At 65.1% G+C, this 57,671-nt stretch carries 45 protein-coding genes and 2 tRNA genes (1 of these 47 running past the window's edge); 16 read left to right on the top strand and 31 right to left on the bottom strand.

Features of this window, described 5'->3' with window-relative positions; translation table 11 throughout:
* Window positions 1-724, top strand: the 3' portion of a protein-coding gene (locus ACSBQT_RS10635) for an MFS transporter (protein ID WP_435001705.1). The gene continues 602 nt to the left of window position 1, outside the view; only the last 724 of its 1,326 coding nucleotides appear in the window; its start codon lies beyond the left edge, outside the window; it ends in the stop codon at window positions 722-724.
* The gene (locus ACSBQT_RS10630) at window positions 721-2,661 is read left to right on the top strand and encodes a bifunctional sugar phosphate isomerase/epimerase/4-hydroxyphenylpyruvate dioxygenase family protein (protein WP_435001704.1); all 1,941 of its coding nucleotides are present in this window, start codon (window positions 721-723) and stop codon (window positions 2,659-2,661) included. The genes ACSBQT_RS10635 and ACSBQT_RS10630 overlap by 4 nt, the downstream gene beginning before the upstream one ends.
* 5 nt (window positions 2,662-2,666) lie before the next feature.
* On the opposite strand, the gene ACSBQT_RS10625 is transcribed toward ACSBQT_RS10630, so the two are convergent.
* Entirely contained in the window at window positions 2,667-3,527 is an 861-nt protein-coding gene (locus ACSBQT_RS10625) for a hypothetical protein (RefSeq protein WP_435001703.1), read from the bottom strand.
* Between the two features lie 259 nt (window positions 3,528-3,786).
* On the opposite strand from ACSBQT_RS10625, the gene ACSBQT_RS10620 reads away from it, so the two are divergent.
* The gene (locus ACSBQT_RS10620) at window positions 3,787-4,104 is read left to right on the top strand and encodes an XRE family transcriptional regulator (protein WP_410708845.1); all 318 of its coding nucleotides are present in this window, start codon (window positions 3,787-3,789) and stop codon (window positions 4,102-4,104) included.
* A gap of 207 nt (window positions 4,105-4,311) precedes the next feature.
* On the opposite strand, the gene gap is transcribed toward ACSBQT_RS10620, so the two are convergent.
* The 12 genes from gap to ACSBQT_RS10560 form a co-directional block, all read right to left on the bottom strand.
* Window positions 4,312-5,307, bottom strand: a complete 996-nt coding sequence (gene gap / locus ACSBQT_RS10615; RefSeq protein WP_435001702.1) for a type I glyceraldehyde-3-phosphate dehydrogenase — start codon at window positions 5,305-5,307, stop codon at window positions 4,312-4,314.
* A 245-nt stretch (window positions 5,308-5,552) separates the two neighbouring features.
* Window positions 5,553-6,614 (bottom strand): GlxA family transcriptional regulator, encoded by a 1,062-nt coding sequence (locus tag ACSBQT_RS10610; protein WP_410708847.1) that lies wholly within the window; start codon window positions 6,612-6,614, stop codon window positions 5,553-5,555.
* A gap of 45 nt (window positions 6,615-6,659) precedes the next feature.
* Window positions 6,660-7,001, bottom strand: coding sequence for a carboxymuconolactone decarboxylase family protein (locus ACSBQT_RS10605; RefSeq protein WP_025777624.1), 342 nt, complete (start codon window positions 6,999-7,001; stop codon window positions 6,660-6,662).
* 98 nt (window positions 7,002-7,099) lie between these two features.
* Window positions 7,100-8,941 (bottom strand): serine hydrolase domain-containing protein, encoded by a 1,842-nt coding sequence (locus ACSBQT_RS10600; protein WP_410708848.1) that lies wholly within the window; start codon window positions 8,939-8,941, stop codon window positions 7,100-7,102.
* A gap of 282 nt (window positions 8,942-9,223) precedes the next feature.
* Entirely contained in the window at window positions 9,224-10,696 is a 1,473-nt protein-coding gene (locus ACSBQT_RS10595; RefSeq protein ID WP_410708849.1) for a PQQ-binding-like beta-propeller repeat protein, read from the bottom strand.
* 194 nt (window positions 10,697-10,890) lie between these two features.
* Window positions 10,891-11,511, bottom strand: a complete 621-nt coding sequence (locus ACSBQT_RS10590) for a response regulator (RefSeq protein WP_410708851.1) — start codon at window positions 11,509-11,511, stop codon at window positions 10,891-10,893.
* Window positions 11,508-12,938, bottom strand: a complete 1,431-nt coding sequence (locus tag ACSBQT_RS10585) for a histidine kinase (protein WP_435001701.1) — start codon at window positions 12,936-12,938, stop codon at window positions 11,508-11,510. The genes ACSBQT_RS10590 and ACSBQT_RS10585 overlap by 4 nt, the downstream gene beginning before the upstream one ends.
* Before the next feature lie 129 nt (window positions 12,939-13,067).
* Window positions 13,068-15,356: an MMPL family transporter gene (locus tag ACSBQT_RS10580; protein ID WP_410708853.1), complete on the bottom strand. Its 2,289-nt coding sequence runs from the start codon at window positions 15,354-15,356 to the stop codon at window positions 13,068-13,070.
* Window positions 15,357-15,483: 127 nt separating this feature from the next.
* Entirely contained in the window at window positions 15,484-16,050 is a 567-nt protein-coding gene (locus ACSBQT_RS10575; protein WP_410708854.1) for an isochorismatase family protein, read from the bottom strand.
* A gap of 48 nt (window positions 16,051-16,098) precedes the next feature.
* Window positions 16,099-16,785, bottom strand: a complete 687-nt coding sequence (locus ACSBQT_RS10570) for a GrpB family protein (protein ID WP_410708855.1) — start codon at window positions 16,783-16,785, stop codon at window positions 16,099-16,101.
* Window positions 16,786-16,788: 3 nt separating this feature from the next.
* Window positions 16,789-17,265 carry a DoxX family protein gene (locus tag ACSBQT_RS10565; RefSeq protein ID WP_410708856.1) on the bottom strand — a complete coding sequence of 159 codons (477 nt, stop codon included), beginning with the start codon at window positions 17,263-17,265 and terminating at the stop codon, window positions 16,789-16,791.
* 96 nt (window positions 17,266-17,361) lie between these two features.
* Complete coding sequence (locus tag ACSBQT_RS10560; protein WP_435001700.1) at window positions 17,362-18,528, bottom strand: CPBP family intramembrane glutamic endopeptidase; 1,167 nt, start codon at window positions 18,526-18,528, stop codon at window positions 17,362-17,364.
* A gap of 256 nt (window positions 18,529-18,784) precedes the next feature.
* Here ACSBQT_RS10560 and ACSBQT_RS10555 point away from each other — a divergent pair, with 256 nt between their 5' ends.
* Window positions 18,785-20,332, top strand: a complete 1,548-nt coding sequence (locus ACSBQT_RS10555) for an APC family permease (RefSeq protein ID WP_435001699.1) — start codon at window positions 18,785-18,787, stop codon at window positions 20,330-20,332.
* Window positions 20,333-20,359: 27 nt separating this feature from the next.
* Here ACSBQT_RS10555 and ACSBQT_RS10550 read toward each other — a convergent pair whose 3' ends face one another.
* The gene (locus ACSBQT_RS10550) at window positions 20,360-20,872 is read right to left on the bottom strand and encodes a GNAT family N-acetyltransferase (protein WP_410708859.1); all 513 of its coding nucleotides are present in this window, start codon (window positions 20,870-20,872) and stop codon (window positions 20,360-20,362) included.
* 130 nt (window positions 20,873-21,002) lie between these two features.
* Here ACSBQT_RS10550 and argG point away from each other — a divergent pair, with 130 nt between their 5' ends.
* Complete coding sequence (argG, locus tag ACSBQT_RS10545; protein ID WP_410708860.1) at window positions 21,003-22,424, top strand: argininosuccinate synthase; 1,422 nt, start codon at window positions 21,003-21,005, stop codon at window positions 22,422-22,424.
* 241 nt (window positions 22,425-22,665) lie between these two features.
* Window positions 22,666-23,496 carry a DNA alkylation repair protein gene (locus ACSBQT_RS10540; RefSeq protein WP_435001698.1) on the top strand — a complete coding sequence of 277 codons (831 nt, stop codon included), beginning with the start codon at window positions 22,666-22,668 and terminating at the stop codon, window positions 23,494-23,496.
* A 34-nt stretch (window positions 23,497-23,530) separates the two neighbouring features.
* Here the strand turns inward: ACSBQT_RS10540 and ACSBQT_RS10535 are convergent, their stop codons facing one another.
* On the bottom strand, window positions 23,531-24,244 hold the full coding sequence (locus ACSBQT_RS10535) for a hypothetical protein (protein ID WP_435001697.1): 714 nt from the start codon (window positions 24,242-24,244) through the stop codon (window positions 23,531-23,533).
* 113 nt (window positions 24,245-24,357) lie between these two features.
* A tRNA-Arg gene (locus ACSBQT_RS10530) sits at window positions 24,358-24,430 on the bottom strand.
* 75 nt (window positions 24,431-24,505) lie between these two features.
* Here ACSBQT_RS10530 and ACSBQT_RS10525 point away from each other — a divergent pair.
* Window positions 24,506-24,688: a hypothetical protein gene (locus tag ACSBQT_RS10525; RefSeq protein ID WP_410708863.1), complete on the top strand. Its 183-nt coding sequence runs from the start codon at window positions 24,506-24,508 to the stop codon at window positions 24,686-24,688.
* Window positions 24,689-24,804: 116 nt separating this feature from the next.
* Window positions 24,805-26,637 carry a phosphoenolpyruvate carboxykinase (GTP) gene (locus tag ACSBQT_RS10520; RefSeq protein ID WP_025777640.1) on the top strand — a complete coding sequence of 611 codons (1,833 nt, stop codon included), beginning with the start codon at window positions 24,805-24,807 and terminating at the stop codon, window positions 26,635-26,637.
* Between the two features lie 199 nt (window positions 26,638-26,836).
* Here ACSBQT_RS10520 and ACSBQT_RS10515 read toward each other — a convergent pair whose 3' ends face one another.
* From ACSBQT_RS10515 to ACSBQT_RS10495, 5 genes are all read right to left on the bottom strand, one after another.
* Complete coding sequence (locus ACSBQT_RS10515) at window positions 26,837-27,499, bottom strand: hypothetical protein (protein ID WP_410708865.1); 663 nt, start codon at window positions 27,497-27,499, stop codon at window positions 26,837-26,839.
* Window positions 27,500-27,826: 327 nt separating this feature from the next.
* Window positions 27,827-28,060: a hypothetical protein gene (locus tag ACSBQT_RS10510; protein ID WP_172171696.1), complete on the bottom strand. Its 234-nt coding sequence runs from the start codon at window positions 28,058-28,060 to the stop codon at window positions 27,827-27,829.
* On the bottom strand, window positions 28,057-29,436 hold the full coding sequence (locus ACSBQT_RS10505) for an inorganic phosphate transporter (RefSeq protein WP_410708866.1): 1,380 nt from the start codon (window positions 29,434-29,436) through the stop codon (window positions 28,057-28,059). The genes ACSBQT_RS10510 and ACSBQT_RS10505 overlap by 4 nt, the downstream gene beginning before the upstream one ends.
* 265 nt (window positions 29,437-29,701) lie before the next feature.
* Complete coding sequence (locus ACSBQT_RS10500) at window positions 29,702-31,117, bottom strand: aspartate aminotransferase family protein (protein WP_410708868.1); 1,416 nt, start codon at window positions 31,115-31,117, stop codon at window positions 29,702-29,704.
* Between the two features lie 81 nt (window positions 31,118-31,198).
* Window positions 31,199-32,683: a CoA-acylating methylmalonate-semialdehyde dehydrogenase gene (locus tag ACSBQT_RS10495; RefSeq protein ID WP_410708869.1), complete on the bottom strand. Its 1,485-nt coding sequence runs from the start codon at window positions 32,681-32,683 to the stop codon at window positions 31,199-31,201.
* Window positions 32,684-32,796: 113 nt separating this feature from the next.
* Here ACSBQT_RS10495 and ACSBQT_RS10490 point away from each other — a divergent pair, with 113 nt between their 5' ends.
* Window positions 32,797-34,494 carry a PucR family transcriptional regulator ligand-binding domain-containing protein gene (locus ACSBQT_RS10490; RefSeq protein ID WP_410708870.1) on the top strand — a complete coding sequence of 566 codons (1,698 nt, stop codon included), beginning with the start codon at window positions 32,797-32,799 and terminating at the stop codon, window positions 34,492-34,494.
* Window positions 34,495-34,581: 87 nt separating this feature from the next.
* Here ACSBQT_RS10490 and ACSBQT_RS10485 read toward each other — a convergent pair whose 3' ends face one another.
* The 6 genes from ACSBQT_RS10485 to ACSBQT_RS10460 form a co-directional block, all read right to left on the bottom strand.
* A complete protein-coding gene (locus ACSBQT_RS10485) occupies window positions 34,582-35,586 on the bottom strand; it encodes an Ldh family oxidoreductase (RefSeq protein ID WP_410708872.1) in 1,005 nt (334 codons plus the stop codon).
* A 75-nt stretch (window positions 35,587-35,661) separates the two neighbouring features.
* Complete coding sequence (locus ACSBQT_RS10480) at window positions 35,662-36,804, bottom strand: proline racemase family protein (protein ID WP_410708873.1); 1,143 nt, start codon at window positions 36,802-36,804, stop codon at window positions 35,662-35,664.
* Window positions 36,805-36,917: 113 nt separating this feature from the next.
* On the bottom strand, window positions 36,918-38,165 hold the full coding sequence (locus ACSBQT_RS10475) for an FAD-dependent oxidoreductase (protein ID WP_410708874.1): 1,248 nt from the start codon (window positions 38,163-38,165) through the stop codon (window positions 36,918-36,920).
* Window positions 38,166-38,320: 155 nt separating this feature from the next.
* Entirely contained in the window at window positions 38,321-38,923 is a 603-nt protein-coding gene (locus tag ACSBQT_RS10470; protein ID WP_410708875.1) for an OmpA family protein, read from the bottom strand.
* Window positions 38,920-39,537: a hypothetical protein gene (locus tag ACSBQT_RS10465; RefSeq protein WP_435001696.1), complete on the bottom strand. Its 618-nt coding sequence runs from the start codon at window positions 39,535-39,537 to the stop codon at window positions 38,920-38,922. Before ACSBQT_RS10465 ends, ACSBQT_RS10470 begins: the two co-directional genes overlap by 4 nt.
* Before the next feature lie 187 nt (window positions 39,538-39,724).
* Window positions 39,725-39,813, bottom strand: a tRNA-Ser gene (locus tag ACSBQT_RS10460).
* Between the two features lie 835 nt (window positions 39,814-40,648).
* Here ACSBQT_RS10460 and ACSBQT_RS10455 point away from each other — a divergent pair.
* Window positions 40,649-42,697, top strand: a complete 2,049-nt coding sequence (locus ACSBQT_RS10455; RefSeq protein ID WP_435001695.1) for an LCP family protein — start codon at window positions 40,649-40,651, stop codon at window positions 42,695-42,697.
* Window positions 42,694-44,973 (top strand): FAD/NAD(P)-binding protein, encoded by a 2,280-nt coding sequence (locus ACSBQT_RS10450; RefSeq protein ID WP_410708878.1) that lies wholly within the window; start codon window positions 42,694-42,696, stop codon window positions 44,971-44,973. Before ACSBQT_RS10455 ends, ACSBQT_RS10450 begins: the two co-directional genes overlap by 4 nt.
* A gap of 375 nt (window positions 44,974-45,348) precedes the next feature.
* On the opposite strand, the gene ACSBQT_RS10445 is transcribed toward ACSBQT_RS10450, so the two are convergent.
* Window positions 45,349-47,739 carry a YhgE/Pip family protein gene (locus ACSBQT_RS10445; protein WP_410708879.1) on the bottom strand — a complete coding sequence of 797 codons (2,391 nt, stop codon included), beginning with the start codon at window positions 47,737-47,739 and terminating at the stop codon, window positions 45,349-45,351.
* Window positions 47,736-50,696, bottom strand: a complete 2,961-nt coding sequence (locus tag ACSBQT_RS10440; protein ID WP_435001694.1) for an MMPL family transporter — start codon at window positions 50,694-50,696, stop codon at window positions 47,736-47,738. Before ACSBQT_RS10440 ends, ACSBQT_RS10445 begins: the two co-directional genes overlap by 4 nt.
* An 81-nt stretch (window positions 50,697-50,777) precedes the next feature.
* Between ACSBQT_RS10440 and ACSBQT_RS10435 the strand changes: the two genes are divergently transcribed.
* The 3 genes from ACSBQT_RS10435 to ACSBQT_RS10425 are packed head-to-tail and all read left to right on the top strand — an operon-like array spanning window position 50,778 to window position 52,587.
* Window positions 50,778-50,903 (top strand): hypothetical protein, encoded by a 126-nt coding sequence (locus ACSBQT_RS10435; RefSeq protein ID WP_269320691.1) that lies wholly within the window; start codon window positions 50,778-50,780, stop codon window positions 50,901-50,903.
* A gap of 2 nt (window positions 50,904-50,905) precedes the next feature.
* On the top strand, window positions 50,906-51,562 hold the full coding sequence (locus ACSBQT_RS10430; protein ID WP_025780169.1) for a TetR/AcrR family transcriptional regulator: 657 nt from the start codon (window positions 50,906-50,908) through the stop codon (window positions 51,560-51,562).
* 41 nt (window positions 51,563-51,603) lie between these two features.
* Window positions 51,604-52,587: a hypothetical protein gene (locus ACSBQT_RS10425; RefSeq protein WP_435001693.1), complete on the top strand. Its 984-nt coding sequence runs from the start codon at window positions 51,604-51,606 to the stop codon at window positions 52,585-52,587.
* Window positions 52,588-52,602: 15 nt separating this feature from the next.
* On the opposite strand, the gene ACSBQT_RS10420 is transcribed toward ACSBQT_RS10425, so the two are convergent.
* Both ACSBQT_RS10420 and ACSBQT_RS10415 read right to left on the bottom strand, forming a co-directional pair.
* Window positions 52,603-53,751, bottom strand: a complete 1,149-nt coding sequence (locus ACSBQT_RS10420; RefSeq protein WP_410708883.1) for a C45 family autoproteolytic acyltransferase/hydolase — start codon at window positions 53,749-53,751, stop codon at window positions 52,603-52,605.
* Between the two features lie 54 nt (window positions 53,752-53,805).
* Entirely contained in the window at window positions 53,806-54,888 is a 1,083-nt protein-coding gene (locus tag ACSBQT_RS10415; RefSeq protein ID WP_410708884.1) for an MBL fold metallo-hydrolase, read from the bottom strand.
* Between the two features lie 311 nt (window positions 54,889-55,199).
* On the opposite strand from ACSBQT_RS10415, the gene ACSBQT_RS10410 reads away from it, so the two are divergent.
* Both ACSBQT_RS10410 and ACSBQT_RS10405 read left to right on the top strand, forming a co-directional pair.
* Entirely contained in the window at window positions 55,200-56,636 is a 1,437-nt protein-coding gene (locus ACSBQT_RS10410) for an APC family permease (protein ID WP_410708885.1), read from the top strand.
* A 276-nt stretch (window positions 56,637-56,912) separates the two neighbouring features.
* A complete protein-coding gene (locus tag ACSBQT_RS10405) occupies window positions 56,913-57,452 on the top strand; it encodes an MOSC domain-containing protein (RefSeq protein WP_410708886.1) in 540 nt (179 codons plus the stop codon).
* The last annotated feature ends 219 nt before the right edge of the window (window positions 57,453-57,671 follow it).

The following is a 57,671-nucleotide window of genomic DNA, read 5'->3' as shown; positions in this document are numbered from 1 at the left end:
GGCGCTGGTCGTGCTCACCGCCTGGCTCATCCGTCGCGGGCTCGAAGAGCCGCCGGCATTCAAGGAGTCGCGGGTAGAGAACCCACCGCTCATGCAGGTCGTCCGGTGGCACAAGGCTGCGGTCGTCCGCGTGGCCGTGTGCGCCATGGTCAACACCGTGAATATGGTCTTCACCGTCTGGTCGCTGTCGTTCGCCACGTCGATCGTCGGCCTCGAACGCTCGACCATGCTGCTCGTCTCGGTCATCGCCAACGGTGTCGCCCTGTTCGCGATCCCGACGGCCGCGCTGCTCTCCGACCGATTCGGCCGAAAGCCGGTCTTCATCACCGGCGCCGTCGGATCGGGTCTGATGATGTTCCCGTACCTGGGTGCGGTCTCGGCCGGGAACTGGCCGCTCATCTTCGTCTTCGGCGCCATCATGTCCGGCTGTGCGTACTCGCTGGCCAATTCCATCTGGCCCTCCTTCTACGCCGAAATGTTCCCGACGACGGCACGAGTGACAGGGCTGGCCCTGGGCACGCAGGTCGGATTTGCGGTCTCCGGCGGCCTGGCTCCGGTCCTCGCTTCCGCTGTCGCCGGCACCCGAGGAGAGAATTGGGTCTCGGTCGCCGCGTTCACCGCAGGCGTCTGCATCGTCGTCGGCCTGGTCGCCATGACGGCGAAGGAGACGAAGGGACTGAGCCTGGAAGAGATCGATGTCGTCCATGAGGAAAGGTCACGATGAGAACCTCGATTGCCACGGTGTGCCTGTCGGGCACGCTCGAGGAGAAGCTGCAGGCTGCCGCAATGGCAGGATTCGACGGGGTCGAGATCTTCGAACAGGATCTCATCGTCTCCCCCAACTCCCCCGAAGCGACCGCTGCACTGGCCGCAGAGCTCGGACTGAGTCTTGACCTCTATCAGCCCTTCCGCGATTTCGAAGGCGTCGACGAGGAGCACTTCGCCGCCAATCTGGCCCGGGCCGAGGCGAAGTTCCAGCTGATGAAGCGAATGGGCATGACCACGATTCTGCTGTGCTCGAACGTCGCCACCGCGACCATCGACGATGATGAGGTTGTCGTCGATCAGCTGCGCCGCCTCGGCGATCTGGCCGAGAGATACGGCATCGACGTCGCCTATGAGGCACTGGCTTGGGGACGGTTCGTCTCCGAATACGATCGCGCCTGGGATCTCATCAAGGCTGCCGACCATCCGCGCATCGGCACCTGCCTCGACAGCTTCCACATCCTCTCCCGTGGCACGGACCTGTCACGCATCGCCGAGATCCCGGGCGAGAAGATCTTCTTCCTCCAGCTCGCCGATGCCCCGGCCCTGTCGATGGACGTGCTCAGCTGGTCCCGTCACCACCGGGTCTTCCCCGGCGAAGGCTCGTGGGACCTCACCGACTTCCTCGCCCGCGTCGCCGGGACCGGTTATTCCGGACCGGTGTCGCTCGAGGTCTTCAACGACTCGTTCCGGCAGGCCGACACTCAGCGCACCGCTGTCGACGGACTGCGGTCCCTGCGGTGGCTCGAAGCCAATGTGTCGGCAGCTCGTGAAGGCAATGCTTCCTCCGCTCGCACGGGACGCGATCGTGTGCGGCTCGATCTGCAGCCGCTGCCGCAGGTCGCGCAGCCGCGAGGCATCGACTACGTCGAACTGAACACCGATGACCTGGGCGCGCTCACCCGGCAGATCCATCAGCTCGGGTTCCGGTTCGTCGGCTTCCACCGCACGAAACCACACGTGCAACTGTGGCGACGCGGTCAAGCTCGAATCGTCGTCACCGAGCCCACCGGACCGGAGAACGCTCCGATCGAGACATCTGATAAATCCACCGTTGCGTTTGCAGTGTCCACTCCGGATGCAGATTCCACTGCGTCCGAGACTTACCTGCGCGGCATCGGATTCGCCGTCGCAGATGCCGATGCCGCAATGGAACGCGCCCTCCTGCTCTCGACGACCGAGGTTCCTCGCGAGCAGGCTCACGACGAGAAGGTGCTGCGTGGGGTCTTCGCGCCCGACGGGTCAGAGGTCTTCTTCGGTGATGGAGACGGTGAGGATCCGCAGTGGACCGACGAGTTCGGCACCGTCCCGGACGACCGGCAGTCGGCTATCGACCACATCAACTTGGCTCAGCCAGCCCATCATTACGATGAGGCAGTGCTCTTCTACACCTCCCTGCTCGCTCTGACCGCACTGCCGTCCCAAGACGTCCCGAGTCCCTCCGGCCTTGTGCGCTCCCAAGTGATGTCCAGCGCCGATGGGGCAGTGAGGATGCCGCTCAACGTCTCCCCCGATCACAGCCCCAACGCGTTGAGCCGAGGTGCCGGCTCATCTGCCGCGACTTACCCGGAGCATGTGGCCATCGCCTGCGATGACATCTTCACCGCGGCGACGACGGCGGTCGCTCGAGGTTTGAAGTTCTTGGCAGTGCCCCAGAACTACTACGAGGACCTTGCGGCACGCTTCGACCTCGCACCGGAGCTGCTGGATCGGCTGCGAGAGCACAATATCCTCTACGACCGTGACGACCGGGGCGAGTTCCTCCACTTCTATACGTCGACGATCGGCTCGGTCTTCTTCGAGATGGTCGAACGCCGTACCGGCTATCGCGGCTTCGGCGCTCCGAACGCACCGGTGCGGTTGGCAGCCCAGCATCGGCGCAATACGGAAAGCTGAAACAGTCAGAAAGGCGCGGCGCTCCCGCGCGAATCGACGTATTCCATACCAGACCAGTCGCTCGAGCTGATCGCCGAACCTTCGAAGCCGAAGGACGACCCCCACGACTCATAGTCGACGTCCTCGCCTGCCTCGAGCTCGAGACCGTACGGCCAAGGGCACATCTCTCGTCGAGGATTCGGCCGAAGCCGACGGCGCGAGATCTGCCAGACGATTCGTCGGATCTCGTGCTCCTCAACACCGAGGAAATCAGCGGCAGCGCCGATCAGTTCAAGCACATACTCGTCCGTGGCTATGGGGTACCACCCCACAATCTGATTGAAATAGCCCTTCACGCGGTAGTCGATATCGAAATGAGGGGAGCCTGCGATCATGAGCAGATTGCGCCATGAGAATCCCGATTTCTGACTGGGGAGCGCTCTCCATGCCTTTGCCACCACATTGGCATGCGGCCCGATACACGGTTCTTCTCCGACGGCGGCGAGCAGCTGCTCAACGGTGTCGATGCCATGATCGGCCATCACTCGTGTGGCACGGTCGACAACCTCGGCCCTGAGCATGGCGCCCGGCTGCACATTGGCAGGCTTGACATTGCAGATCACCTCCCGCGCCCACACCTCGGGCCCGCCGGCCTCTGCGATCGAGTACCGCAGTGATTTCGCCCCATCGGATTCACCGTGCCGTTCGATATAGCGATCGCTGACGTTGTCGACCGCCGTCGGGTGCGAACCCGTCGAATAGAGCGCGTCGAGAATGCACAGAGCGAGACTGCCCGGATAGCTGATTGATCGCGGCTCCCCTCGGTCGTCGAGGAACTCTTCACAGCTCCACGCCAATTCTCTGATGCTGCTGGTCGTGATCTCCATTGTTCTGACCTTCCATCGTGCATCGCACCCTGCGATGCGGCGCCCCTGACTCCGCTGTCGGAGGCATGATGAAACACTATCCGGGGGCACTGACATACCTTGATCGGAGAAGAATAGAACGAATCATTCATATGAAATCGTGAGAGGTGCATTTCTCTGGACGGCGTCGTGCCACGCACCGTCTCACCAGGGGAAACCGCCACCCTCATAAGAGTCCCCCTGCCTTGGCACTCCTGGTGACCTCTGGCAAGGTGGAGCCATGAGCACAGACGAGATCATCATCGACGGCCCCCTGGCACGCGCAACGCGGATCCTCTGCCAGGTCTCAGCCAAGCACGTCGCAGACAAAGCTGAGATCGACAAGTCCGAACTCAAGGACTACGAAAAGGGGCTCGCGGACATCACCGCCGAGCAGGAGCGTCGACTCATCCTCGCCCTCGAGGAGTACGGCGCACGGTTCATTCCCGACGGCAAGGAAGGCGGCTACGGCATCCGCCTGAAATTCAGCCGTGCGAAGGTCCGCGCCATCGAACGCTGGGAAGACGAAGGCGGCACCCCCGGCGCCGACGACGTCTGAGCTCCTCGCCGAAGACAGTTCTCCACCGAGGTCATCTGGACTCAAGCACACTCAGCGATAGTCAGGCGCCTGGGCAATAAAAGGCTGTGGCCTCGAATCCGCGTTGAGCGGATTCGAGGCCACAGTTGCATCCGTTGACTCCGAGGAACCACCTCGGCGCCGAAAATGTCGCCGGCGACGAGCGCCGGGAAACATCAGCAGTGAACGTCAGTTCTTGCCGATGAACTCGAGGTTGTCGACGACACGATTGGAGAAGCCCCACTCGTTGTCATACCAGGCAACGACCTTGACGTGGTTGCCGACGACGCGGGTGAGTGCGGAGTCGAAGATCGACGAAGCCGGTTGACCGACGATATCGGAGGAGACGACAGGTTCGGTCTCATAGTCGAGGATGCCCTTGAGCTCACCCTCGGCGGCTTTCTTGTAAGCGTCGAGCACCTCGTCGCGGGTGACCTCGCGGGACACGGTCGTGTTGATTTCGACGATCGAGCCGACCGGGATCGGCACGCGGATGGCGTCACCCGACAGCTTGCCGTCGAGCTGCGGGAGCACGAGACCGATGGCCTTGGCCGCACCCGTCGAGGTGGGGATCATGTTCTCGGCGGCGGCACGGGCACGGCGGGGATCCTTGTGCGGGCCGTCCTGGACCATCTGATCACCGGTGTAGGCGTGGACAGTGGTCATGAAGCCCTGCTCGATTCCAGCGAGGTCATCGAGGACCTTGGCCAAGGAAGCCAGGGCATTCGTCGTGCAGGAGGCGTTGGAGATGACGGTGTGCTCGGGCTTGTACGCCTCATTGTTCACACCAAAGGCGAGGGTGACGTCGGCACCCTTCGAGGGAGCGGAGACGAGGACCTTCTTCGCGCCGGCGGTGATGTGGGCGCTAGCCTTTTCGGCCTTGGTGAAGCGGCCGGTCGATTCGAGCGCGATGTCGATGTCGAGCTCGCCCCAGGGCAGTTTGGCCGGATCCTTCTCGGCGAGGACCTTGATGGTCTTGCCGTCGATGATGAGGGAGCCCTCGGCGGCCTCGACGTCGTGGTTGAAGCGTCCGAGGGTGGTGTCGAACTTCAGCAGCCGAGCGAGATCGTCGACGGCGCCGAGGTCGTTGATGGCCACGACCTCGAGCTCGCTGCCGCGCTCGATCAGGGCTCGCAGGGTGCTGCGTCCGATGCGACCGAAACCATTGATGGCGATGCGAGTCAATGTCACTCCTTGTAGATGTTGAACACGGGATTCGTCTTGATATCTCCATCATGGGCAACTTTCAGGCATGGCAACAGTGGCCAGAAAGACAATCTACGCTAGATTCTCGCCAGTTGTATTGCCAAAGGTCGAAAGTTTCTAGCCAGCCCCGTGTTCGTGTGATCCGGGTCGCTGAAAGCCGGCGATACAACTGTGGAATTGCCGCTGCAGGACGACGCGAGAAGTCGTCGAGAAGAGGACTCTTCTCAGCCTTGGAAGGAGTGACGGTAGTCGTTCGGGGAGGTCGAGAGGATGCGCTGAAAATGCATCCGCAGATTTGCACCCGTTCCGAGTCCCACCTGGTCAGCGATCTGTTCGATGCCCAGGTCGGAGTTCTCCAAGAGCTCGCGAGCCAGGTCGACCCGAGCTCTGAGCACCCACTGCATGGGTGTGTAGCCGGTGTCTTCGACGAAGCGGCGGGAGAAGGTGCGCACGGAGACTCCGGCGTTGGCGGCGAGATCGTGCAGAGTGATCTTCTCGCCGATGTGCTGAAGCGCCCATTCGCGGGTGTCGGCGAAGTCGTCGCCGAGGGGGTCCGGCACGCTGCGCGGCACGTATTGCGCCTGGCCGGCGCTGCGGTAGGCGGCCGCGACGAGGCGGCGGGCGACCTGGTTGGACAGTCCGACACCGTGATCGCTGCGGATGAGGTGAAGGCACAGATCGATCGCCGAGGCGGCTCCGGCGGAGGTCAGCAGCTGCCCTTCGTCGATGAAGAGGACGTTCTCGTCGACCTTGATCGAGGTGAACCGTCGGGCGAGCTCCTTCGCCGTCGACCAGTGCGTGGTGGCGCGTCGCCCGACGAGCAGTCCCGTGCGTGCGAGGACGAAGGTGCCGGTGGAGATGGCAGCGATCCGCGCGCCGCGTTCGAATGCCGAAAGCAGCGCCCCGATGACCGAGGCCGGCGGTTCTTCTGCCACCGCCGAGGTGGCACCCGGCAGGATGATCGTGTCCGCGGTATCCAGGGCGTGAAGTCCCTGGTCAACAGAATAGTCGAGCCCGTCCGAACCGGTCACCTTTCCTGCGGTGATGCCGCAGACCTCAACCTCATAGGGCCAGACCCCTGCGGGGACGGTCGTCGGACGCGCACCGGGAACGGCGGAAGCCGCCTCGGTGTGAGTGCGATCTGTGGCGGCGTTCGACTCGCGGCCGAAGACCTGGACGGGGACGCCGAGATCCATGGCAGACACCCCGTCCAATGCCAGCACAAGGATGCGGTGCGGGCGGGAACGGGGCGTTCTGCGCGGAAGGGGGCGGGATTCGTCACTCATGATCGCCTCTCAGTCTAGGCAATCGGGACTCGCCCCGAGGCGGACTCAGTGCTCGTGGACCCCGGTGAGCTTGAAGCCCAGACGACCGTGGGCATATGCTCCACCGGCGCGGAGAGCCGAGGCGGTCCAGGCGGTCTCGGCCAGTTCGGTCTCCGTGGCGCCGGCCTTGACGGCGGCATTCGAATGCGCATCGATGCAGTAGGCGCACTGGGTGGTCAGACCGACGGCGTAGGCGATCAGCTCACGGTACTTCAGCGGGATCTCACGACCTTCGGAAGCGAACACGGCGTTGTTGAACTCACCGAAGGCCTTGAGGATGTCTGGAGTGGTCTCTTTGTAGGCCCTGTCGTACTTGCCGTCGGTCTCGCGGTCGAAGAAGTCGGTCATGGTCGTATCTCCTGTGATCGGTGTCATGTTCCGAGCCCCACGCTACCGATCTCGCTCTTCGACCGCACGGGTTTCGTCAAATGATGACGCGCTTGGCCTCAGTACAGCGTGTTCTGCCCGATGAGTGGGACAGTCGGCGCTCCCGGCAGGGGTGGTTCTGCGGGAGCCGGCGCCACGGGGGCATCTTCCGCCGGGGCGGGCAAGGTCTGCGCAGGGACCGATTCGACGGAATTCGCAGCCGCCTGCACCGCATCGGCTGGTGACGCAGCCGCCGGACTCGACTCTGCGGCCAGCGCCTCGGCGCTCTCCGCTTCGGGACTGCCGATACTCGGGGCGGCGGGAGCATCTGCCGGCGGCGCGGCGGGAACAGCTGCGTTCGGCGCTGCGGGCACCACGGGCGCGGTGCCCGGTGCAGCGTTTCGGGGAGCCGCCTCGGTGGGGGCAGGAGAAGTCGGCTCGGACGGAATCGGTGGGACCGCCTCGGCGATGGCCTCGAACATGGCCAAGGTGCCGTGTTGAGCGGCGAGGCTCACCGGCTCGGGATCGCTCGAGAGCTTGATGCCGACGGTCTGGGTGGCGCGGTCGATGTAGAGCATCTGGCCGTGGATGCCGATGCCGATGACGACGTTGCGGTCGGCCGAGGGGATCCAGAACTGGCTGCGGTACATTCCGCCCGGATAGGAACGCCCCGACGGGGATGCGGCGAAGATCTTCGCCGAGTCCTCGGTACCGGTGAAGATGTCGTCGACCCATTCCGCCGAGAGCACCCGTTCTCCGTTTTCGGTGGTGCCTCCTCGGGCGATGATCTCGCCGAAGCGGGCGAGGTCGCGCAGGGTGGCGCTGATGGCACCGTCGGCAATCGATCCGCCCCACCGGTCCTGGCAGACCTGGGCGGCGTGGGCGGCGCCGATCCGCGACCACACGTATTCGCTGGCGACGATGGAGAACGGCTGGCCGGTGACTGCCTCGGCGATCCAGGCGAGCACGTCGGTTTCGCAGCTGCGGTAGACGAAGGCCGAGCCGTGTTCGCGGTCGCTGGTCAGCCCGGTGAGGAAGTTCTTGATCCCCTTCGCCGAGGCGGCCGATCGGGGCGCGAAATCGACCGCTTCGAACAGAGCACGGATCTCCGAATCCTCCTCGAGGTACTCCTCGGAGAACTTGATGCCCGAGCGCATATCGAGCAGGTCCCGGATCGTCGCACCGGCGTAGCCGCTCTCCGCCAGTGCTGGCACATGGGTGGTGACGAGGTCGGTGGTGCGCAGCAGCCCGGCGTCGGCGAGCGCGCCGATGACGGTGGCGACGATGGACTTGCTCACGGAGAAGAGCATGTGTTGGCGGGCCGGTTTCATCGGCCAGGCGTATTCCTCGGCCAACGCCACTCCGTTGCGGGTGACGAGCCAGGCGTCAGTGTGGGTGTTGGCCAGCACGTCGCCGACGGTGGTCCAGTCCTCGTCGGCGGCAGGCCATTTCTCGCGGTCAATGGTCAAGGACCGGAAGTCGTTGTCTTCGGTGACGTATTCGCGCACCGGCCCGATGCCGCGCGGGATGCCGCCGGTCGGGAAGATCTCCTGCATCCGGGTGAGCGCGAAGGCGAAGAACTCGGGCCATTTCCAGGTGTCGAGGTCGATGCTTTCGAGCACCGCTTCCGACGGATCGACGATGGCGTCTTCACTGGCCGAGGTGAGCTCCCCGACGTGAGGAAGGGTGATGTCCAACGCCGAGGCGTCCGCATCGTCATCGGCGTCCCCGGACTGCGCGGTTGCAGGGTCTTTGGAGACCGAGGGCTGCTGGGAGTCCGCGTCCGCGGATCGGCCAGGAGCCGCCTCGGTGGCGGTGTCTGTGGACGTGCTGATGCCCTTGGTATTGCCGGACAGTGCACCGATGCGGCGGTTCGGCGGGGTCACCGGGTGGGGCGGAAACGTCTCGTCTTCGCCTGCCATGTCACCTCCACTGTCTCGACCTGGACTGCGCTGCGCATGCGCGCGGCCGTCCCGATGTGCAGGGAACAGACTACCGGTAGGAGGTGAAACTCCGTAGTTGAGACGGGCCGATTCGGGCGTTGCGGCGTTCTCCACCCCGAGCGTCTGCGCCTCTCAGCTGGTGTGACGGTAATGGTGATTACCTATCAGTTATTCATCTGACAGTTGGTCACAGTGCCGATGCGGCGCGCTCGGCTTCCGACTCACTGGCGCCGCCTCGGCCCGCAACGGCGGTTCGGCGTTTCACGTGTCGACCACAGCCCACATCGTCGTCGATTTCTCACCGGCGACGAGAATGGTGCTGTAGCCGGAGGTCAGCTCATCGTATTGGTCGGCCTTGTGCTCTTCGACGAGTCTGCCGGTATCCGAGTCGTAGAAGCTCGTCTTCTTATTATCAGTGAGCACGACCAGCCCGACGTCGGGCAATACTCCCTCGCCGCCCCACGGAGTCGTCGATCTGTAGTCGCCAGCTTTCCACGCCGTCTTCCCGGTCGCTGCATCGATGGCGACGACGCCTCCGTCGGGACCCGGCGCGAGTACCGCAGCCTTCCCTCGGCTGTCGAAAGGCACTGTTCTGGGAGCCCCCGAGTACAGCACGGTATCGAAAGCCATCTCCGGTGCATCCGCGAACCATCCTTCCGGCGACCCGTCCGAGCCCTGATATTTGACCGCCGAAGCGAACAGCTGCAGCTGCAGACACGCGGCCCGGCCTTCCGGCGTAAAGGTGAAGTCGGTCGAACACATCGGATCGGTCGTGTCCTCCATCGCCGCGGCGTTAGGGCCGGAGTCGGCGGCCAATGTCGCGCTGTCGGTCTCTTTGAGTCCAGCAGGAAGGGTCAGCTCAGCTGCTCTGCTGAACGCCTGGCTCATCGGGTCATCGGGGTCCTCGGCTCCGAAGAGGTAAGTCAGCGTGGTCTCATCGCTTGTCGGAAAGACGTCGAAGTGCTCGACTCCGGAGTCGTCGATCGCTCGAGCTTTGGTGATGGGAACAGTGGCATGGCGCCCGGTGTCCAACGAGATCCGTGTGACCATGGAGTCCTCCCCGGACTTCCATGACATGACTGCGTTCTTGCGGTCCGGCGCGAGGTGAATCAGGGAGCCGCCGAAGGTCCGACCGTCATCATCGATCGACAGCGACGGCCAGGCTTCAACCCCTGTCGATGGGTCAAGGGCGAACAACACCGCATTGCCGGCTTCGGAGGTAGGTGTGCAGCGCCCGTCCATTCGCATGCCGCTGTATTCGAGCAGGAGCAGGTCATCTTCGCCGAGGCGGTTGCCGAGCCCTGTCGACCGGGAGCCGAACGCCATCTGTTCATGACACGCATCGTCGGGGCCGGGAATGTCGAATGACCAGGCTTCCTCGCCGTCTTCCCAGGTGTAGGCAGTGACCGTTCCCGAGTAGTCGTTGACGATCACCAGGTCTCCCGCGGAATAGGCTTCTGAGCCTCCGCCTTCGTCATTGATGTAGGCGTCGATGCTCCACAGCTCTTCTCCGGCGGAATCGATCGCCCGCAGCTTCTCTTCGACCCAGTCGGTGACGAGCGCATGCCCCGCACCATCGTCGACGGTCAGTGTGGCGAAGTAATCGAGCTCGACCGGTTCGGCCAAGGTCGGGGTCGTCGTCGGCGATGGTTTTCCCTCTGGTTCGCCGCCGATGCTGCAGCCGCTCAGCGCCACTAAACCTGCCGCCACAATCGCCGCCCACATCCGCTTCATAATGCGTTTCTCCTGCTCATACCCCGGTGCATAGCTCGATCATATGCGGCGGCATTCACATTGGCACTTCGGGTGTGGTGCTCCTAGAACCGCGCACTCGCCGAAAAACGGGCTGCGTGTCGAGAAACGGGGGTGCACACGCGTTTCTCGACACGCAGCCCGTTTTTCGGCGGAGACTGCGAGAGGCACGACCCCTACACGAGCCCTTGGTCTTCGGCGACGCGGATGGCGCGGGCGCGGGAGTCCACGCCGAGCTTCGTGAACACGTTGACGAGGTGGCTCTTCACCGTCGCCTCGGTGACGAAGAGCTCCTGAGCGATCTGCGCGTTCGACGCCCCTGTGGCCAAGAGTCTGACGACGTCACGCTCACGCCGGGTGAGCTTCGGGCTGGGATTGCGCATCGCGGCGAAGACCTTCGACGAGATCTCCGGAGGCATATAGGTCTCCCCCTTTGCCGCCTTCTCGATCGCCAGCGAGATGTCCCCCGGGTCGATGTCCTTGAGCAGATATCCCGAGGCCCCGGCGTTGATCGCGGCGATGATCTCCGAATCGAGGTCGAAGGTGGTGAGGATGAGCACCGCCGGCGGATTCGGCTTCGCGCGCAGTCGCTTCGTCACCTCGATGCCGTCGATCCCCTCCCCCAGCCGCAGGTCGCAGAGCACGACGTCGGGGTCGAGCTCATCGACGATCGTCAGCGCTTCCTCCCCGCTGCCGGCCTCACCGATCACAGCGATGTGGTCCGGTGCGTCGATGACGGACCGCAGACCCTCCCGCACGACCGGGTGATCGTCGACGAGGATGACTCGGATGCTCATGCGTTCTCTCCTGGATCCGTATTCTCACGTGTGCCATCGCCCTCGCCGAGGCGGCCGGAACCATCCACGCCATGCACATCGGCGGGTACGCCGATTCCCTCGCCGAGGCGGCCCACCGATTCCGTGCCCGTGCCCTGGCCAGAGGTGCTGAGTCCTTCGCCGCGGGTGCGCAGTTGGGATTGGCTGGGCAGGGTCGCGGAGATCGCGAACCCGGAGCCCTGGCTCGATTCGATGACGAGCTCGCCGCCGAGCTCGCGCATCCTCGAGCCGATGAAGTCGAGTCCGAATCCCGAATCCGGGTTCCGTTCTCGATTGTGTGGATCAGCCATTCCGACGCCGTCATCGACGATGTCCATCCTGATCGCCCCGTCGAGATCCATGAGGCTGACCATGACCCTTGTGGCCTGCGAGTGCTGACGAACGTTGGCGAGCGCCGACTGCGCGGTCCGCAGCAACGCCACTTCCACCTCGGCGGACAGGGTCGGCAGGGTCTCGTCGACGTCGAGTCGACCGCGAATCGAACTGTCCTCCTCCAATCGGGTGAGCAGCCGACGGATCGCGGCGGTCAGTGCACCGTCCTCGAGCTCAGCCGGGGCGAGCGCCGCGATGATGCGGCGGACGTCGCGGGAACTCTGCGCGGCGAGGTCCTCGACCTGGGCGAGCGCCTGCCCGGCGTGATCATCGGTGGTGCGCTCCGCCTCGGCGTGGGCGATGAGACGGATCGACGAGATCGACTGCGCGATCGTGTCGTGGATGTCGCGGGAGACACGGGTGCGCTCCTGGATCTCGCCGGCATGCCGCTGAGTCAGGGCGAGTTCGTCCTGGAGGTCGAGCAGATTCTGGTGGGCGAGTTCGAGGGAGCGCAGCAGCTCCTCCCGGCGACGACCTTCACGGAGGAGTTCGATGTAGCCGCGGGAGAGCCCCAGCGCGAAAACGGCACCGATGAGCGAGCCGATGATGCTCGGCGCGAGCACCTGACCATAGTGGGCCAGCGGCGCGACGATGGTCGCAATGTAGGTCAGGGCAGTGAAGACGATGGCGATGCGCAGGGAGAAGAGGTGGCCGGCGAGCAGCCAGAGGAGGAAGGCGACCCAGATGAACTCGGCGGAGACGAGCAGGGTGCACAGCCAGGCGGCGGCGAGGACGATGAGCCACCATTTCGCGAGGACCAGCGCACCGGTGCGGGCGGCTCGGACCGCGCCGAGGGCGTACCAGGCGAGGAACACCACGCTGACGGCGATGGCTGCGAGCATCGGAGCGCCGGCGGTGATCGCGCGGATGCAGGAGATGAGCATGAGGACGATCGCGATGGCGTGCTGACCGAACTCCATCGTGCGTTCCGTCCACTTGCGTGCGCCCACGCTGCCGCCTCTCCGTGCTTCTGACTCGGCCGCCACAGCGCCGAGAGAATGGTCTTCTGGTCTCATGATCCTCCTCGCCAACTCAATCACATCCTGGACTGCGGCGGTATGACATGCGCGGGCCCGGCTGACGAGTTTCGTCGTCGCCCGGGCCTCGCGCCTCTCACTGGCGTGAGTCTGACTCAGTCAGCTGCCTCAGTGCCCGCCGTGGTGCGAACTGGAACTACTGAGAGCGTGGTCATTCTCGGCGAGCAGGTGGGTGGAGTGCTCTTCGCCCGCGACCTCGCCACCTGCAGCCGCACGCTCGTGGAAGTGCGTGATCGCCTTGTTCGGCCACCACATCTTGTCGCCGACGAGTCCGAAGATCGAAGGCACGATGACGGTGCGCACGAGGATCGTATCGACGAACACGCCGACTCCGACGATGAGACCGAGCTGACCGAGCACCATGAGCGGCAGCATGCCCAGAGCCGCGAACACTCCGGCGAGCACGATGCCGGCGCTGGTGATGACGCCGCCGGTGTGGGCGACAGCTTCGATCATTCCCTGGCGTCCGCTGTGGAGGACGGACTCCTTCCTCGCGCGGTGGGCGAGGAAGATCGAGTAGTCGATGCCGAGCGCTACGAGGAAGAGGAACGCCAGGATCGGCACCTGCGAATCGAGCGTGGACTGGCCGAAGATCGTCCGTGACAGGAACGCACCGAGTCCGATCGCCGCCGCCGAGGACGCCACGTTGACGAGCAGCAGAGTGAACGCTGCGATCGGGGCGCGGAGGATGCCGAGCAGGATGATGAAGCTGATCGCCAGGACCATCGGGACGATCGTGAAGAAGTCCGTCCGGTTGCCGTCGCGGGCGTCGAGCTCCGTGGCCGCGGCCCCGCCCGCCTGGGCGTTCGCTCCGTCGATGGCGTGGACATCGGTGCGGATGTCCTTGACGAGGTCGAGTCCCTTCGCACTGTCGGGTTCGTACTCGCCGGTGACCATGATCTTCGTGACGGAAGTGCCGTCGATTGTCGTGTCCTCGATCGCCGAGGCGCGCACGACGCCGTTCATGTCGCTGACCGAGTCAACGACGTCATCGGCATGGTCGGTATCGGCGACGATCCAGATCGGTTGGGATTCCCCGGGCGGGAAGTGGTCGGCGAGGACGTCAAGGCCCTGCGCCGATTCGGACTGGACCCGGAACTTCTCGGTCTGGTCGAGACCGATCGACGATCCGATGAAACCGGTGGCCATGACACCGAGGATGACGATCCCGGCGCCGAGGTGGAGCCCCGGTTTGCGCACCACGCGGGTGGCGATGGTCCGCCAGATCGAGGGCTTCGCCGTACCTCGCGGTGCGGTTCCACCGTCTCGCGCACCTGTCGGTGCGGTTCCATGGTTCGTGGCGGCCGCCTCGGCGGGGGTGAGCTCTTCGTCCGCGGTGTCTTCGCCCTTCGGGATGAAGGGCCAGAACATCGTCTTGCCGGAGATCGCGAGTACGGGCGGCAGGGCGAAGAGGACGGCGGCTGCGGAGATGAGCAGGCCGACGGCCGCGGTGATGCCCAGGCCGCGGGTGCCGGGGATGATCGCGAAGACGAGGCTGAGCAGGGACAGCACGACGGTGAGGTTCGAGGCGAGGATCGTCGACGCGGTATGCGTCCAGGCTTCGGCGAGCGCGACCCGGTGGTCGGTGAAGCGGCGCAGCTCCTCGCGGTAGCGGGAGATGAACAGCAGCGCGTAGTTCGCGCCGGCTCCGAAGACGAGGACGCTGATGATGCCCGCATCGAACTGCAGGTCGAGCCAGTCGCCGACGGCCGCGGTCACGGTCGAGGCGAGTCCGTCGGCGGTGCCGATGACGATGAGCGGCAGCAGCCACAGGATCGGTGAACGGTAGGTGATGATGAGCAGCAGGGCGACGATGACGATGGTGACGATGAGCAGGGTGAAGTCTGCGCCGTTGAACGCCGAGGCGATGTCGGCGCCGATAGCGGGACCACCTGTGACCAGCAGAGAAATGCCGTCGTCGGTGAGCGACTGGGCGGTCTGGTCATCGGCGATGGCGGTGCGCAGGTCGTCGACGGTCTCGGCGGTGTCCGAGTTCGTCAGGCCCACGGTGATGGGCACCATGAGCAGCGCGGCCTGTTTGTCATCGCTGAGGATCGGCCCGGTCACGGTCTCGGTGGATTCGTCGCCGACGGAATCGCCGAGCGAGCCGCCGAGCTCCTTCAGCTGCGCCTGGTCGTCGGAGGAGAGTTCGGCTCCGTCCTCGTTCGACGCCACGACCATGACGGACTGCTTGTCCGCCTCGGGGAACTTGTCGAGAATCTTCTGTGCTTGAGTGGATTCGGAGTCGGCCGGAGCGGTTTCCGTGGATCGGTCCTCTCCTGCTCCGGACAGGAGTCCGAAGAGCAGAGCGACGAGGACGACGATCCCGCCGAGGACGAGCCACGAACCGCGCTTCGATGTCAGCGTATGTGCGGTTTTCGCCAGTGGTGAGTTCATGACTCCAGTCCATCAATCTATGGAGCCATGCACATCGCCTGTGAGTTCGGATTCGGTCTGCAACTTTCGATGGAGAAAACCCGCTGACCTGGGCTGATACTTCTGCCGAGGATGGGGAGTCTGCGACTCAGGCGAGCTCGGCTCCCGCTTTCTCGACCTCTTTGAGGGCGGCCGCACTCGATTCTTCCCCGACTCCGGCGACGAGGTCGGTGAGCACGCGGACGCTCAGCCCCGCGCTCAGCGCGTCGAGGGTGGAGGCGCGTACGCAATGGTCGGTGGCGATGCCGACGGCGTCCACCTCGGTGATGGTGAGATCTTTCAGAAGCTCGCCGAGGCGGCTCCCCGTGTCCGTGATCCCCTGAAAAGCCGAATAGTCGGGTTTGCCATGGCCCTTGCGCACCTCGTGGGTGATGGCCGAGGTGTCGAGCAGCGGGTCGAATTCGGCGCCAGTCGTGCCGGCGACGCAGTGGACGGGCCAGCTGTCGACGTAGTCCGGGGTGTCGCTGAAGTGGCCGCCGTTGTCGTTGTCGGCATCGTGCCAGTCGCGGGAGGCGATGACGGCGTCATAGTCGCCGGCATGCGCGGCGAGATGGGCGGTGATACCTTCGGCGACGGCGTCGCCGCCGGTCACGCCGAGCGCGCCGCCTTCGGTGAAATCATTCTGGACATCGACGATGAGGAGTGCCTTGGCCATGCCTCGAGCATAGGCGCTTCCCGGCCGATTTCCAGGGGTGCGGCGGATTCAGACCCAGTCTCGGGCTTCGAAGATGTGGTGGTAGATGCCGCGGACCACGGCCTGCTTGCGGGCGTTATAGCCCATGACCGTTTCCCCGACCGCGTTCGATTCCTCGGCCGCGGTGCGTTTCGCCGTCTCGTAGGTCCCGCGTTCGTCCTCATGCTCCCGCAGCCAATCTCGGAACAGCCGCATCCGCGCCACTTCCGCGCACCGGGGTCCGAAGACATGGAGATTGCAGTCCAGCTGCCCGGGTTCCGGATCGAGTCGTTTGAGCATCCGGTGCTCGTACCAGGCGGGTTCACGGATGGTGAGAACGAATCCTGCCTCGGCGAGCGCGGGGACATAGTCATCTTCGGCGGTGGGATCGTCGACGACGAGGGCGATGTCGATGATCGGCTTCGCCGGCAATCCCGGCACCGAGGTGGACCCGACGTGGTCGATGCCGACGAACGCACCGCTCGGGCTCAGGGCCAGACGGATCTGGTGGGCCGCCTCGGCGAAATCGTCGGCCCAGGCGGGGTCGTGGTCAACGATGGCGATCACGGACGGCGGTGTAGTCGGTCGCGTCCAGAGATCGGGATCCTTGACGTCGTTGAAGGTGATGATGTCAGCGATCGCGGCTGACATCGGATCGGCGGACACACCGCCCGGGGCCTCCTGTTCAGAGGAGTCACCAACGGACGGGTACGTCATGCCTCAGGCCTGCTTGAGGACGCGCTTCTCGGCCTTCTTCGCTGCCTTCTTCGCGGCCTTCTCGATGGCCTTGGCGTTGTCACTGTCCCCGGCGATGAGGAGCAGTCCGCCGAGGGCCGCGAGGTTCTTCGAGAACTGGGTCTGGTGGGCCTTCGCGTCGCCGCCCTCCATCTCCCAGAAGGAGTGTCCGGCCAGCGTGGTCGGGATGAGGGACCCGGCGAGCGCCAATGCCGAGAGTCGCGGCTTGATGCCGAGCAGGAGGGTGGCACCGGCGAGGATCTGCACGCCGCCGTTGATGCGCACGAGCAACTCATTGTCGTCGGGAAGTCCAGGCACGTATTCGCGGATGGAGTCCAGGGTCGATTCGGCCATCGCCGCCTTGCCCGCGGGATCCTTCACAGCCGAGAGTCCGCCGGTGATGAAGATCGGTGCGGTGAGCATGCGTCCTGCCGTCTGCAGCAATGATGGGCCAAAAATCACAAGAGACTCCTTAGGTCGATGGGGTTTTGAGCCTAACGGAGGCCGGGGCCGGGCCTCAATTTCGAGGCCGGCCCCGGCGTCATATTTCGATGGTGATCAGGCGGTCTGCCGGGGATCAGGTGCGGCGGGGGTAGCCTTCTTGATCCCCAGCTCCGGCTGCTTCCGGAACTGCCCCGTCAGAACGAGTGCGGCGGTGACGACAGCGGAGACGATCCAGCCTGCGACTCCGAGGAACGCGACAAGCGCCGGATCCGGAGTCGGCGCACCTGCATCGACGAACAGGCCCAACAACATGGCCCCGCAGCCGTTGAGTGCGGCATGGGCGAATACGGCCGGCCACACGGATCCAGTGCGCAGGCGCAGCCAACCGAAGAGGACGCCGACCATGATGCAGCCGCCAACCATGAAACCCACACCGGCGATGTCGGGGCGGCCGAAGTTGTAGCCGAGCAGGATCAGCGGTGAGTGCCACAGCCCCCAGACGACGCCGATGATGAGCAGTGCAGGCCAGGTGCCCAGGGGACGCAGACTGGTGAGCAGCCATCCTCGCCAGCCGAATTCCTCGCCGATCGTGACACCGACATTGGCCACCGAGCTGACGAACATGAGCAGCAGGTAGATGGCGATGGCGGCGGCAGTCGGCAATGAGTCCGTGCCGGGAATCGACTCCAGCTGCGCCGTGAACCCGGACAACCCGTCGAGGTCGAGGGCGAGCCATCCGAAGGCTGCGCTGACCAGATAGCCGAGGACGACGAGAACCATGATGCCGAAGAAGGCCGCGACGGTCACCCCGATGACTCGACCGAAGGGACGCAACGGCCAGAAGCCGAAGTAGCGCGGAGCGCTGGCCAGGACCTCTCCCCTGGCACGGGCGCGGCGGCGATGGATAATGGAGGCGATGATGCTCGCGATGAGCGGAGTGAACATCATGGCGCTGCCGCAGGCCAGAAGCAGAACGGGATCGCCGATCCCCTTCTCGGAGAACCACAGCGGCAGGCAGGCCAGCCGCGCGAGACCGAAGGCAATGACAGCGAAGATTCCGATCTCTAGCCACGGGACCCTGGCGGGTACGACGGCGAGTGGTCGCCCTTTCGCATCGACCCCCTCGGCGGGGGTGTGCGATCCATCCATCGCCGAGGCAGTCGGACCGGACATGGAATACGTCGTTCCGGGCGGGTGGGGTTGGATGGCGGGCTGAGGTGATGGCTCGGCCGGTCCGGTCGCCTCGGCAAATCCGGATTGACTGTGCGTCTGCGTGTTCACGGTTCCTCCTCGTTCCTGCACTGTGCCCACCGGTTCGGCGGTTGTCCGTGCCTGTGATTCCACGCTATGACTCGCCGTCGTCGGGCACCTCCGCCGTGCGGATGAAATCGCGCTCAGCCGCACGGGCGAGGATTTTCGGAAGGAGAGTCCGGGCCGGCGAGACGCGCAGCTGCCGATCGGTTCCGAAGAGGGGATTCGGCGATACGATGTCGAACGGAAACGGAATCAACGACGATTCGAATGAAGGAACATCACCATGTCCGATCTCGCCTCGAATGCCCACCATCCCGCGGGCACTCACACCTCCGCCGGCAATCGTGCCGGTGGCCATCTCTCCGACTCCGACCATCTGGCGGTCCTCGGCTACGGCGACTCGTTCGAGCGATCGATGAGCCCTTGGGCGAACTTCGCCCTCGGCTTCACCTACCTCTCTCCGCTCGTCGGCGTCTACTCGCTGCTGGCCGTGGCGCTCTCAACAGGAGGTCCGCCGTCGATCTGGTGGATCGTCATCGTCGCCTGCGGGCAGCTGCTCGTCGCCCTTGTCTTCGGCGAGGTCGTCTCCCAGTTCCCCATCGCCGGCGGGATCTACCCCTGGGCCAGACGACTGTGGAGCAAGCGGTATGCGTGGATGGCCGCCTGGGTCTACATCTGCGCCCTCATCGTCACGATCACCTCGGTGTCGGAGTTCGGGGCCGGATTCCTCGCGAGCCTCTTCGGTTTCGCTCTCAGCCGCAACACCACCCTCGTCCTCGCGCTGGCCCTGCTCGTGCTGGCGCTGGCGATCAACTTCTCCGGCACGAAGTGGTTGGCGCGCATCGCCCGCATCGGACTCTTCGCCGAACTCATCGGCGTCATCGGACTCGGCCTGTTCCTGCTCATCTTCGAACGCAAGCACAGCTTCACCGTCTTCTTCGACACCATGGGCACCGCCGGCGACGGCAGCTACCTGCCCGTCTTCATGGGAGCTGCAGTCGCCGGGCTCTTCCTCTTCTACGGATTCGAAGCCTGCGGTGACGTCGCTGAGGAGGTCTCGAACCCCGCCCGCGGCATCCCGAAGGCGATGCTCATGACGATCTTCGTCGGAGCGGTCTCGGCCCTGTTCTCCTTCGGCGGCTATGTGCTCGCGGCACCGAATCTCGAGGAGATCGTCGCCGGTGAGGTCGCCGACCCGATTCCCGCGATCCTCGAGGGCAGCCTCGGTGCGGTGGGGGCGAAGATCTTCCTCGTCGTCGCTGTCCTCGCGTTCATCTCCTGCGTCCTCAGTCTGCAGGCCGCCGCATCGAGGCTGATCTTCAGCTTCGCGCGCGACGGCATGATGCCCGGGCACCGCTGGCTGTCGAAGGTCACCGACGGGACGAAGATCCCGCACAATGCCCTCATTGTCGCGTGCACGGCACCCGCGCTGATCTGCGTGCTCATCTGGTTCAACGACGGGATCCTCGTGGCCGTGACCTCGTTCGCGATCCTCGGCATCTACCTCGCCTTCCAGATGGTCGTCCTCGGGGCGCTGCGGCAGCGGCTGCGCGGGTGGAAGCCGGCGGGGCCGTGGTCGCTGGGCGGTTGGGGCATCATCGTCAACTTCGCCGCACTGGCCTACGGCATCTTCGCGATGATCCTGCTCTCCCTACCCGGTGACTCCGGGTCGTTCTTCACCGACTGGATCGTGCTCATCGGCCTCGTCGTGGTGTTGGCGGTCGGGTTCATCTACCTGTTCACGGCACGTCCCGACCGGAAGTCCGATGCCCCGGAGGACGACGCCATCGCCGTCGCCGAGGCGATCCGGGCACACCGCGCGAAGCAGTAACTCGCGCGGGCAGGGCGCGGCCCCGGATCAGACCCCGAATTCGGGGGCGAAGGCCAGGGCGCCCGCGGGCACTTCGCCTGACAGCGGCATCGCCATGAGCGCCTCATCGGGGACGTCTACGTGCAGAGTGATGCCGAAGCCTGAAGCAGGGGTGAATCCGAAGCGCGGGTAGTACTCGGCGTGACCGAGGACGACGGCGAATGCCTCGCCACGGCGGGCCGCCTCGGCGAGAAGCGCCTCGATAACGGCGGTGCCGACGCCGGTGCGCTGGTGCTCGGGCCACACGGAACAGGGCGCAAGGCAGACCCCAGGCACCTCACCGACGAAGCAGCGGGAGAGCATGGCGTGGGCGATGACCTCACCGTCGAGGACGCCGACGAACGACAGACCTTCGATCCCGTTGCCAGAGGCACGGAGAGCATCGACGAGCTCGGCTTCGTCCACCTGGCCGAAAGCAGCCGCAGTCAGCGCATGGATCGCGTCGATATCGCCGGAAGCCTCTGGGCGGACGGTGAACTGAGGTGCGCGAGGATTCGTCACCGTCTCACGATAGCAATCGGCGGGGCCGCCTCGGCGAGATTCGAGCGCTTCACACACCGCACTCACATAAAAATACATTCCTATGCATAACAATTCGACATTCGGCAGAGACTCACGTTACGCTGGTGACATGTCGAAAGTACTGTCTTCGCTCCCAGTCGGTGAGCACGTTGGAATCGCCTTCTCCGGCGGACTGGACACCTCCTGCGCGGTCGCGTGGATGCGCCACAAGGGCGCCATCCCGTGCACGTACACGGCCGACATCGGCCAGTACGACGAGCCCGACCTGGAGTCGGTGACCGATCGCGCGAAGGAATACGGTGCCGAGATCGCCCGCTTCGTCGACGCCAAGCGTCTCCTCGTCGAAGAGGGCTTCGTCGCACTGCAGTGCGGTGCGTTCAACGTCCGCTCCGGTGGCAAGACCTACTTCAACACCACTCCCCTCGGCCGCGCCGTCACCGGCACCATGTTGGTCCGCGCCATGAAGGAAGACGGCGTCGACATCTGGGGCGACGGCTCGACCTACAAGGGCAACGACATCGAGCGCTTCTACCGCTACGGCCTCATGGCCAACCCGAAGCTGCGCATCTACAAGCCCTGGCTCGACTCAGAGTTCGTCGATGAGCTCGGCGGCCGGCAGGAGATGAGCGAATGGCTCGTCGAACACGGCTACCCCTACCGCGATTCGGCCGAGAAGGCCTACTCGACGGATGCGAACATCTGGGGCGCCACGCATGAGGCGAAGACCCTGGAGTTCCTCGACGCCGGACTCGACATCGTCGAACCGATCATGGGCGTCGCCGCCTGGCGCGATGACGTCGAGGTCAAGTCGGAAGAGGTCTCTGTCCGCTTCGAGGCCGGCCGTCCCGTCGCCATCAACGGCGAAGTCTTCGACGATCCCGTTGCCCTGGTCTTCAAGGCCAACGAGATCGGCGGCCGCCACGGACTCGGAGTCTCCGACCAGATCGAGAATCGCATCATCGAGGCGAAGTCCCGTGGCATCTACGAGGCTCCGGGCATGGCGCTGCTGCACGTGACCTACGAACGCCTGCTCAACGCCATCCACAACGAGGACACCATCGCCCTCTACCACGAAGAGGGCCGTCGCCTCGGCCGCCGGATGTACGAGGGACGCTGGCTCGACCCGCAGTCGCTCATGCTGCGCGAGTCCATGCAGCGGTGGGTCGCCTCGGCGATCACCGGCGAGGTCACCCTGCGCCTGCGCCGCGGCGACGACTACACGATCATCAACACCGAGGGCCCGAACCTGTCCTACCATCCGGAGAAGCTGTCGATGGAGCGCGTCGGTGACTCCGCGTTCGGACCCGAGGATCGCATCGGCCAGATGACCATGCGCAATCTCGACATCGCCGATTCGCGTGCCCGCCTTGAGCAGTACGCAGCCATGGGCATCGTGTCCGGGCCGACCTCGGAGCTCGTGGGCTCGCTGGAGGCCGGCGGCGCCGAAGAGATCGCGAACTCCAACGCCGAAGTGGACGAGGCCAGCGACCTCGCCAACCTCTCCTCGGCCTTCGACGCCGGCACGGACTGAGGTCCTGACCGGACGCAGGATTCGGCACGGACTGAGATCAGCCCGAACCGAAGGCCCCCAGAACTTCCGGAGACACTGCGCAGCATGAGACTCGCGGCCTCCGGTTGAGAACAGAGAACAGCCGGCGGGCACACTCCCCGATCATCGCGATCGACGGAGTGCGCCTGCCGGCAGTTTCGCGTTCACCGCTAACCGCCGTGCGCGCACCCGCAGGTGGCGGTGCCGTGGAAAGATTCGTTCCATGACTTCCGATTCCCGGTACCAGGCCCACACAATCGCCGAGGTGGTCGACCGAGATCTGCGCGCCCGTGGCAGCAGCGAACGCGCCCAGAAGGAGAAGGCCTACCTCAAGAGCGAACTCCTCCATTACGGGGTGAGCGTGCCCGATACACGTGCCGTCGTTCGCACCGCTCTGCGCACAGCGAAGCTCAACCACGATGAGGTCATCGAACTTGCCCGAACCCTCTGGGCCCCGCCGACGTCGTCGGACGACTCAGCCGGCAGTGCCGAACCAACGGACACAGGCCGCGCCGAACCAATGGTCACAGGCGCCGGGCCAGCAGGGCACCCCACTCCCGTCCACGAACGACGCGCCGCGGCCACGATGGTTCTCATCCAGTCGAAAGACCGACTCAGCGGCGGAGATGCGGATTTCATCGAGGGCCTGCTCCGCGAGGCGAAGACCTGGGCGCTCATCGACCCTCTGGCCGGTGATCTTGTCGGCCCTCTGAGCGAACGGGATGCCGCTTTCGACCCCGTCCTGGAGCGCTGGGCGAGCGATGAGGATTTCTGGATTCGCCGCTCAGCCCTGTTGGCACACCTGGTCCCGCTGCGGCACGGCCGCGGCGACTTCGACAGGTTCACCCGATTCGCCGATGCGATGCTCGAGGGGAAGGAATTCTTCATCCGCAAGGCCATCGGCTGGGTTCTGCGCGATACCTCGCGCAAACGCCCCGACCTCGTCTTCGACTGGATCCTCCCGCGCGCCCACCGTGCCTCAGGGGTGACGATCCGGGAGGCCGTCAAACGCCTGTCGACGGAACAGCGTGAGGCCGTTCTCGCCGCCAGATGATTCGACGCCCGGCCGCAGGTGAGCCAAGTCCCAGCTATCTGACTCCGCCCCTGCGGACCGGCGGGTGGCCGGGCAGTTGGCGTGCTGCGTCCTCGGGGTTGCCGGTCAGCTCGACGACTCCGCGATCGAGCGCGGCCTGGGCCAGCTGCGGATACCCCGCCGCCGAGGTGACCCGAGCGATCGCCTCGACTGCCGACCTCGCGGACTGCCGACCGGTCCCTGCGAACCAGATCCACCGGCCGTCGACCGACCTGGGAATCGGGTCGAGCGCCAGCGTGAAACGTCTGCGTCCGCGCCTGGCATCCTCGGCCGAGCAGGCGACGAAGTGGACACCGTTCTTCGTCCACCACGACGCTCGCAGGGTCGACTGCGCGATCTGTCCCTGGAGTCCGACCTCTTTGAGATATCTGTTCGCGCCGGCGACCCCGGCAACGCTGCCGGGCGTGATCTGCCCATAGGGAATGGCGTAGGGACGAATCCCCGGAGCTACGGAGCCGACAAGGATCCCGCGCTCGCAGACGATGAGCCGCTCACCCGAGAGATAGAGAAGGATCAGGCCGAACATCACCGCGAAGATGATACCCGGAGCAACCGCCAGCAGCGGCGTCTCCCCCGGATTGATGAATGTCAGAGCTGTGAAGAGCACCCACCCAAGGACTAACCCCGACACCGTCTTCGGTCCTGGGCGGTCGGCGAACACCTCGATGACCTCACCGAGCTCTTCACTATGGCGACGGGCTTTCCGCATCTCAGCACCCAACAGAACCCCAACCTTCGAATCGACGCCCGGAACAGCCTGACTCCGGGCATACGAAAAAGTCCCTCACTGGCAATCCTGCCTGGTGAGGGACTTTCCTTCGGTGCGCCACGAGGGATTCGAACCCCCAACCTTCTGATCCGTAGTCAGATGCTCTATCCGTTGAGCTAGTGGCGCATGTCGCCCGGACTCTCGCCCTGCAACTCGAACAACTATACACACCCATTTCGCCGAAGCTCAAATCGTCCTCACGTGCGCTTCGCCACATTTGCACTCAAGGCCAGAGCCGCCTCGGCGAGAGGGGATGAAATCGCAGATTTCAGCGGTCGATCATCACTGCAAGAACACATCAATCAATTGAAACAACACGTCAGTGAATTGCCGCTTTCACGTCAATCGACCCTTGGCTGTGATCCAATGCACATCTTCGAGTGACCGAAACGCGCGCTTTTCGCTTCCGCTCCCATCCTACGGTGGATATGTACCAACCGCTCGACGGACGCCAGCCGCCGGAGACGAAACCCCACACACGACCCACCAGGAGACCACTCATGACTGTCCTCGACCATGATGTCGTCGCTGACCAGCTGAAGAACGCACCGACCGAGAACAAGTCGGTGCTCTCGTTCGTCAGCCGAATCGCCGCCCTGACCACCCCGGATGACATCGTCTGGATCGATGGTTCCGAAGCACAGAAGAACGAGATCGCTGAGAAGCTCGTCGAGGCCGGCACCATCCAGCGTGTCAACGGTACCAAGGACTCCTACTACGCGGCTTCCGACCCCGAGGACGTCGCCCGCGTCGAGGGCCGGACCTACATCTGCTCCGAAGACGAGAAGGACGCCGGTCCGCTCAACAACTGGGTCGCTCCCGCGGAGATGAAGGAAACCCTCAACCCGCTGTTCGAGGGCGCGATGCGCGGACGCACCATGTATGTCATCCCCTTCGTCATGGGCCACGCCGAGGCGGACCAGCCGATGTTCGGCATCGAGGTCACTGATTCGGCCTACGTCGTCCTCTCCATGCTCGTCATGGCTCGCTCGGGCAAGTACGCCCTCGATGCGATCGACGCCCAGGACGCGAAGTTCGTCGAGTGCGTCCACTCCGTCGGCGCTCCGCTGGAAGAGGGACAGGACGATGTCGCCTGGCCCTGCAATACCACGAAGTACATCACTCACTTCCCCGAGGATCGCGCCATCTGGTCCTTTGGTTCCGGCTACGGCGGCAACGCGCTGCTGGGCAAGAAGTGCTACGCGCTGCGCATCGCCTCCGCGATCGCCCGCGACGAGGGCTGGCTCGCCGAGCACATGCTCATCCTCAAGCTGACGAACCCCGAAGGCGTCGTCAAGTACGTCGCCGCCGCGTTCCCGTCGGCCTGCGGCAAGACCAACCTCGCCATGATCGAACCGACCATCCCCGGATGGAAGGCCGAGACCCTCGGTGACGACATCGCATGGATGCGCTTCGGCGAAGACGGCCAGCTCTACGCCGTCAACCCCGAGTTCGGGCTCTTCGGCGTCGCGCCGGGCACCGGTTACACGACGAACCCCACCGCGATGCGCGCCATCGAGGCCGGCGGCAACATCTTCACCAACGTCGCTCTGACCGACGACGGTGACGTGTGGTGGGAAGGCAAGACCGACGAGGCACCTGCCCACCTCACCGACTGGAGGGGCAACGACTGGACTCCCGAGTCCGACACCCCGGCCGCTCACCCGAACTCGCGCTTCTGCACCCCGATCGCGAACGTGCCGACCCTGGCTCCCGAGTGGACCAACCCGAACGGTGTGCCGATCTCGGCCATCCTCTTCGGCGGTCGCCGCAAGACCACGATGCCGCTCGTGACCGAGACCAAGGACTGGACCCACGGTGTGTTCATGGGTTCGGTGCTCTCCTCGGAGACCACCGCAGCTGCCACCGGTGCCGTCGGCGTCGTCCGCCGCGACCCGATGGCGATGCGCCCGTTCATCGGCTACAACGTCGGTGACTACCTGCAGCACTGGATCAACATCGGCAACACCGAGGGTGCCCAGCTGCCGAAGATCTTCTACGTCAACTGGTTCCGCCGCGACGACGACAACTCGTTCCTGTGGCCCGGATTCTCCGAAAACTCGCGCGTTCTCAAATGGGTCTTCGAACGCGTCACCGGCACCGCCGATGCTCAGGAATCCCCACTTGGCCTCACCCCGGTCGAAGGCGGATTGGACACCGAAGGCCTCGATTTCACCGACGAGCAGCTGCGCAAGGCTCTCGCCATCAAGCCCGAAGAGTGGGAGACCGAACTCGGCCTCATCGAGGAATGGTACGCCGAGCTCGGCGATTCGGTTCCGGCCGAACTCCGCGCCGAGGTCGACAACCTCCGCCAGCGCCTCGGCCTCGCCTGAGTCGTTCGGCTGTGTGGCTAGTCTGAGTCGTTTGGCTTCATCGCTGACAGTCTGAGCCGTCCGTCTATCGACAATCCCCCAACCACCGCCGAGGTGGTTGGGGGATTGTCGTATTTCGTTGCGGGTGCGCGTTCGACCGTTTGGGACCCGCCGTTGATTCGTCAGTGCCTCCGGACTGCAGGGCCGAAGCCGCGCAGATTCAGTGATGCGTCGCCTGCGCCGTATGAACCTCACGGAGAAATACCAACACATCACGCGGTTTCGCTTTGAGCTCCCTCAACACGCGATAGGTGACCATCTCCGGCTTCCTGACGGTACCGATCAGCGCGTTCCGATGAGCGGTCGCACCGCGTGCAGTGATCGTTACGACCAGCGCGTCCGGGAGCATCCCTTTCCTCCACTGGAACTCTCCGCCGATGTCGACGATGCCTGACCACGGCGTTGCGAACTGCCTGACCCGCCCGCCAGGCTTCCACCATGAGGACTCCATGCCCCAGCTCGACACGACGAACTGTGGTCGCACAAAGGGAAAGACAAAAGTCCACAACAGCGCTCCAACGCAGAAGAGCACCAAGCCGATGGCGAAGACCACAAGGAGGAAGAAGATCGGCCACCCACCGAAGCCAGGGGACATCGGGTTCCAGGTCGAGGCAGGGGTGACGGTGAAGGTGAGGATGATCGCTCCGACGAACAGCCAGCAGATAAGTGCCATCGCGAAAGTCTTGACCAGGTTGGTCCGCAACACTACGCATCCATCGCGCCGCATTGCCGCATGCCATTGGTCGATGCGCCGGCGATCGGCTTTGCCGATCTCTTTCTGCAGATCGGCAAAATGTCGAGAGTTGTGCGGCGGAGTTCTCACACGACGAGTCTAAGCTGAGCCCGCCACCTGCTCGCACGACGAGTCTGGGCCGAACCCCTCAGGTGCCCATCACTCGCGTCACGCAGCCCCCTCTGACCGAAACGCCCTCGGCGCACGATCTCTACCCGAAACGCGCCTACGCGGCCTTTTGAGCATCGGCCACATCCCACACCGCCAGCGGCACAACCACTCGGCGGTCGCAAAACACCGTCGCAGTGCCATTACGCCCCGGTGCAACTGTAGGAGCAGCCGCTAACGGTGACCGACGGCCATCCAGCTGTGCGTTATGACGCGAACGGTGAGGGATGCTCACCGGGCCAGGTAAGCTCAGGCGCCGTGGAGGGCCGGGACGATGAGGTAGACGCCGAGCAGCACTACTGCTCCGCAGATGCCGAACACCGCCCAGTACCCGACCGGCAGCGCCGAACTGCTGCGGCCCTCCTCGACACGGTCGAGGTGCGCGGCGCGCATCCGCACTCCGACGGAGAACAGCGTGATGACGATGATGGCCGAAACCCATGTCGCGGCCGCAACGATGGCGAAGGAACTCCACTCGATCATTTCGCGTCTCCCTTATCGCTCGCATCGGCCCGGCCGGCATCGGCCCCGGGTGACGATCCGGTCGACGATGAACTGGCATTCGCAGCCTCGGCGGGAACGGCCCCGTTCTTCTTGGCATCACGGTGGGCACGGCGCTTCTCTTTCGCCGCCTGCTTCTCTGCCCAGGCCTCGTAGCGGGCTTCCCGCTTCTCCTGAGCGCGTTTGCGGTTGCGGTCCTTGCGCAGCTTGCGCTTGCGGCCGCGGATGTTGACGGCTTCGCCGACGGTGTCGAAGTTCGAGATGTCCGTCTCCTCGACCCGGCGGGAGCTGATGTAGATCCACAGCACCACGATGACGGCGATGATCGTGTCGACGATGACGCCGATCGTTCCCAGGTGAGCGATGCCGGCGGCGATGCCGCCGACGATCGCGGCTGCCGGGATCGTCAGCAGCCAACCCGAGGCGATCCGTCCGGCCGTCGACCACTGCACGTCGGCGCCCTTGCGGCCCAGGCCCGAACCGAGCACGGAACCGGAGGCGACCTGTGTCGTCGACAGGGCGAAGCCGAGGTGCGAGGAGGCGAGGATGGCCGCAGCCGTCGACGTCTCGGCCGACAGTCCCTGGGCGGGCTTGACCGTCGTCAGTTTCGTGCCGAGGGTGTCGATGATGCGCCAACCGCCGACGTAGGTGCCCAACGCGATCGCCAGAGCACAGGCAGTGATCACCCAGATGTGCGGGCCGGTGCCGTGCTCCTGCAGGTTCGCCGACACGAGCACGAGGGTGATGACGCCCATCGTCTTCTGCGCGTCGTTCGTTCCGTGGGCGAGCGCCACCAGCGAGGACGAGAAGATCTGCCCGTACTTGAATGGTGCACGGCGAGCGGTCTTGCCCTCCTCGTTGCGGCGAGTGATCGCGTAGGCGATCTTCGTGCACAGGTAGGCGCTGAACCCGGCGATGAGCGGGGCCGCCAGAGCCGGGATGACGACCTTCGACAGGAACACTCCGTAGTCGACGGAGCTGAACCCGGCACCGACGATGGCCGCACCGATGAGACCGCCGAAGAGAGCGTGGGACGAGGACGAGGGAAGTCCGAACCGCCATGTCGCCATGTTCCAGATGATGGCGCCGATGAGGCCGGCGAGAATGAATGAGGGGCTGATCTGGACTCCCCCGCCGCCTTCCTTGATGATGCCGCCCGAGATGGTCTTGGCCACCTCGGTGGAGAGGAAGGCTCCGACGAGGTTGAGGATCGCGGCGAGCGTGACCGCAGTCTTGGGTTTGATGGCCCCGGTCGCGATCGGTGTGGCCATGGCATTGGCCGTATCGTGAAAGCCATTGGTGAAGTCGAAGAACAGTGCCAGTGCGATGACGAGCACGACGACGAAGATGATTTCCACTAATCGACCTTGGGTGTAGACACTATTCGGACCGTGGATGATGCAGCTGACGGCCAGCCATCACTATCCCGCAGAAGTCTACCCACAGATTCAACTGCTCTTCACCCGCAATTCGACCCTACTCCACCTCATTCACCTTTTGTTCACTTTTGACGTGCGCAAACGGGCCCCGCCCGGCTGAGAGTGCAATTGCACTCACATTCCGAACGGGGCCCGAACACAGCGATCCCTCGCCGAGGCGGCTCCTCAGTCACGCGTGACGAATCTACTCCGTGACGTACCGATCCGCGACGTCGAGTGCCCGATCCAGGGCGGCGAGCCCGAACCTGACGTCCTCATCCGGAGTGTTCAGCGGCGGCACGACATGGATGCGGTTGAAGTTCGCGAACGGCAGCACGCCGTCGGCCTTGAGCGCTGCGATGACCTCGTTCATCTCCGGTGAGCTGCCGCCGTAGGCTGCCAGCGGCTCCTTCGTCGTCCGGTCTTTGACGAGCTCGACTGCCCAGAAGCAGCCGAGACCCCGCACATCCCCGACCGAGGGGTGACGCTGCGCGATCTCCCGCAGGGCAGGACCGATGATGTCTTCGCCGAGGCGCTCGGCGTTGGCGATCATCCCCTCGTCCTCCATCGCGGTGATCGTCGCGACCGCTGCCGCACAGGCGAGCGGATGTCCCGAGTAGGTCAGTCCGCCCGGGTAGGCCCGATCACGGAAGGTCTCGAAGATCGCATCCGAGATGGCGACCCCGCCGAGCGGGACGTATCCGGAGTTCACGCCCTTGGCGAAGGTGATGAGGTCCGGGGTGACGTCCCAGTGGTCGACGGCGAACCAGCGACCGGTGCGGCCGAAACCGGCCATCACTTCGTCGGCGATGAAGACGATCCCGTACTTCGCCGTCAGCTCGCGCACGCCGGCGAGGTAGCCGGCCGGCGGGGCGTAGATCCCCGCGGTGCCCGGAACGGTCTCGAGGATGAGAGCCGCGATATTGCCGGGCCCCTCGAGGGTGATCATGTCCTCGAGGTGGGCCAGCGCGCGCCGTGTCTCCTCGGCCTCGGAGGTCGAGTCGAAGTACGACCGGTACGGGTAGGCGGGCATGAAGTGGACGATGCCCTCAGCGGAGTAGTCGTTGGCGAACCTGCGCGGGTCGCCGGTGACGTTGACGGCCAGCTGCGTGCCTCCGTGGTAGCTGCGGTAGGCAGAGAGCACCTTCGTCCGACCGGTGTGCAGTCGGGCCATCCGGATCGCGTGCTCGTTCGCGTCGGCTCCCCCGTTCGTGAAGAACACGTGATCGAGGTCGCCCGGGGTGCGTTCGGTGATGAGTCGGGCCGCCTCGGAGCGGGCGCCGTTGACGTGCTGCGGCGCGATGGTGCACAGCCGGCCGGCCTGCTCCTGGATCGCCGCGACGACGGCCGGGTGCTGATGGCCGATATTCGTGTTGACCAGCTGCGATGACATGTCGAGCAGCTTTCGGCCCTCGCCGTCCCAGATGTAGGGGCCGGCGGCGTCGACGATCGTCATCGGGTCGAACGGTCCCTGTGCCTGCCAGGAGTGGAAGACGTGAGCACGGTCGAGCTCGTGGGCACGTCGCCCTGCCTCGATGAGGTCAGGGTCGATCCGGTCGGCACCGGTGCGATCAGCGTCGAGGTGCGATTCGGTGAGCGGGGAATCCGCGGTGGTGGTCATGTCTGGGCTCCTTCGCCGAGGTGGTTCGTCGTTGCGTGAACGCCCGCCCCTTGATCGGGGCGGACGTCCGTGGTGGTCTGTTCAGTCGTTGGTCGGGAAGCCGAGGTTGAGTCCGCCGTGGCTGGGATCGAGCCAGCGTGAGGTCACGACCTTCCCACGGGTGAAGAAGTGGACGCCTTCGTCGCCGTAGGCGTGGGTGTCGCCGAACAGCGAGTTCTTCCACCCGCCGAAGGAGTAGTAGCCCACGGGCACGGGGATCGGGACGTTGATGCCGACCATGCCGACCTCGACTTCGTTCTCGTAGCGGCGGGCCGCTCCCCCGTCGTTGGTGAAGATCGCGGTGCCGTTGCCGTACGGGTTGGCGTTGATGAGATCGAGGCCCTCGTCGTAGCCGGGAACGCGGACGACGCAGAGCACGGGGCCGAAGATCTCGTCTGTGTAGATCGACATGTCGGTGGTCACGTCGTCGAAGAGGGTCGGGTTGAGGAAGAACCCGTCGGCCGGGGTGTTCTCCCGACCGTCGAGCACGACCTTCGCTCCCGCCTCGGCGCCGGCATCGATGTAGCCTGCGACCTTGTCGCGGTGGGCGGCGGTGACGAGCGGTCCCATGTCGGGTTCGGTCGCCCCGTCGCCCACGCGCAGGGTCTTGGTGCGCTCGGCGATCTTCGCCACGAGCTCATCGGCGACGGATTCGACGGCGACGACGACGGAGATCGCCATGCAGCGCTCTCCGGCGGCGCCGTAGCCGGCGTTGACGGCGGCGTCGGCGGCGAGGTCGAGGTCCGCATCGGGCAGGACGAGCATATGGTTCTTCGCTCCGCCGAGTGCCTGGACGCGCTTGCCGGCGGCGGTGCCGTTCTCGTAGACGTATTGTGCGATCGGGGTCGACCCGACGAAGGACACCGAGGCGACGTCGGGGCTGTCGAGGATCGTGTCGACGGCTTCCTTGTCACCATGGACGACGTTGAACACGCCATCGGGCAGGCCGGCTTCCTTCCACAGCTCGGCGAGCCAGTTCGCGGCCGAGGGGTCCTTCTCCGAGGGTTTGAGCACGACGGTGTTTCCGGTGGCGATGGCCACGGGGAAGAACCACATCGGGACCATGGCCGGAAAGTTGAAGGGAGAGATGATCGCGGCGACGCCGATCGGCTGGCGCAGGGAATGGACATCGAGCTTCGTCGACGCGTTCTCCGTATGCCCGCCCCTGAGGTGACCGGCGATGCCGCACGCGAATTCGACGACCTCCTGTCCGCGGGCGACTTCGCCGAGGGCGTCGGAGAGTACCTTGCCGTGTTCGGCGGTGATGATCTCCGCGAGCTCCTGCTTGCGGGCGTTGAGCAGCTCGCGGAAGGAGAAGAGGATGGACGTCCGCCGTGACAGCGAGGTGTCGCGCCAGGCGGGGAATGCGGCGGAGGCTGCGGCGATCGCCGATTCAACGGTGGCCTTCGAACCCAGGGCCACCTGGCCGCTGACGACTCCGGTGGCCGGGTTCGTGATATCGCCGAGGCGGGTGTCGGTGTCCCCGGTGACGGTCTGTCCGTTGATCCAATGGGAGAGCGTTGCCATGAAGGGTCCTTCTGCGTCGTCGGTACGTCGGTTGAGTCCATCCTCTGTCCGCTTTGCCGATCTCGGAAGTGTCAGAACGTCAGAGTCTTCGCCCTCGGCTTTACACTGTGTCAATGGACACTGCACGGGAGTCGAGCGGGACATCGTTGCGCATCGCCGGTCTGCTCGAGTTCGAGGAGATCAAGGCTGCAGAGCCTGCGGTACTTGCCGGCGAGGCAGGCCTCGACCGGGCGATCCGCTGGGTCCACATCGCCGATTCCGAGCATGTCGAGCGCTTCCTCGAGGGTGGGGAGCTCGTGTTGACCACCGCCACGGCCTTCCGCCACTCGCCTGCGGCGATGACGGAGTTCCTCGACCAGCTCGAGCGCGCAGGTGCCGCTGGGACGATCATCGAACTCGTCGATGAGAACTCGACCCACGATGAGAGAGCACGCGAGATCGCGGCCGCGGCCGCCTCGGCGAGGGAACTGCCCGTCATCGTCCTGCCGCGTCGGGTGAAGTTCGTCAGGATCACCGAGCTCGCGCACCGCAGCCTTCTCGCACAGCAGATATCGCGGCTCGAACATGCCCGGGAGATCCACGAGACGTACACGCAGCTGAGCCTCGATCGGGCCGAGGCGCAGACGATCGTCGATCGTACGGCCGAGCTGTTGGGCACGGCGGTGGTCCTCGAGGATGTGTCACATCGGGTGCTCGCGCATTCCGGCCGTGGTTCGCAGGCTCTCGCACAGAAGTGGGTCGACCTTGTCAGCGGTGCGAGTACGACACCCGGCGGCCACGCGCCGGCGCAGTGGCGGCAGACGCCGGTGGGGCTGCGTTCTCGCCGGTGGGGCCGGCTCGTCGTGCCCGGCGCCGCCGAGTCCGTCGCCGATCTCGAGCAGGTCATCGAACGCGCCGGTGAAGCCCTGACGCTGACTCGAATGGCCGATCGCGATGAGCAGGATCTGCTGCTGCAGGCCCAAAGCGGACTGATCCGAGAGATCACGGACTCGGAGGGCATCGACGAGCGTTCAGCACGGGAGCGCGCCCGCTCTCTGGGATTCGCGCCTGCTGACAAGGCCGAACTCACCCCGGTGGTCATCCGCATCGATCGAGAGACCGACACCGATCCGACTCGCGTGCAGCTGCAAGAGCGCGGCCTGACGCAGGAGATCGCCTCTGCCGCCTCGCGCCTCAATCTGTGTCTGCTCATGACGAGCCTGCAGTCGGGTGCGTTCGGGTTCATTGTGGGGCCCGGTCGCGGGAGAAGCCGACGATCACAGCCGAGTCCGCACGGCACTGAGGAGGCCGACGACCGCCTCAACCGCCTCCTCGCCGAACTCGAGGATCTTGCCGCTAGCTGGGTGGTCGGAGTCGGGAGAGGCAGCACCTCCCTGCTGCGCGCCATCGCCGGCCTCGAAGCGGCTTCCCACGTCGCCGAGGTCGCATCGACGCTCGATGTGCGTGAGCGTGCGTTCTACCGCTCCTCGGACGTGCGCATTCGCGGGCTGCTGTCTCTGCTGGCCGAGGACTCGCGACTGCGCGCCTTCGCCGAGGGAGAGCTGGGGCCGCTGCTCGGTGAGGACGGACGTCGGGACGGCGTTCTGCCATCCGCTGGGGACTCCGCAGACGACGGACTGCTCGACTTCCTCGAGCTCTACCTCTCCCATGGCGGCAACAAGTCCGCGATGGCGCGGGCCGGGCACCTGTCTCGGCCCGCGCTCTACGCACGGATCAATCGCCTGCAGGACCGCCTCGGCGTCTCACTCGAGGATGCGGAGTCACGCACGGCATTGCACGTGGCACTGCTGTGGTGGCGGATGTACGGCTGAGGACCGTTCTCGACGGAGTCGGCGACTCCCTCCAGCGGGGTCGTGTGCTGCTCGGGACAGAGCAGGCTTCGATCGGTCGACGGCAATTCAGTCGAACAGGGAGCGAATCGTGTCGGTGATAGGGATTCCGCGTTCGGCCGTCTCGGCGCGATTGGCGTAGCGACGGTCACCGGGCTGACGATTCATACCTGCGTCGCGGAGCATATCGACGAATTCGCGCACCCGAGCGAGGTACGCGTCGTTGCCGCCGCGTTCGGGGTCGATGACGATGAAGAGCTGACCGGTCCGGAAGGTGTGGGCGCCCTCGGGGGCCTCCGCGTCGACCTCATAGGTGAAGGCACCGCCGGTCAGCCCTGCTGCGAGCGTTTCGATCATGAACGACAGCAGCGCACCCTTGTGCCCGCCGATGGGACGGATGCCGCCGCCGTCGAGGATGGCGTTCGGATCCGTGGTGTCCGCGCCGGTCGAGTCGACCCCGGTCCCGACCGGAACCTCCTGGCCCTCTGCCCGCAGCAGCTGCAGATCCCCGTGGGACATCGACGACGTGGAGAAGTCGAAGACGATCGGGTCCGCGTCAGCCACGGGTGTGGCGAAACCGAACGGATTGGTACTGAAGACCGGACGAGTGGCCCCCTCGGGGACAACGGCGAGCTTGCCGCTGGCGATCATCCCCATCGCCACCCGACCGTCGCGTGCAAATGCCTCGAGGTCGGGCCACAGGGCGCTGAAGTGGTGGGTGTTGCGCAGGGCGATGACGGCGACACCGGTGTCGTCGAGCGCCTGGTCGATCGCCGGCCCAGCCTCGGCGAGTGCGGGTTGGGCGAAACCGTTGTGACCGTCGATGCGAATATAGGAAGGGCCGACGACGTCGATGCTCGCTTGCGCGGCCCCATCTGCCCAACCGCGGGTCAGCGAATCGAGATAGCCGGCCACCCGGAAGACTCCGTGGCTGAGGGTACCGTCGCGTTCACAGGTGGCGCAGTTGGTCGCCAGCACGTCGGCCACCGAAGGCGAAGCGCCTGCGGCCACGAGCTTCGCTTCGATGGCCGAGACAAGGTCGTCGAAAGAGATTCGGTCGGGTTCATTCGTCATTGTGTGCTCCTCATGTGCGACTGATCGTGTCGGCGTCGACCACGGCCCTTACTCAGCAGACTATCGCTCGATAGGTCATCGGCCCTGCGGATCCTTGTCCGTTCCTCGGTTCTCGTCTGCGGGTCCCCAGTTCTCGTCTGCGGGTTCCGCAGCGCTCGTGCCGCCGCTCCAGATGTCACCGACGGTAAAGCCGATCGGGAACGGATCGTCGGGCTCGAGGACGAGCTGCTGGAATCCGGTTATCCATCCGCGCCCGGTGATCGAGGGGATCACGGCCGGCAGTCCGCCGATCTCGGTCTCTTCCTTCACCACGGCGGTGAAGGTCGTTCCCAGCATCGATTCGTGGATGAACCGCTGACCGACGGGCAGTTCGCCGCGGGCGTGCTTGGCTGCGACTCGGCCGCTCGTGCCGGTGCCGCAGGGCGAACGGTCGAACGTCCCCGTCCACGTGCTCGGATCGTCGAGGTCGACGATGCCGTTGGGCAGGACGACCGCATTGCGTCCGTCGGTGCCCTCTGTTCGGGCGGGTCCGTGTATCAGCGGCAGACCGATCGAATCGATTTCAGGGATGAGGGGATGCCTCACCTCGAAGGTCTCGTTCGCCGCCTGCCTCAACACGCTGGCAGCCCTGATGATCTCCTTGGCATTGCCAGGATCAAGAGCCACGCCGAGGTTGTCCGCCGCAGTCTGTACGTAGAACTGACCGCCGAAGACGATGTCGACGGGAATCGTCCCGTACCCAGGCACCTCGAGAGGCAGGTCGAGTCCGTGGACGAAAGCCGGGACATTGTCGAAAGTCACCGATTTCGCTCGGCCGGCCTCCACCTCGGCGCGGACCGTGACGACACCGGCGGCGGTGTCGACCCGCAGCTCGGTGACCGGTTCGCTGACGTCGACGGATCCCGTCTCGATCAGCGCCGTGACGGTGCAGATGAGGTTCGATCCGGACATCGGCTTGAACCCGCCCTGCTCCATGACGATCATTCCGAAATCGCAGCTCGGATCCGTCGCAGGCACGACGATCGGCGAGCACAGGCCGGGATAACCGCGGGGTTCGTGAAGGATGAGGTTCCGGAAGTCGTCGAGATGCTCTTCGCAGTAGCGGAGCTTCTCGGCCATCGTCGCACCTTTGACCCGCAGTCCCGAGCCGATGAGCACGCGGCCGGGTTCGCCGGCCGCGTGGACATCGACGGCCTTGATGAGCTGTCTGTTCTTCACGTTCCCTCGCCTCTGTGCGGGCCTCAGTCCACGACTTCGCTGCCAGTGACTTGCTGTGTCTTCATGAGCCCATCCTCGTCCGTTCGGGTCCGTGCGGCGTTGACGTGAATCGTTCAGAACCGGTTCGCGGACACACGAGTGAGCAGTTCACCGGGCAGCGTCGAGCTTCCATCAGTCATGAGTCCGGCAAGCAGCCGAGCAGATCCCGGTGCCAATGTCAGACCGAGCATCGAATGTCCCGAATTGATGTAGGCGTTCTTCACGGAGTCCAGGCGCCCGATGACGGGAAGTCCGTCAGGAGTCATGGGGCGCGACCCAGCCCATGGAGCCAGTTCACCGTGACCGTCGCCCCAATCACAAAATGCTTCCTGAGCCGCACGCCGGATTGCACCGACGCGAACCTCGTTGACGTCGTCGTCCGTGCTGCCGAACTCCATCGTGCCGGCGAGCCTGAGCATGCCGTTCAGCGGAGTGACGGCGACGCGAGCATCTTCGAGGGTCAGGGATGTGCGCAGCTGGATCGGAGCGGGTGAGTAGTCGATGCTGTAGCCCTTGCCCGAGTAGATCGGAATCTTCTGGCCGAGTTGCCGGGCCAACTCGCCGGACGGGACCCCGGCGGAGATGACAAGAGCTTCGGCCTTGATGACCTCCGCGTCGGAGGTGACGACTGCGGTCACGGAGTCGCCGGAGCGAACGAAGCGTCCGACACGAGTGTCTTCTCGCACGACTACGCCGAGATCGGAGAGTTTCACGAGGAGGCCCGCTGTCAGAGAATCGGGTTCGATCTGTCGGTCAGCGGAGAAGGAGAGACCGTGGCGGATGCGATCGCTGAGAGCCGGTTCGGCCTCGCGGACTTCGTCGTCATGCAGTCGCCGCGGCCGGTGGCCTGCGGCCGCGAAAGCAGGCAGGCTCGCACAGTACTCGTCGAAGCGTTCCCGAGTCTCGAAAGCCAACAGCACACCGCGGTCGTACATCTCGAAGTCGATTCCTTGAGCCTGGTACTCATCGAAGAGATCGTTCGCATCCTCGCCGAGGCGCAGGTGGAGGTCGAGTCCGGCTTCGAAGTCGCGTGTGTTGCAGTGCCTGGCCATCCGCAACAGGAATCTGAGATAGCCGGGCGCAAGGGACGGCTTGATCGATAGTGGGCTGTCGGGTTTGAACATCCATCGGATCCCCTGAAGCAGCACCCCTGGGGCAGGCACCGGGGTGCTCTCGGCGATGGCGATCTTTGCGGCATTTCCGTGGGAGGCGCCCGCACCGCAGCGGGCAGCCTCGATGACGGTGACGTCGTGTCCGCTCAGCGCCAGTTCGTAGGCGCTGGTCAGCCCGACCACGCCGCCTCCGATGATGACTGTCTTCAATCGGTTGCCCTCCGTTGGTCCCCGAATCGGCGGTTTCGCCGCCGGATGAGAGCCGACGTCACCGAAGTTGCCTCATGGATGACCATCTATTGAAAGAGACGCTATGCAGTGCTGTCAGGTTCGTCAATGGTCTCAGCCACTCTTCCCGAACAGCCTCAGTCTTCGTAGCGGATTTCGACGCGACGGTTCTTCGCCCTGCCCTCTGGGTCGTCCTTGCCGTTCTTCTCGTTCGACTCGACGGGCTCGGACTCGCCGAAACCCTTTGCCGTCACGTCAAGGTCCGAGTCCTCCGAGGTGAGCACCTCGGCGACGACCTTCGCGCGGTCTTCGGAGAGCTTCTTGTTGTAGTCGTCTTCGCCCTTGGAATCCGTATGCCCGCCGACGGTGATTTCGGAGTCGGTCGGGAGATCCGTGACGAGCTCCTTGATCTTCTTCTTCGCGGCCTCACTCAGTTCGGACGAGTCGAAGTCGAAGAGGATATCGGTGTCGAGCGTGACCACGGTATCGCCGCCACTGGCTTTGGTCGTCTCCACGTCCTCGATGCCTTTGTCCAGGTCATAGATCTCCGGTTCGAGTTCGACGATGCTCTTGTCGATCTGCGACTGGTCGGGATCGGTGAAGTCCTCCGGAGTCGGGGCATCTCGGTTGGCGATGTCCTGCGAAGTCACTGAGTCTGCGAACGCGAGTGCGGGTGGGCCGGCGACGACAATGCCGGCAGCAAGAATCACCGCTGCAGGACCGACGGCTGCCGGCTTCACGAGATCTTCACTCCGGTGGCGAGGTTCATACCGTCGACGACGGAGACCTCGACCTCGTCGACATCCGGCGGCGGGGCCGCGAAGACAGCGAAGGCGTAGTGGGTCTGGCCGGGTTTGAACTTTGTCTGTTGGACATCCGTCTGCGCTCGCTGCGGGAACTTATCCAACACGTTGTGCTTGCGCAGGTTCTGCAAGTCGACAAGGAACGGCGCCCAGCTCCCGCCCAGATAGCCGTAGAGATCGTCACCGTCGTCGTCCTCGTCGGTCTGATCAGAGTTCACACTGAACGCGAACTGCGCCACGACCGTCTCGCCCTGACGCTTCAGCGGGAACAGCTCGACAGTCATCGTTGCCTTGTCATCGCCGTCGACGGCGGCGGGGGTCTCCTGGGAAGCGACAGGATCGGGAAGATCCTTCGGGTCGAGGCCGGCCGCCTCGGCGGATCCGGTTTCACCCTTCGAACCTGCGGCTTCTCCGGACTCCTGCGCGGCGCCTTGGGTCTCGGCGCCCTGGGCGTTCGGCTCCTCTGCGTCATCTCCGGACGAGCAGGCGGTCAGGGTCAGCGCCAGAGCGGCGGCGGCAGCGGACAGAGCGGTCCTGCGGATCAGGGGCATAGCGATGAGAGTTCTCCTCAGTACTCGCCGGAGCAACATCTCTGCTGGTGAGCTCCGGTGGCGCGGGGCGGACGCGGATCACCGTACCCCGGACAAGTGAACTTTCACTACATCGAACGTAAGTCGAGACGAACAGAAACGCAGAACCCCTGCGACCTGATCCAGATCGCAGGGGTTCTGCCAAACGCGGAGCCGGTGGGATTTGAACCCACGGTCCCCCTATTGGAGGACTTCACCTTAGCAGGGTGACGCTTTCGGCCGCTCAGCCACGACTCCATCCGCAATGCTGCGATCTGTTCCGGCGAATCGCACACCGACAGACCCTCCAGCACTACGGGATACAGCCTAAGGGAAAGGAGCCATCCAGGGCAAAGCGCAACTGTGGACAGTGGCCTTCGTCATAGTCGAACCGACCCGTCATGGGCGCGAATCCGGGCCGAACGTTCCCTTTGTACCGCTCCCCCACACCGGAATTCCAGCATTCATCAATGTCCAGGCGTAAAATCGGCGTGATGTGCTTTGCGGTCTGGTCTCAGATCCTCGCAGAAACACCGGTCGGAAATCCGATGCCCGCGGTGTGCCCTGCGCCGGAGTCGAGAACGGCGAGCGGGCCGTATTGCACGAGCAGACAGTTTTTTGAGGAGTAGACAACTTGCCAGAGTTTCCCCCTGACAAGCGCGGACCGCATGGGCGCGACCCCGATACCCAGACAACAGGTCGTCGGCTCCGGGCCTCCTCTCGCCCCCGGTTCCGCGGCGACACCGCCGCCAGTGAAAGCGACTCGCCACCGCAGTCGAGCTCACCGCAGCAGAATTCTCGACCGACCGAGCCTCGCCGCTCGGGATCCCAGCGTCACGACTCTCAGCAGCTGCCGACCTCGTCGGTGAACCCTCGTCAGTCCCGCACGAACTCGGACCAGAATTCCGGTCAGGACTCCACACGGTCCGCCGACGCCCGATCCGACTATTCATTCCGCACAAGCTCCCGCGGATCCGGAGATCAATCGGACAACCGACTCGGCGACAGCACCCGGGACGCAGGAACTTCGTCCCGCTCGCCGCATGCACCGCCTCCGCGTCCGGTCGCCCCGCGCACTCGCCGCGAAGCCCGAATGCTGCGTGCAGCCGCCGCCAGCGGAGCCTCTGCGGCCGGAGTGGCCGCGGCAGCAAGCTCGAACACACAGGACGATCCGGGCGCCGGTTCACGGCGCGATCCTGCCCACGATGCTCCGCGCACCTTCGCATGGGACGAATCGGCCGCCTCGGCGAGAGATTCTCGCGATGACAGCCACGCTGACACCGACACCGACACGGACTCCGCCCCGACGACGCGACGTGACGCGCGCGAACGGCACGCGGCCGGATCCCGCGGCCGGGGCCGGAAGAAGCCATCCGCCGCACGAGGCGCCCGCAGCGCCGCGGCTGCAGCAGCGGTCGGCACGGCAGCCGCAGCCGCAGCCGGCGCATCGTCTGCCGCGAGAGCAGCCGACGACAACGGCTCCGCCCACGACGAGAAGTCCACCGGTCACGAACCGGGACGGGCCCGCCGCCATTCCTCCCGCCTCGGCGAATCGTTCCCCAGCCTCGTCGGCTGGACCTCTCTGAGTACCCTGCTGCCCGGCGTCGGACTGCTGCGCACACGCTTCCGGCCCGCCGGGCTCATCGTCTTCGGTCTCTTCGTCATCACTCTGCTCGTCGGGCTCGTCTATCTGCTGGTCAAGGGACCGGTGCGTGCGGTCGCCACGATCGTCGCCAGTCCCTCGCTGCTCAACTTCCTCGCCATCGCCGCCGTGCTCGTGGCCGTGATCTGGATCCTCGTGATGGTCGTGTCCCACCTCGGGCTGCGCCGCGGTCACCGATACCGGCCCTGGCAGAACAAGATGGCCGGCGTCCTCGTCGTCTCCCTCGCCCTCATCATCGGCATCCCGCTGGGCGTCGGCTCGGTCTTCGCCCGCGTGCAGTCCGACACGGTCGCCAGCCTCTTCGGCGACAGCACCGGCAAAGCCCACAGCGCCGAGGACCTCTGGGCGGACAAGCCCTATATCAACGTCTTCCTCATGGGCCGCGACAACGGCGACGACCGTGAAGGCACCCGCCCGGACACGATGCTCGTGGCCTCCATCGACACGAAGACCGGCAATGCCGCGCTCATCTCCGTGCCCCGTAACCTCGCGTTCCCGGTCTTCCCCGAAGGCAGCGAACTCGAAAAGGCCTGGCCAGACGGATTCCGTCCCTCCGGCGACTCCTCTGAGGACCTCATCAACGCCGTGTGGCAGTGGGGCGAACAGAACCCGGATCAGATCGGCAATGCGCACGGTCTCGAACCTGGAATGTGGACGACGATGCAGGCCGTCGAAGGCTCCTTGGGCCTCAAACTCGACTATTGGGCCTCGGTCGACATGGCCGGATTCGAAGACGTCGTCGACGCCATCGGCGGAGTCAAGATCGACGTCGAACGCCCGATCCCGATGGGCGGCGGAAAATCGATGTCGGGTGTGAAGAACGAGATCTACGGCTGGGTCGATCCGGGCCCGCAGACCCTTAAGGGCAAGGACGCACTCTGGTACGTCCGCTCCCGCGAAGGCAGCGACAACTACGACCGCATGTGCCGTCAGCAGCGCATGCTCAAGACGACGCTCGAACAGGTCGATCCGCAGGAGATCGCCACGGCCTACCCGAAGCTCGCGAACTCCGCGACGCGGAACATCGCCACCTCGATCCCGCAGAACGAGATCCCTGCCTTCATCGAGCTCGCGCTGATGATGCAGAAGGGCGATGTCACCACGGTGCAGATCAACAACGACGTCACCCCCACCTATGACCCCGACTACGATGTGCTCCACAAGTGGATCCTCGGCGAGGTCAAGGGCGCATCCGACGGCGAGGAGACCCCGAAGCCGACGAACGACGGCAGCAAGTCCCAGGAATCCGAGGACAGCGCGGATTCGACCGAGGACAGCACTGAAGACACCGCCACCGAGGAACCCGCCGATTCCGCGGATGGATCCACGGATGAGGCCGGCGCCGAGGCGGACGCCACCGAAGCGGCTACGCCGGGTGAGCCCAACGCCGAAGGCAAGTGCTACCCGAAGGGCTTCAAGCCCGGTGACGACTTCCCCGGCTACCCCGGACCCAACGGCGGAACCGGCGAGCAGGGGTGAGCCAGGCTCCACAGACTCCTGCCCCCGCGGTCGCGATCATCGGTGTCGGACCGCGGGGTCTCACCGTTCTGGAGAGACTCGTGGCTCTGGCTGCGAAACGCTTCGCCGGAGCTGCCGAGGCCGCGCTGACCATCCACCTCATCGATCCGTACCCGCCCGGAGCGGGAATCGTGTGGCGCACCGACCAGCCCGAGTCTCTGCTGATGAACACCACCATCGCCGAGCAGACCGTCTTCCCCGACTCCAGCTGCAGCTTCCTCGGCGCCGACGAAGCGCCGACCGGACCGTCCATGGCCGACTGGTACCTTGCCAACGGCGGCACCGAACCGCTGCACTCGACCTTCCCCAGCCGCAGCCTCTACGGCCGCTACCTCCGCGACGCCTACCGGCGCATCCGCGAGGGCGCACCGGACTTCATCGAGATCGTCGAACACCCGACGAAGGCCGAATCTGTCATCGACCTGCCCGCGATGGACCTCCCCCCATCGGTGGCAGAGAGTTCACGGGCCACTGTCCCCGAGCAGCTCGTGCGCTGCCAGAACGGCACGACGATCGTCGCCAGCGCCGTCGTGCTCGCCGTCGGTCACATCCCCAGCGCCCAGCCGGAGGAGCGCGCCCGCCTCGCCGCTTTCGCCGAACTGGGCGGCGGGCTGTACCTGCCGCAGGGTCTGCCCGCGGAAACCCCCGTCACCGAGGTGGCCCCCGGTGAGCGGGTCATCGTCCGAGGCATGGGGCTCAACTACTTCGACCTGCAGACCCTGTTCACTCATGAGCGCGGCGGCCGCTACGAGGCGCAGCCCGGCGGACTGCTGCGGTATGTACCCAGTGGTGACGAACCGCAGTTGGCGCTGGGATCACGACGTGGAATCCCGTACCGCAGCAAACCGATCTGTCATGAACATCCTCGCCGGGACTGGCCCCTGCGGTATTTCACGAAGGACAATATCGCTCTGCTCGCCGGGATCGAGGACCTCGACGGGGAACGCAAGGCCGGTGCTCGATTCAATGATCAGCTGTGGCCGCTCATCCTCGCCGACCTGCGTCTGGCGTACTACCACACGCTCTCCCAGGTCCGCCCCGAAGCATTCGCCGATGACCCCGGCCAGCTGCGCGAGGCTATCGGCGAAGCCGTCTCGCGCCACCTGACCCGACGCACCTGGCAGGAGACCCACCCGCAGTCGGGCGAAGTCGGTTCGTCCGAGGATCGGGCCGCTGCGACCGCTCGTACTGCGGCAAGCGCCACGGCGACGTCCAGCGCTGCACGAACAGCCAGCGCCACGACCACCGAGGATGCCGCCCGCCAAGGTCGCGTCACCCGCGAGGCCTTCGCCTGGTCGGAGATCGAAGAGGCACTCGTGCCCGATCCCGCCGACCGCATGTCCCTGCACACCCTGCTCAACCCGCTCGAAGGTGAACTCTTCACCAGCCGTGAGCCGGGAGTAGCGGGCTCTCTGCACGAGTGGATGCTCGACTTCCTGCGCACTGACCTGCGCAGCTCTCTGGCAGGTCCGACCGGCAGCCCGGAGAAGGCACTCTTCACCGTGCTGTGGCAGTCCCGACTGCTGCTCAAGGAGCTCATCGTCGCAGGCCACATCGATCGCGTGAGCATCGACATGGAGATCCTCGGCTGGTTCGAGGGCTTCGTCTCCGGCATCTGCGATGGGCCTCCCCCACAGCGGATCGCCGAACTCATCGCCCTCGCCGAGGCGGGAATCGTGACCTTCATCGGCCCCGATATGCGCATCGAAGAGAACCCGGACGCACTCCGTGGGACCTCGGATGCACCCGAAGCCGAAGCAGAGAATGCAAGTTCCGGCATCGCCGCACGCCCGGACGGGTCCGAGAATCCCATTTCCGCGGTGCAGGGGCTCACCGATGAGGCGCAGGGGCCGCGGCCGGAGATCTTCACGGTCACCTCGGCGCAGGCCGCCGGAGCGATCACGGGCAGCGTCGTCATCGATGCCGCGTCCCCGACAAACTCCGTCTCACGTGCCGCCGACGTCCTGCTGTACGGGATGCTCGAACGCGGTCAGCTCACCGCGGCCCGTCTGACCTTGGACGACGGTCGGGAGAAGTTCCTCAACGGACTCGCGCTCACGTCTCGGCCGTATCGCACGATCGATGTCGAGGGCAACGTCCACCCGCGCCGGTTCGCTCTGTCGATCCAGCTGTCGTCGAAGCAGTGGGGCCTCGCGATCGCAGCCAATCCGGGAACGAACGCAGCCACGCTCAACGATTCGCACGCCGCAGCCGAGGCGATCCTCGACCTCCTCTGAGACCCCGCAGGCTCTCCCCGGAGGCCAATCGCCACGAACTCTCGGTCCACCCGCGACCCAGCGGACGCCGACGACTCAGTTCGGCCAGCGCCCCACACCAGGCAGTTGCCGAACTCCACGCCGCACAATGCACGAGGCCGGGTTCGATACACCCTGCTCTGTAATGCACAGGGAGGAAAGTGAGCATTTCAGAAATGGGTGTCCCGAAACGGACTCGGGGGCCGAGCACCGAATGCGAGCAGCCCAGTCTGGGGTGAATGGCCCTGTTTCAAACATGGGCTATTCAACTCAGACTGGGCTGTTCGCAGAGGCGCCGTGATGCGACGCGCAGCGCAGAGGCGCCGTGCTGCGCCGCGCAGCGCAGAGCCTCGGCGCCTACGCCATTTCGAGGGCGGCTTCGGGCTTCGTGGTCCGTGCCCGGACGATGGCCAGCAACGACATCACGATGCCGATGACCGCCCAGGCCAGCAGTCCGCCGTACGCGGCAGCCTGCCCGCTGGTGCCCGCGGCGATCGCAGCGAAGCCGTTCATCGACGGAGTCAGCGGCAGGATCGGCGCCACGAAGTCAAAGAACTGCGGCACCGCCCCGATCGTCCGGCCCGCCACGGCCAGCACCACGGCGATGACCGACAGGAACCGGCCCACTCCCCCGAACCACGCCACGAGCGCGAAGTTCAAGATCATGAACACGATCGCTGTGACGAACGTGAGCACCGCGATGTCGAAGCCCTGGATCGCGTCGATGTCCATCACGGTGACCGCGAGGACCGAGAGCACCAGCGCCTGCAGCACCCCGACGACGAGGCCGGGCAGCAGTCCGCGCGCCCACACGGCGAACGAGGACTTCGTCGAGAGCAGAGCCCATGCCGGGATCGGCTTGAGCACCGTGTAGGTGACTAGTCCGCCGATCCACAGGGCGAGCATGATGAGCAGCGCGATCGTCGATCCCGCCAGCACATCCGTGACGCTGTCCGTGTCCGGCGATTCGATATTCGCCGAGGCGACCTTGGCCAAGCGGTCACGTTCCGGAGCCGTGTAGGACGGCACTTCGTCCGCACCGTCCTTGACGCCGTCGGAGAACTTGCTCACGCCCTTCGCGTACTTGCCCGTACCCTCATCGAGCTTGTCGAGGCCGGCCGCGAGTTCGGAGGTGCCGGTCGCGGCCTCGGTGACGCCGTCGGTGTACTTGCCGACGCCGGTGCTGTATTCGCTCAGCCCATCGCTGAGCTGACCGGCACCGTCGGAGAGCTCCGAGGAACCGTCGGCGACCTTGCCGATGCCCTTGGACAGGGCCGGCATTCCGTCGGCGAGCTGCTGGTTGCCGTCGGCGACCCCGGCGGCACCGTCGCGCAGTCCCTTCGAGGCCTCGAGCAGCTTCGGAGCGTTCTTCGAGATGTCCTCCATGCCCTTCGTCAGATCACCGAGGCCGTCCTCGAGCCCCTTGACGAACTTGGTCACGCCGTCGGAGAGTTCCGACGCACCCTTGGCGAGGTCATCGGATCCGCCGAGGAGGGACGAGCCGTTCTGCTCCTGCTCGAGCCCGTCGACGGCCTGGTTCAGACCACCCGACGTGCCGTTGAGCAGCCCCTGAGCATAGGCCTGTTCGATGCCCTGGCAGACCTGATCGGGAGTTCCGGTCGGGCACATCTCGGCCCGTGCCTTCTCCGCCTCAGCCTTGGTCATGATGCCGGCAGCCACGAGTCCGTCGAGGTCAGGCTTCGTCCCGGCCAGCTGATCGGCTTTGTCGGCACCCTCCTTCAGCCCGTCTCGGTACTGGTGCAGTCCGTCGGAGAGGCCTGAGGCACCTTTGGACACACCGTCGGCGCCCTTCTCGAGTTCCTTGCCGCCCTTCGTGATGTCACCGAGGCCGCCTTCTCCCGAGTCTCCGGACCCGGCGAAGCCTTTGATGATCTCGTCGATGGACTTCGTGTACTCGTCGACGCCGTCGGAGAGCTCACCGGAGCCGTCGGCCAGCTTCTGCGTGCTCTCGGGCAGCTTCGAGGTCTTCTTGTCGAGTTTGCTGAGGCCCCCGGACATCTCCGAGGCACCCTTTGACAGTTCGCCGGCGCCCTTCGACAGCTCCGTGGCTCCGGACTTGAGCTCGCCGCCGTTGTCACTGAGCTGCTTCATGCCCTTGGAGAGTTCGCCGGCACCTTCGGCCGACTGTCCGGTGCCTTCCTTGAGGCCCTCGGCACCCTTGTCGAGTTCCCCGGCGGCGTCGCCGAGGTCCTTCATCTGGTCGCCCATCTTATTGAAGCCCACGTAGATGTTGTCGAGGTAGTTCTCGGTCATCTGCGTGTTGAAGGTCGTCCGCGCTACCTCGGCGACCGATCGGGAGATCTGCGTATCGAGCGCGGGAGCGGTCCCGGAGACGTCGACGTCGAGCTGCGTCTGCGTCGCCGACTTTGCATCATCGACCGAGGTCACGGCGCGGGAGAAGCCTTCGGGGATCGTCAGCTTCGCGGCGTAGGTACCGTCGGACAGCCCGTTCTGCGCATCCTCTTCGTCGGTGATGACCCAGTGGATGTTGTTCTCGTCCTCGCCCACCAGACCGCTGGTCAGCTGACGGCCGATCGGCACGGTCTTGCCGTCGACCTTCGCCCCGTCGTCGTTGTTGACGATGGCCGCTTCGATGGTCTCGAGACGATCGCCGCTCTTCCACGTGGCGAGGATGAATCCGGCCGCCACGATGATCGGGATGAGGACCAGGCCGAGGAGGGAGAGCCAGTTCACCGGCTTCTTCGAGTTCGCACGTTCGAGTCTCACGACTGCACACCTTCCATGTTGGTGCTGTCGACGGCGTGGGTGTGTTCGCCGCCTGATTCGCTGTCGGTTCCGCCCCGCTCATCGGGTCGAGCCTCGTCGAGGTCGAGGTGGAAGTAGTTCGTTTCGGGATCGAAGATCCCTGTCACGTCCCCGTCGGGCAGGCCGAGGATGACGGTGGTGCCGTCGGCGACGAGCTGCGGCAGCAGATCGCGCAGGTCCCGTGCCGGTCCGGCCGATTCCCGTGCCCCGGCTGCGAGCTTCTCCGCCCCGTCGATGACGAGCAGATCCGGCGCCGAGGCGGCCATCCGAGAGATGTCGCGCGGACTGATCATCCGGTCGGCTTCACCCCGGTTGAGGTCGAGGTAGGGAACCTGTCGACGGACCCGTCCGGCGTGTTCGGGCAGGACGTTCTGGCCGATCTTCATCTCCCCGGCCGTGAGTCCGACGCGGCCGGACACGGCGAGCAGGAGGGCTCGGCGGGAATCGCCGCTGACGACGAGGATCTGGCCGGGCAGCAGGGAGATGTCGACGCGGGCGAAGCCTCGGTCCCCGGAGTACACGCCGATTCCGCGTCCGTAGACCCGGTAGTCCGAGTTCGGCTCCGGCCAGTCGCGCAGGGCCACTTCGTGGGCGAGGCCCTCTCCTTCGACGTCGAGGCGCGGCAGGATCCGATCGAGCCACTTCGGCAGCCACCAGGCCTTGTCGCCGAGCAGCTGCATGATCGCCGGCACCAGCGACATGCGCACGAGGAAGGCGTCGACGAAGATGCCGGCGGCCAAGGCGAGCGCGATCGACTTGATGATCGGCTCGCCGGCGGGCACGAAGGCCGCGAAGACCGAGAACATGATGATCGCTGCGGCCGAGACGACGCGTGCGGAGGAGGCGAATCCGGCTCTGATGGCGTCCTTGGCCGAGGAGCCGTGGACATAGGCTTCGCGCATGCCGGAGACGAGGAACACCTCGTAGTCCATGGCCAGGCCGAAGAGGATGCCCATGACGATGATCGGCAGGAAGCTGATGACCGGGCCCGTCCCGTCGATGCCCAAGGGGCCGGCGAAGAGTCCGTCGTGGAAGACGAGGACGACCGTGCCGAACGAGGCGAAGACGGAGAGGAGGAACCCGCCGGTGGCCTTGATCGGCACCGCCACGGAGCGGAAGACCATCATGAGCAGGATGATGGAGAGTCCGACGACGAAGATGCCGAAGGGCACCAGAGCCTTGCCGAGCTGATCCGAGACGTCGATCTGGATCGCGGTGGCACCGGTGACGGCGGTGGCGAAGTCGAAGTCGTCCTCGATCTCCGTGCTCAGGTCCCGCAGCCGATCCACAGTGTCGAGGGTCGCCGGGTCGTCGGAGGCGGTCGTCGGAATGATCTGGAAGAGCCCGACGGTCGCGTCCCGGTTCGGGGTGGCCATGATGACCTGTTCGACACCGTCGACCTTCTCGATGCGCTTCTCGATCTCCTCGACGTCTCCGAGCGGATCATCGCTGGTCACGATCTGGCTGGCCATGACCAAGGGTCCGTTGTAACCGGGTCCGAAGTGCTCATCGATGAGGTCGTAGGTCGCCCGTGCCGGGGTGCCCTGTTCCTGATCTCCTGCGGTGGGCAGGGACAGCTGGAGCTGGGTGGCGGGGATCGCGAAGAGCGCGAGGCCACCGACGATGACGACGATCGTCAGCAGCGGGATCTTCGTGACGACCTTGAGCCACCCGGCGAAGAACTTGTTCATGATCGTCGGCGGGTACGGGTCGCCGCCCTCGGCGCGCGCCTCGTCGGCGATCCTCTCCCGCAGTGCCGGGTCGGTCGCCTCGGCGGGGGTTCCCGTGGAACCGTCGCCCACCTCGGTGCCGGTCGGTGATCCCTTCGCCGAGGTGGTCGTGCCCGTCGTCGCCCGCCGAGCGGCCGCGGCGTAGGCCTTCCGGTAGCGCTTCGTCGGCTTCGGGGTGATCTTGGACTTCACGAGTCCCAACAGGGCGGGAACCATCGTCAGGGAGATCATCACGGCCACGGCGACGGAGCCGGAGGCGCCGACGCCCATGATCGTGAGGAAGGGGATGCCAGCCAGGGACAGGCCGAGGAGTGCGATCATCACGGTCATGCCCGCGAAGACGACGGCGGACCCGGCCGTCGCGACGGCGCGTCCGGCCGCCTCGACGGGGTCGTGGCCTTCGGCGAGGAGGTCGCGGGCGCGGGAGACGATGAAGAGTGCGTAGTCGATGCCCACGGCCAGGCCGAGCATGAGCGCGAGCATGATCGATGAGGAGTTGATCGTCGCGAATGCGGTGCCGCCGACGATGAGCAGCACGGAGATGCCGACGCCGATGAGCGCGGTGATCAGCGGCATTCCCGCGGCGCGGAAGGAACCGAGGGTGAGCAGGAGGACGATGAAGGCGATGACGACGCCGATGCCTTCGACCCAGGAGATCTCGACACCGGTGATCTGGAAGAGCTCACCGCCGCCTTCGACCTGCGCTCCCGGCAGGGCATCGCGCAGCGGGTCGAGCGCCTCGATGAGGTTGTCGCCGGCGTCCTCCCCGACGTCCTGCTGAGTGCCGTCGTATTGGACGGAGATCATGGCCGCCGTCTCGTCTTTGCTGGTGGCGCCCTCGACGAGGTCGGAATACGGGGAGGTCACCGTGTCAACATGCGGGAGGTCCTCGATGCGGTCGATCTCGTTTTCGATCGCATCCTTGTACTTCGCATCTTCGACCGAATCGCCGTCGTCGGCGACGACGATCACCGAGGCGGAGACGCCGGCGGCTTCGGGGAACGTCGACTTCATCGAGTCCAGAGCCGTCTGCGCCTCCGAACCCGGGAGTGTGAAGTCATTGTCGAAGTCCTTGGAGAAGGCGGCGACTCCGGCTCCGACGAGGACGAAGATCAGCAGCCACGCGGCGATGAAGCGCCACGGGGTCCGATACGCACGACGGCCCAGGGCGTAGAGGAAAGTTGACACGAAAACCTCGATACAAAAGTGTATTGGATACAGTATTGTATTGTTGTGCAAGACCCACCCTCCATGCAAATGGATCCCAGGTTGAGCGAGGATTCCCATGAGATGCTCAGGCGCCTCGCTCTCCGCCCCGCCGTCACAGTCGGCTCCGATGCCGGCGCAGACGACTGCACCACCTTGGCCATCGCCGACCCCACCGCAACGAAATGACGATGAACACAGACGAACTCAGCCCACGCAGACGCCAGACCCGATCCACCCTCGTTCAGGCCGGCACCTCGGTCTTCGCCGTCCGCGGCATCGACGGTGCCTCGATCGAGGAGATCTGCGAGGCTGGAGGCCTGACCCGCGGGGCGTTCTATTCGAACTTCTCCAGCCGTGACGATCTGGTGCTCGCGATCATCGAGATGCGCATCTCGGAGAACCTCGATCGCCTCGACGCCACGATCCAGCGGTGGTCCGAGCAGCTCATAGCCACTGCCGAGACACCGGAGATCAAAGCGCTGATGACGCAGTTCATCGACGATGTCTTCAATGAGAAGAAACAGACCGTGGCCGAGACGATCACGGAACAGGAGATCGAGCTCTACTGCCTGCGGGTTCCACATCTCCACGCCCGCTATGTCGAACTCAACGCCACTCAGCTCGACCGGCTGGCCGCACTCGTGACCACGGCCCTCGACGTCGCCGGCGCCACGACGAAGCAGCCGATCGGCGACTTCCTCACGGTCATGATCTCCGTATTCAACCGGATCGCCCTGACTGCGGCGGCCGGGAAGAAGATGGACGAGCACGTCGACATCGATCCGAGCCTCATCGTCGAGGTCCTCATGCATCTCATCGACTTCTGCCCCGACGACGAGAGCTGAACGCACTCGACGAACCGGCTCGAGGCACTAAGGTGGTGCCCGTGAACGAACTCCAGCGCGAATTCTCTGCTTTCATCAACAACATGGACGTCCGCCTCGGCGCGTTCGTCCTCGCCGACCTCCCCGAAACCTTCGAGAAGGAGGACGGGGAGACCGTGAAGTTCCCGAAGGACTTCGGACCGAAATCACTGCCGATGCTCGAACTCTTCGTGCTCTCGAAGTTCCCGAACACCGAAGAGATCCTCAAGCCGGAGAACCGCCGCTTCTTCGAAGGACTCATCCGCTACCTCGGCGAAACCTATCTGCGTGTGATCGGCGGCGTCTGGGACCACGACGAGTCGACAGGCAACGGGATGCCATTCATCCGCCCCGACAATGCCGACGGCCCGGCCGCCGGTGAGCCGATCCCGCTGGTGGGAATCGTGCTGGCCGCCGTCGACCAGCGCAGCGCCGAGGTATTCACCGCAGTGCTCGACAAGGCCAGGGAGCTCCTCGGCGGGGACGGCCAACCGCGCCGCAAGTGCACGGGACTCTCCCTCGGCGTGCTCAATGCCGAGAACTCGAGCGAGGAGGAGGTCGAATTCCTCACCCGCTTCATCGGCACCGTCGAACCGGGCATCGCCGCCTGGACTCAGGAGCAGGCCGATCCGAGTTCGTGGGGCTTCGACCGGGAGAGCCTCGCCCGTCTGGGCAAGCAGGTCGCGGTCCGCTACGACGGCCCCGATGACATGATCGCCGAGGACGAGACCCCCTTCACCGCCGGCGCCATGCGCTTCATCGGTGAGACGGTGCGCCGCATCGCCTTCGGCCAGTGGCGCTACGGCGCAGAACTCGAAGCCGATGATCCGCGCAGCAAGCAGCCGTTCATCCGCTTCGTCATCGGCGATCAGAATCTCGACCTCGTGCCGTGGCGGCTCATCCAGGCAGCACTGGAGAACGACGATGCGATCGCGTCTGCCCTCGACGCGGTCATCGAGATGCGCGAGCAGGAAGCCGCCGAGGCGGATGGAGCAGACGAGGACTGAGCGACCGCCGCCGGTTCAGAGTTGGAAGCGGCGGTTTCCGTGCAGACCGTCGGCCGGTGACCCGGGTGCGAGGTCGATCTGTCTGCGCGCGGGATCGATGCGCACGCTGACCAGGGTCGCCGAACGATCCCCGTAGGCGGCGCCGGGCTCCGGAGTGCAGCACACAGGCGCGTCTCCCGGTCCCGTCGTCAGCAGCTTCGTGAGATCTCCGACCGTGACGGGCCTGCCGCCACGCGCCAGCGCACGTTCGGCGTCGAAGCGCACGACCGCCTCGGCGAGGTGACGGTACCGTTCCTGCGAGGTCGAATCGGGGCGCAGCTCGAGCGCACCGTCGAGCAGATCCGGGTGCAGGAAATGGTTCGTGTGGATGAGGAACCCGGACTCCCCCGTCTCTCCGTCGGCCCCACTGCTCGCCCGCGCCCGTCGCTCGCGCTTGAGTGCACCGGCGATCTCGACCTGGACGGCCGCCTCGGCGGTGATGACCGTGATGATCGATGATGATGACGTCAAGGCGGAGTCGATGATCTCGAGCGCCTCGGCGAGGGTGCCCGCTTCGGCCAGGACACGGGCGAGGATCATGTGGATGGGCACTCCCCCGGCCGCGTCGCCGGTGTGCTTGAGGATGTTGAGCAGGACGCCGACACCGGCCTCGTTGAGACCGATCTTGCCGAGCATTCCGAACTCGGCGATGCCCACATGCCGGTGCTGCCCGGGCACGGCACCGACATCATTGAAGTGCCACAGAGTGGAGAAGTCCGCCGCCCAATCCCAGTTCTGCGCGGCCACGGAGGCGCCCGGGCTGGTGTGGCTCACGGTCGAGCATTCGGTCGGCGCGGCCGGTGCCTGGGTCATGATCTCGGTCCGGGCTACGATCTCCATGAGCTCCGTGACGTCGATGCCCGCTCCGGCGGCGACGGCTTCGACCTCCTCTGCGCCGGTCGGCCACCATTCCTGCAACCGCCGCCAACTCGACGTGGCGGCCGAGTGCACGGCCGCCTCGGTGATGGACAGATGCGAGAAGTAGCGCCGATACGCGTTCACAGTGGAGGCGATACCTGTGCGCAGCTCATCACCTCGGCGGTGGCCACGTTCGATGTGGTCGCTCGCATGGACGGCGAAGGTCACGGGCCGCACCTCGGCGGCGGGAACGAATTCGGTGCTCATGCTGATTCCTCCTTGCTGTCCCTCTTCTAATGGCTTCTTATGACCGGGCCCGGCTCAGTCCTTGCCGACGAGAGAGCCGACGCCGATGTCGATACCGAGATAATGCATGTGCGCGGCGGTTTCGGCAAGGGCGGCGAAGAGGTTGAAGTTGTGCAGGCTCTCAAAACCACGGGACCAGTGCAGACCCGCCGCGATCGAGTAGACGCTGTGGTCGTCGGTGGCCTCCATGCGGGCGCGGATCTCGCCGAGGCGCTCGTGATGGTGTTCGACGAGTTCGACCTTGCGATCGTGGAGTCCGCGGAAGCGGAAGCCATGGGCCGGCAGCACCGCCACGTCCTCGTCGAGCTCGCCGATCTTCTCCAGTGAGCGCAGGTAGTCGCCGAGGCTGTGCGTGATCGCGCCGGAATCGAGGCCGATGTTCGGGGTGATCGTCGGCAGCACATGGTCGCCGGAGAAGAACAGTTTGTCCTCGTCGCGGACGAACGCGGAGTGTCCGTAGGTGTGTCCCGGCGTCCACATGGCCGTCACTCGACCTTCGTCGAGCGGGATTTCTGTGCCGTCATCGAGGACGTGGATGTTCTCGGGCAGCTGGCTCATCGCCTGCCTGTACAGGCTCATCGAGTCGCTCTTCGAGCCGCCCTTGCTCGATCCGACCTGGAGGCTTTCGACTTCGGCCCAGCGATCCTCGGGGACACCATAGGCGCGTGCGATATTGAGGTTGGGGTCGATTCCGGTGCCGAGGTCGACGGCATTGGTGTAGAAGCGTTTGATCGCGCGCAGGTCCTCGCCGTGCATGGCGACCCAGGCGTCGGGATTCTTCGCGAGGAGTGCGGGCACGAGCCCGATGTGGTCGCGGTGGTAGTGGGTGATCGCGATTCCGTGGATGTCGGCGACCGTGAAGCCGAGGTCGTCAAGCGCCGAGGTGAGCGCCAGGTACTGATCCTTGCCGTCCCAGCCCGGGTCGATGAGGACGACGCCGGAGCCGTCGGCGAGAGCATAGCAGTAGGTGTAGACGAGAGGGTTGTTCGGGATCGGGACCGGGAGGGCCCAGACACCTTCGGCGACCTGTTCGACCGGTGGCAGGACTCGGTCCTTCCATGCCGCCGACTGTCGGGAACTGAGCGTTTCGATCGCCATACTGCTCTCACACCTCTCGTGGGGCCACATTGTCCGTTGACTGCAATCTACTCTGTTTCCCGTCGGTGCTGACGGTTCGTTCGATAACTGGTCATCGTGATGCCCGCCGGGACTACCGATATCGTTGCTGATGATGACGGTTTTCATCGGAAAGGTCACGATTTCACACTGATACCCGTCCCGATCCTCGGCGATGGTTTCGTTTTCAGTACCTTGGGCGTTAAGATCATGACGCACATCACTTCCGGGCCGGTCATCGACGGCGACGTCGACGGCCCGGTTGGCAGCAAGACTCGTTGGGGAGGATTGATATGGCTGCCTCTGGCTCACTGAAGCGCAACCTCGGGCTGTGGTCCATCGTCGGACTCGGACTCGGCTATATGACGCCGACGGTCGTCTTCGACACATTCGGAATCGTCTCCGAACAGACGAACGGAGCAGTTCCGGCGGCGTACCTCGTGGCTCTCATCGTCATGATCTTCACGGCCTTCAGCTACGGCAAGATGGTCAGGGTCTTCCCGACCGCGGGGTCGGCCTACACCTATACGCGGGAGACGATGTCACCGGGGCTCGGCTTCCTCGTCGGGTGGACCTCCCTCCTGGACTATCTGCTGCTGCCGATGGTCAACTGCCTCATCATTCGGCTCTACATGGAGTCGATGGTCCCCGATGCGCCCCCGTGGGTGTGGGTCATCGTCTATACGATCGTCATGACCGGCATCGTCCTGTCCTCGATGCGGGGGACGGCGAACATCAACGGCGTCCTCCTCGTCTTCGCGGTTGTGCTCGTCGCCACGTTCTGCGTGCTCGCCGTCATGCAGCTCAACGCCGGCGAAGGGGCCGGAGTCGTCTTCAGCCCGGAGCCGTTCATCCACGAGGGCGTCCACCTCGGCGCGGTCCTCACCGGTGCGACTGTCGTGTGCTTCTCGTTCATCGGCTTCGATGCCGTGACGATGTACACGAACGAGGCCAAGCACGTCAGCCTCATGCCGAAGGCGATCATGCTCACCGTTCTCGCCGGCGGTCTCATCTTCCTCGTCGCCGGCTACTTCGCGCAGCTGCTCTTCCCCGACAATTCGCAGTTCACCATCGTCGACGATCCGCTGCCGGAGATCGGCATTATCACCGGCGGCCACCTGTTCCAGCTATTCTTCGTGGCTGCGGCATTCGCCGCGACCGCCGCCTCGGGGCTGGCCTCGCATGCGTCGGTGTCACGGATGATGCTCGTGATGGGCCGCAACGGGGTGCTGCCGCGCAGGGCCTTCGGATACATCAACCCGAAGACGCACACTCCGGTGTTCAACATCGTGCTCGTCGGTGCGGTGTGCCTGCTGGCGATGTCGTTCAGTCTCGAGCTCATCTCGGCGCTCATCAACTTCGGTGCGCTCATCGCCTTCACCTTCGTCAACCTCACGGTCATTGCGCACTACGCCTTCCGGACCAAGCAGGTCAAGGACTTCAAGTCGGCGTTCAGCTACGTCGTGATGCCGGCCGTCGGCGCGATCCTCACAGGAGTCCTGTGGGTGAGCCTGCATGGGACCGCGCTCATCGGCGGCCTCGTGTGGCTGGCGATCGGCATCATCTACCTGGCCGTGCTGACCCGCGGATTCAAGCGCTCGGTACGCAGCTTCGACGACCCCGAAGCCGATGCCGAGATGTCCGAACCCGAGGCGCCTGCGGCCGGGGACGGCGCTGGGACGCCCGGGGCTGGCGAGGCTCCCGAGGCGGGAGCGCCGGTCCGGGACTGAGCGGTCGGCACCTGAGTGCACTATCGGCCTAACGGTGCCTATGAGCGGCTTCGAAATTCATACGCGGTGATCTTGATCAGTGCGCATGAATTTCGAACCCGCGAGTTACGACACTTAGCGCTGGGCGTGCCGTTCAAGCGCTGCATCGCTGAAATCCCGTCGTTCAAGGCGAAGCGCGGTTATCGGTAGGTCTGCCTAGCGAAAAGCGCGATCAGCCTTGAACGAGTGGAAGTGGAGTCTCTGTCGCGGGGCTGGCCCCATGGGAGAATCAGTTCCATGGTGTCCTCGGTCCGCGCAGTCCACTTCAGCCCTACGCATGATTTCAGCAAAGAGCCGATGCCCTTGATCACGCTCATCGAGGGCATCGGCGTCGCCGGTGACGCTCATTCAGGCACGACCGTTCAGCATCGCAGCAGAGTGGCCAGGGACCCGAGCACACCGAACCTCCGACAGGTCCACCTCATCCATGGCGAACTCTTCGACCACCTTAGCGACGAGGGGTTCACGGTGGAGCCGGGCAGCCTCGGGGAGAACATCACCACGGGCGGAATCGATCTGCTCGAACTGCCGGTCGGCACTCGACTGAGAATCGGTGAGGCGACGGTGGTCGTCACCGGCCTGCGCAACCCGTGCCGTCAGATCGATGACCTGCAGCCTGGCCTGATGAAGCGCCTCGTGTTCAAGGACGACGATGGCCATGTTCGCCGGCTTGCCGGAATCATGGGCATCGTCGCCCGAGGCGGAGTCGTTCGTCCGGGCGACCAGATCATCGTCGACCTTCCACCGCCGCCGCACTACCCGCTCACCACCGTCTGACGAACTCGCGGAAGGCGCTGGGGCACCCGGTGCTTCCGGCGGGCCCGAGTAGGGAGCACCCGTGCGGGATTGAGACTACGCGACTGGGTCGGTGGCAGCGGCAGCGCTCGGACCGTCGTTCAAGGCGAAGCGCGGTTATCGGTAGGTCTACCTAGCGACAAGCGCGCTCAGCCTTGAACGAGCGGAAGCAGAGGCTTTGCCGCGAGTGCTGACCCTTCT

Source organism: Brevibacterium sp. H602 (assembly GCF_051172395.1).
Taxonomy (GTDB): domain Bacteria; phylum Actinomycetota; class Actinomycetes; order Actinomycetales; family Brevibacteriaceae; genus Brevibacterium.
This window is presented reverse-complemented; position numbering and strand designations above follow the sequence as displayed.

Coding starts and splice junctions, on each gene's coding strand:
- ACSBQT_RS10630 (WP_435001704.1), top strand. CDS start 721: ATGAGAACCTCGATTGCCACGGTGTGCCTGTCGGGCACGCTCGAGGAG.
- ACSBQT_RS10625 (WP_435001703.1), bottom strand. CDS start 3,527: ATGGAGATCACGACCAGCAGCATCAGAGAATTGGCGTGGAGCTGTGAA.
- ACSBQT_RS10620 (WP_410708845.1), top strand. CDS start 3,787: ATGAGCACAGACGAGATCATCATCGACGGCCCCCTGGCACGCGCAACG.
- ACSBQT_RS10610 (WP_410708847.1), bottom strand. CDS start 6,614: ATGAGTGACGAATCCCGCCCCCTTCCGCGCAGAACGCCCCGTTCCCGC.
- ACSBQT_RS10605 (WP_025777624.1), bottom strand. CDS start 7,001: ATGACCGACTTCTTCGACCGCGAGACCGACGGCAAGTACGACAGGGCC.
- ACSBQT_RS10600 (WP_410708848.1), bottom strand. CDS start 8,941: ATGGCAGGCGAAGACGAGACGTTTCCGCCCCACCCGGTGACCCCGCCG.
- ACSBQT_RS10595 (WP_410708849.1), bottom strand. CDS start 10,696: ATGAAGCGGATGTGGGCGGCGATTGTGGCGGCAGGTTTAGTGGCGCTG.
- ACSBQT_RS10590 (WP_410708851.1), bottom strand. CDS start 11,511: ATGAGCATCCGAGTCATCCTCGTCGACGATCACCCGGTCGTGCGGGAG.
- ACSBQT_RS10585 (WP_435001701.1), bottom strand. CDS start 12,938: ATGAGACCAGAAGACCATTCTCTCGGCGCTGTGGCGGCCGAGTCAGAA.
- ACSBQT_RS10580 (WP_410708853.1), bottom strand. CDS start 15,356: ATGAACTCACCACTGGCGAAAACCGCACATACGCTGACATCGAAGCGC.
- ACSBQT_RS10575 (WP_410708854.1), bottom strand. CDS start 16,050: ATGGCCAAGGCACTCCTCATCGTCGATGTCCAGAATGATTTCACCGAA.
- ACSBQT_RS10570 (WP_410708855.1), bottom strand. CDS start 16,785: ATGACGTACCCGTCCGTTGGTGACTCCTCTGAACAGGAGGCCCCGGGC.
- ACSBQT_RS10555 (WP_435001699.1), top strand. CDS start 18,785: ATGTCCGATCTCGCCTCGAATGCCCACCATCCCGCGGGCACTCACACC.
- argG (WP_410708860.1), top strand. CDS start 21,003: ATGTCGAAAGTACTGTCTTCGCTCCCAGTCGGTGAGCACGTTGGAATC.
- ACSBQT_RS10540 (WP_435001698.1), top strand. CDS start 22,666: ATGACTTCCGATTCCCGGTACCAGGCCCACACAATCGCCGAGGTGGTC.
- ACSBQT_RS10535 (WP_435001697.1), bottom strand. CDS start 24,244: ATGCGGAAAGCCCGTCGCCATAGTGAAGAGCTCGGTGAGGTCATCGAG.
- ACSBQT_RS10520 (WP_025777640.1), top strand. CDS start 24,805: ATGACTGTCCTCGACCATGATGTCGTCGCTGACCAGCTGAAGAACGCA.
- ACSBQT_RS10510 (WP_172171696.1), bottom strand. CDS start 28,060: ATGATCGAGTGGAGTTCCTTCGCCATCGTTGCGGCCGCGACATGGGTT.
- ACSBQT_RS10500 (WP_410708868.1), bottom strand. CDS start 31,117: ATGACCACCACCGCGGATTCCCCGCTCACCGAATCGCACCTCGACGCT.
- ACSBQT_RS10495 (WP_410708869.1), bottom strand. CDS start 32,683: ATGGCAACGCTCTCCCATTGGATCAACGGACAGACCGTCACCGGGGAC.
- ACSBQT_RS10490 (WP_410708870.1), top strand. CDS start 32,797: ATGGACACTGCACGGGAGTCGAGCGGGACATCGTTGCGCATCGCCGGT.
- ACSBQT_RS10485 (WP_410708872.1), bottom strand. CDS start 35,586: ATGACGAATGAACCCGACCGAATCTCTTTCGACGACCTTGTCTCGGCC.
- ACSBQT_RS10465 (WP_435001696.1), bottom strand. CDS start 39,537: ATGCCCCTGATCCGCAGGACCGCTCTGTCCGCTGCCGCCGCCGCTCTG.
- ACSBQT_RS10455 (WP_435001695.1), top strand. CDS start 40,649: ATGCTGCGTGCAGCCGCCGCCAGCGGAGCCTCTGCGGCCGGAGTGGCC.
- ACSBQT_RS10430 (WP_025780169.1), top strand. CDS start 50,906: ATGAACACAGACGAACTCAGCCCACGCAGACGCCAGACCCGATCCACC.
- ACSBQT_RS10420 (WP_410708883.1), bottom strand. CDS start 53,751: ATGAGCACCGAATTCGTTCCCGCCGCCGAGGTGCGGCCCGTGACCTTC.
- ACSBQT_RS10415 (WP_410708884.1), bottom strand. CDS start 54,888: ATGGCGATCGAAACGCTCAGTTCCCGACAGTCGGCGGCATGGAAGGAC.
- ACSBQT_RS10410 (WP_410708885.1), top strand. CDS start 55,200: ATGGCTGCCTCTGGCTCACTGAAGCGCAACCTCGGGCTGTGGTCCATC.
- ACSBQT_RS10405 (WP_410708886.1), top strand. CDS start 56,913: ATGGTGTCCTCGGTCCGCGCAGTCCACTTCAGCCCTACGCATGATTTC.